The sequence below is a fragment of the Pseudomonas sp. XS1P51 genome, from assembly GCF_054897845.1.
The window spans coordinates 7,070,081-7,126,139 of the sequence record NZ_CM142707.1; the positions used below are offsets into that span (position 1 = coordinate 7,070,081).

Consider the following 56,059-nt stretch of genomic DNA (forward strand, 5'->3'; position numbering starts at 1 on the left):
ACAGCTACTGGAGCAAGACCTTTATCGAAGCCAAGCGCGCACTCGCGATGGCCCCGACCGTGGTTACGGCACGCAAGTAAGCCTTTCAAGCTGCCGCCACGTCTGTGGCGACAAAACGACTCTCTGCAACAGAGTAGGCGGATGGTTTGTAAGGCGAACTTAAAGTCTTACTTGAAGTTTGCCGCGTAGCCGCTAGAATCCTGATCTATTATTGATGGCAAACCGCCTGCGTCTTGCGCAGGCGGTTTTCTTTTCTGCCCTGTCGGTGGAAAAAGCCGCAGCCAGATCAGGATGTTCTGCTTATGACGATGTCGGCCCGCCTCGCAATCATGTTCTTCGCAGCGCTGCTCAGCGCTTGCGCCAGTCGCACACCGCCGCCTGCGCCGGTGGTTCGCGCTCCCATCGTATTCGGTCCCTCCCAAGCCTTTTCGCCAGAAGCGGAAGACGTGCTGTTTCGCGCGCTCGGGCTCGTTGGCACGCCCTATCGCTGGGGTGGCAACACACCGGATTCGGGCTTTGATTGCAGCGGGCTGATCGGCTATGTCTACCGTGATGTTGCGGGTATTTCCTTGCCACGCACCACTCGCGAGATGATCAGCATGCAAGCGGCCAGTGTAGGCAAGGAAGGCCTGCAAACCGGCGACCTGATTTTCTTCGCCACCAATGGCGGCTCTCAGGTCAGCCATGCCGGGATCTACGTCGGTGAAGGTCGCTTCGTCCATGCGCCGGCCACCGGTGGCACGGTGAAGCTCGACAGCTTGTCCAAGGCTTATTGGCAGAAAGCCTACCTGAGCGCCAAGCGCGTTTTGCAACCTGAGCACCTGGCGCGCAATCCCTAGTTGGCAGAGGTTGTCATGACCGCTCGCACGCTCAATCTCGACGATTCCCTGTATCAATACCTGCTCGACGTTTCCCTGCGGGAAACGCCGCTGCTCAAGCGCCTGCGCGACGAAACCCAGGCGCTGCCCATGGCACGCTGGCAGGTGGCGCCGGAGCAGGGGCAGTTCCTCGCGTTGCTGGTGAAGCTCACCGGCGCCAGAAAGCTGCTGGAAGTCGGCACCTTCACCGGTTATAGCGCCCTGTGCATGGCGGCGGCATTGCCAGATGACGGTTCGCTGATCTGCTGTGATATTCCCGGTGACTACAACGCCATCGCGCGCCGTTACTGGCAGGAGGCCGGGCTCGCCGATCGAATTGACCTGCGCCTGGCACCTGCACTGGAAACCCTGAGCCAGCTGGATCAGCCAGGGCAATTCGATCTGATCTTCATCGATGCCGACAAGGCCAACTATCCTGGCTATCTGGAGCATGCGCTGCGTCTGCTGCGCGTTGGTGGCCTGGCGGTGTTCGATAACACGCTGTGGAGCGGAAGGGTGCTGGAGGCGAATCCGGAAAGCGAAGACACCCGCGCCATCCAGGCGCTCAATCGCGCCTTGAAGGATGATTTGCGTGTGGATCTGTCGTTGTTGCCGTTGGGGGATGGATTAACGTTGTGCCGCAAGAAGTAGGTGGTCGTTGAAAGGATCGCAGCCTTCGGCAGCTCCTACATTGGATGGCGTACACCCTGTAGGAGCTGCCGAAGGCTGCGATCTTTTGATCTTTATTTAGTCGCGGATACGCGCCACACCTTGTTCCCCACATCATCCGCCACCAGCAAACCTCCCTGCTGATCAATCACCACGCCCACCGGACGGCCCATGGCTTTTTCGTCGTCAGTGAGGAAGCCTGTGAGCACATCAACCGGTTGCCCGTTCGGTTTTCCCCCCGCGAACGGCACGAAAATCACTTTATAACCACTGTGCGGCTTGCGATTCCACGAGCCGTGCTGGCCGATGAATGCGCCTTCCTTGAACTGCGCCGGCAGTGCGTTGCCTTCGGCAAACGTCAGGCCCAGCGACGCGGTATGCGGACCGACCGCGTAGTCCGGCGCAATGGCTTTGGCCACAAGGTCCGGGTTTTGCGGTTCGACGCGAATGTCGACGTGCTGGCCGTAATAGCTGTAAGGCCAGCCGTAGAACCCGCCGTCCTTCACGGAAGTGATGTAGTCCGGCACCAGGTCGCTGCCGATTTCGTCCCGCTCATTGACCGCCGTCCACAGCGCGCCGCTCTGCGGCTCCCAGGCCAGGCCGTTTGGATTGCGAATCCCCGAGGCGAAGATCCGATGGTTGCCGGTGGCGCGGTCCACTTCCCAGATCGCCGCGCGACCTTCTTCCTGATCCAGGCCGTTTTCGCCGACATTGCTGTTGGAGCCCACCGTGACGTACAGCTTGCTCCCGTCCTTGCTGGCGATGACGTTTTTGGTCCAGTGGTGATTCAGCGTGCCGCCCGGCAGGTCGACCACTTTGATCGGCTGCGACTTGATCGCCGTATCGCCATTTTCATAGTGGAAGCGCAGCAGGCGATCCGTGTCGGCGACGTACAGGTCATTGCCGATCAGGGTCATGCCGAACGGTGAATTGAGGTTTTCCAGAAACACTGTGCGGGTTTCGGCGATGCCGTCGTGATCCTTGTCCCGCAGCAATGTGATGCGGTTCGGGCTCGGTACGCCAGCACCGGCCCGGCCCATGACTTTACCCATGACCCAGCCACGAATGCCTTTGCCGTCATCGGGTTTGGGTGGTGCGTTGGTTTCAGCGACCAGCACGTCGCCATTGGGCAGCACATAGAGCCAGCGCGGGTGATCGAGCCCTTCGGCAAACGCCGCCACCTGAGTCCCCGCCGCGGCGGTGGGTTTGGCACCGTCCGGCCAGCCGATCGCCGGGGCGATGTTCACCGTCGGGATCAGGGTCTTGTTCGGTTCTGGCAGTTTGGGCGACGGTCCGGTGCCGTCGGAGACTTGCAGGCTGGAGGTTTCACCACAGGCGGCGAGCCCTCCGGCGAGCGCGATGACGAGAACGAGCTGGGGCTTGCGCATGCTGATCTTCCCTATGAATGCATTGACCTAATCATAGAGAAGCTTAGTCGTGCGATGGTTCAACCGGTCAGCCGCGGGCTTCCCTGAGCAAGATGGCAATGCCGGGGTGATAGTTGCCGGCTTCGTTGCGCAACTTGCGATAGGCGTACGGGAAATACCAGGCCACGGCGCAGGTATGTTCCTTTTGCAGGTCGTCGACCATGTCCTGAAGCTCTTCCGGCGTAGCACTATGCTGGGCCTTTTGCGGTGCAACGAACAGGCAGCCGAGTTTCAGGTCGCTGGCGTAGGCGATCCTTTTCGCGTCGCTGGTGATATCGATCAGGGCCTGACTCAGGTTCAGACTGTTGACCCGCGGCCAGCGTTGAGTGGCCTGAAGGTAGGCGCGTTCTTCGGGGGTGGCGATAAACAGATCGGCGCGGGCGTTGCGTTCACCTTCTTCGTTCTGTTTGCGGGTTGGCGTTTGTTGCAGCGTGACCATTTCCGCCATCCAGGCAGCCGCGGAGAGCAACCCGAGGTTGGCTTTTTCGTCGTACCAGTAAGGCGTGTCGTTATCGCCACGCACGGCATTGTAGCGGTCGATACAGTCAAACCAGCGTTCCAGCACCGGACGCAGGAATTCCAGCTTCGGGTTGCTGATGATCATGCCTTGCATGTGGCTCCCTCTTCTTATTGTGTTGTCAGGTTGTGGCTCTTTGATATCACTGCTGTGAGTGTGGCACAAGATTGACGTCATTTAGTTGATCAACGGCAGTTATTCGCTCAGTGGCGTCCCGGCTTTAATTGACGCTCCACCCCCAACCCTCTAACCTTCGCGGCTTGTTTCAGGTGCTCTGTGGCATTGGTCGACAGAGTGAAACAGGGAAGCCGGTGAGTCATCTCTTCCAGGGAAGAAGATCACGATCCCGGCGCTGCCCCCGCAACGGTAAATGAGTGAAGACTGTGCCTTGAGCCACTGTGTCGATAATCGACATGGGAAGGCGCGCAGTCCGGCGAACGCCGCTCATGAGCCCGGAGACCGGCCTGATTCATCCAGTGGCATCACGGTGGGCGATGCCAGGCTTCTTGCCGTCTATTCTTGTGCCTGCCCGCCGTTTCCAGCCTCAACGGAGAGCTCCCCCATGACTGATACCCCCGATCGTGACGAACGCCATTTGGCGCGCATGTTGCGTAAAAAAGCCGTAATCGACGAACGCATCGCCAACTCTCCGAATGAATGCGGCCTGCTGCTGGTGCTGACCGGCAACGGCAAAGGCAAGAGCAGTTCGGCGTTCGGCATGCTCGCCCGGTCCATGGGTCATGGCATGCAGTGCGGCGTGGTGCAGTTCATCAAGGGCCGCAACAGCACCGGCGAAGAATTATTCTTCCGGCGCTTCCCCGAGCAGGTGCGTTTTCATGTAATGGGCGAAGGCTTTACCTGGGAAACTCAGGACCGCCAGCGCGACATCGCCGCCGCCGAGGCCGCTTGGGCGGTGTCGCGCGAATTGCTGCGCGATCCGTCCATCGGCCTGGTGGTGCTCGATGAATTGAACATCGCCCTCAAGCACGGTTACCTCGATCTCGATCAGGTGCTCAGCGATTTGCAGGCGCGTCCGCCGATGCAGCATGTGGTGGTTACCGGTCGCGGCGCCAAACCGGAGATGATTGAACTGGCCGACACCGTTACCGAAATGGGCGTGATCAAGCACGCATTCCAGGCCGGGATCAAAGCGCAAAAAGGCGTCGAATTGTGAGTCAACCACGTCATTGCCCGGCGGTATTGATTGCCGCGCCGGCCTCCGGTCAGGGCAAGACCACTGTCACCGCTGCGTTGGCCCGTTTGCATCGCAATCAGGGGCGCAAGGTTCGCGTGTTCAAGTGCGGCCCGGATTTCCTCGACCCGATGATTCTCGAGCGCGCCAGCGGTGCGCCGGTGTATCAACTGGACATGTGGATGGTCGGCGAGCAGGAAAGTCGTCGATTGTTGTGGGAAGCAGCCGGTGAGGCGGACCTGATCCTCATCGAAGGCGTCATGGGGCTGTTCGACGGTACGCCGTCCAGCGCCGATCTGGCGCGACACTTTGGTGTGCCGGTGCTTGGCGTGATCGACGGCACCGCCATGGCGCAGACCTTTGGTGCGCTGGCCCTGGGGCTGGCTCGCTATCAGCCGGACTTGCCGTTCGCCGGGGTGTTGGCGAACCGCGTCGGCACGTTGCGTCACGCGCAATTGCTCGAAGGTAGCCTGACCGAAGGCTTGCGCTGGTACGGTGCGTTGTCCCGGGAAACCGGGATCGAATTGCCGAGTCGGCATCTTGGTCTGGTTCAGGCCAGCGAGCTCAATGATCTCGATCTGCGTCTCGATGCGGCGGCCAATGCCTTGGCCAGCAGCTGCGAGGTCGCGCTGCCGCCGGCGGTGGAATTTGCCGCTCCTGATGTGATCGCTGCCGAGCCATTGCTGGCCGGCGTGCGGATTGCCGTGGCCCGTGACGAGGCGTTTGCCTTTACCTATGGCGCGAGCCTGGATCTGCTGCGGGCCATGGGCGCCGAGCTGCTGTTTTTTTCGCCGATCCGTGACGCAAGCTTGCCGGAGGCAGGCAGCCTCTACTTGCCCGGCGGATACCCTGAATTGCACCACGTGGCGCTTTCACGGAACACAACGATGCTGACCGCCATTCGTGCTCACCATGCCGCCGGGAAACCGCTGCTGGCTGAATGCGGCGGCATGCTTTATCTGCTCGATTCGTTGACCGATGTCGAGGGCACTCGCGCTGAACTGGTCGGCTTGCTGGCAGGGGATGCGGTGATGCAAAAGCGTCTGGCAGCGTTGGCACTGCAAGCGGTCGAATTGCCGGAAGGTTCGTTGCGCGGGCACACCTATCACCATTCGTTGACCCGCACTGAACTTGAGCCGATTGCTCGAGGCCTGAGCCCTAACGGTGGGCGTGGGGCGGAGGCGGTTTATCGTGAGGGGCGGATGACAGCCTCTTATGTGCATTTCTATTTTCCGTCCAATCCATCGGCGGTTGCCGCGTTGTTTGCGCCTGACCTTGAGGTCGCCTTCGCGAGCAGGCTCGCTCCCACAGTTGACCGTGTATTACCTGAAGAAATGCAAATCCCTGTGGGAGCGAGCCTGCTCGCGAAGCGGCCATGACGGACAACGCTTTTTCCGAAGCCGAACGCGCGGCCGTCTACCGAGCCATCGGCGAACGCCGCGACATGCGCCACTTCAGCGGCGGTACGGTCGAGCCCGAGTTGTTGAGGCGCCTGCTCGAAGCCGCACACCAGGCACCGAGTGTCGGCCTGATGCAGCCCTGGCGGTTCATCCGCATCAGCGATCGAACCCTGCGCGGCAAGATCCAGCAGTTGGTAGAAGAAGAACGAATCCGCACCGCCGAAGCCCTCGGCGAGCGCACTGATGAATTCATGAAGCTCAAGGTCGAAGGCATCAACGATTGCGCCGAGGTATTGGTCGCAGCGCTGATGGACGATCGCGAGCGTCACATCTTCGGCCGTCGCACCTTGCCGGAAATGGACATGGCCTCGTTGTCCTGTGCGATCCAGAACCTGTGGCTTGCGTCCCGCGCCGAAGGGCTAGGCATGGGCTGGGTCTCACTGTTCGAGCCACAAGCACTGGCAGACCTGCTGGGTTTGCCCGCCGGAGCCAAGCCATTGGCAGTTCTTTGCCTGGGACCGGTCAAGGAATTCTATCCGGCGCCGATGCTGGTACTCGAAGGCTGGGCGCAGGCGCGTCCGCTCAGCGAATTGCTGTATGAAAATTATTGGGGAGTGAGTCAATGAGTGTGGCGTTGTTGAGTGTCGCCGCGGTTGCGCTGGATGCGCTGCTGGGTGAACCCAAACGCTGGCATCCGCTGGTGGCGTTCGGCCGTTTTGCTGACCGCATCGAGCAACGTTTCAATGGTGAGGGTCGCGGCTGGCGCAGTCATGGGGTCACCGCTTGGGTGATCGCGGTGTTGCCGCTGACCTTGCTGGCCACGGCGTTTTCCTGGGCGCCTTATGTCGGCTGGATCGTCGAGATTCTCGTCCTTTATTGCGCCCTTGGCATGCGCAGCCTCGGCGAGCATGTCGAGCCGGTGGCCAAGGCCCTGCGTAGTGATGATCTGGAAGAGGCGCGCGCGCGCGTGGGGTATCTGGTCAGCCGTCAGACCAGCGAACTGGATAAAACCGAAGTGGCACGCGCCGCCACCGAATCGGTGCTGGAGAACGGCAGCGATGCCGTGTTTGCCGCGTTGTTCTGGTTTGCCGTGGCCGGTGCACCGGGCGTGGTGCTCCATCGATTGAGCAACACCCTGGATGCTATGTGGGGTTATCGCAACGAACGCTTCGAGCGCTTCGGTTGGGCGGCAGCAAAGATCGATGACGTGCTCAACTATATTCCTGCACGCCTGGTGGCGTTGACCTACGCGCTGCTGGGCAAAACCCGACTGGCGTTGAAATGCTGGCGCACCCAGGGCCCGACCTGGGACAGCCCGAATGCCGGCCCGGTGATGGCGGCGGGTGCCGGTGCGCTCGGCGTCGAGTTGGGTGGGGCGGCGATTTATCACGGTGAACTGCATCAGCGTCCGCCACTGGGTGAAGGCGTGCCGGCAGACGCCGACGCCATCGACCGTGGCTGGCAATTGGTCCAGCGCGGGGTATGGTTATGGTTGCTGATCCTCTGCGTGGGGGCTGAATTCTATGCTTGAGCACGGTGGCCGATTGCGCAAGGCGGCGCTCGAATACGGCATCGCCGAAGCCGATTGGCTCGACCTGTCCAGCGGCCTTGCGCCCTGGCCGTTTCCGGTCCCGGAGATTCCGCTGCGGGCCTGGGCGCGTTTGCCGGAAACCGATGACGGTCTGGAGCAGGCGGCCTGCGATTACTATGGCGCCGCCCAGGTACTGCCGGTGGCCGGTTCGCAAATGGCAATCCAGCTGCTGCCGCGTTTGCGTCGGGCCGGCAAGGTCGGCGTGCTCTCGCCGTGCTACGCCGAACACGCTGAAGCGTGGCGGCGCAGTGGCTACATCGTGCGTGAAGTGCTGGAGCAGGAAGTCGACTTTTTCCTCGACAGCCTCGACGTGCTGGTGGTGGTCAACCCGAACAATCCGACCGGCCTGAGCCTGACCCCGAGTCGTCTGCTCGACTGGCATTCAAAACTGGCCCAGCGCGGTGGCTGGCTGGTCGTGGACGAAGCGTTCATGGACAACACACCGCAGCTGAGCCTGGCGCCGTTTGCCCATCAGGTCGGGTTGATCGTCCTGCGCTCCTTCGGCAAGTTTTTTGGCCTGGCCGGCGTGCGGCTGGGGTTCGTGCTGGCCGAGCGCAAGCTGCTTAAATTATTGGCCGAACAAGTGGGGCCGTGGGCGGTCAGTGGGCCGACCCGGGTATTGGGCCAGGCTTGCCTGCTGGATGCTGAAGGGCATGCCCGGCAACGGGTGCGCACTGAAGCTGCCAGCGAGCGTCTGGCGCTGCTGCTTGAACAGCACGGTTTCAAACCCCAGGGCGGTTGCGCCCTGTTTCAATGGTTGAGCACCGACTGCGCTGAAGAGCTGCATGAATTTATGGCCCGGCGCGGCATTCTGCTGCGGTTGTTCACAAACACCAGCAGCCTGCGTTTCGGCCTGCCTGCCGATGAAGCTGACTGGACACGTCTCGCGCAAGCGTTCGACGCCTACGCCAAGGAATCCCGATGACCACATTGATGGTGCAGGGCACCACGTCGGACGCCGGTAAAAGCACGCTGGTGACGGCGTTGTGTCGCTGGGTCACGCGCCAGGGCGTCAGCGTGGTGCCGTTCAAGCCGCAGAACATGGCGCTCAACAGTGCCGTGACCGCCGACGGTGGCGAGATCGGACGTGCGCAAGCGGTGCAGGCTCAGGCCGCTCATCTTGAACCGCACACCGACATGAACCCGGTGCTGCTCAAACCCAACAGCGACACCGGCGCTCAGGTCATCATTCATGGCCGCGCGGTCACGACGATGAACGCCGTTGCCTATCACGACTACAAAGCCATCGCGATGCAAGCGGTGCTGGCCTCCCATGAACGGTTGAGTGCGGCGTATCCAGTGGTGATGGTTGAAGGCGCGGGTTCACCGGCCGAGATCAATCTGCGTGCTGGCGATATCGCTAACATGGGGTTCGCCGAGGCGGTGGACTGCCCCGTCGTACTGATCGCGGACATCAATCGTGGCGGTGTTTTCGCGCATTTGGTGGGCACGCTGGAACTGCTGTCGCCCACCGAGCAGGCACGGGTCAAAGGCTTCATCATCAACCGTTTTCGCGGCGACATTGCGTTGCTGCAACCTGGCCTCGACTGGCTGGAAGAACGCACGGGCAAACCGGTGATTGGCGTTCTGCCCTACGTGATGGACCTGCACCTGGAAGCCGAGGACGGCATCGATCAGCGCCAGACCGACAAGGCCGATCAAGTACTGAAAGTGGTGGTGCCGGTATTGCCGCGCATCAGCAACCACACCGATTTCGATCCGCTGCGCCTGCATCCGCAGGTGGACCTGCAATTCATCGGCCCCGGCCAGGCCATTCCCCCCGCCGACCTGATTATTCTCCCCGGCTCGAAAAGCGTGCGCAGCGACCTCGCGTATCTGCGGGCCAATGGTTGGGAGACTGCCATCACCCGACACTTGCGCTACGGCGGAAAAGTGTTGGGGGTCTGTGGCGGTCTGCAAATGCTCGGCGAGCAGGTGCACGACCCGCTGGGCCTCGAAGGCGCGCCGGGTTCCAGCACCGGGTTGGGCTTGCTGGCGTTCGAAACGCAGCTCGAAGAAGAGAAGCAATTGCGCAATGTGCGCGGGCGGCTGGCGCTGGAAGATGCGCAGGTCACTGGCTATGAAATCCACGCCGGGGTGACCACCGGGCCGGCGCTGGAAAACGCCGCCGTGCAGTTGGACGATGGTCGTTGCGACGGTGCGCAAAGTGCTGACGGGCAGATTTTCGGTACCTATTTGCATGGCCTGTTCGAATCGCCGGCGGCGTGCAGTGCGCTGTTGCGCTGGGCCGGTTTGCAGGATGTGCAGGAAGTGGATTACCACGGGTTGCGTGAGCGGGATATCGAGCGGCTGGCGGATCTGGTGGAGAAGCATCTGGATACCCGACTGTTGCGTGAACTCTGCGGGTTTTAGGGCGATTTCGAGGACGCTATCGCGAGCAGGCGCGCTCCCACATTGAAGCGCGGTCAACGGTGGGAGCGAGCTTGCTCGCGATGACTTAAGTCGCTACACCGCCAATTAAAAGGTTATGAACATGCTGCAACTGATCCTCGGCGGCGCCCGCTCCGGCAAAAGTCGTCTGGCTGAAAAACTGGCAATAGACAGCCGGCTCCAGGTGACCTACATCGCCACCAGCCAACCACTGGACGGTGAAATGAACGAACGGGTGGCCCATCACCGCGCCCGTCGTCCCGCCGAATGGGCGTTGATCGAAGAGCCGCTGGAACTCGCCCGTGTCCTGCGCGAAACCGCTAGCGCTGAGCGTTGCCTGCTGGTGGATTGCCTGACCCTGTGGCTGACCAATCTGCTGATGCTCGACGACGCCGAGCGTCTGACGGCCAAACGCGATGCCTTGTTGGACTGCCTGGCGTCTTTGCCGGGGGAAATCATTTTTGTCAGCAACGAGACCGGAATGGGTGTCGTGCCGCTGGGCGAATTGACTCGCCGCTATGTCGATGAAGCCGGTTGGCTGCATCAAGCTTTGGCCGAGCGCTGTCAGCGAGTCGTCCTGACCGTCGCCGGCCTGCCCCTGACTCTGAAAGGAACCGTGTTATGACTCAACCCTGGTGGCTGAACCCTTGCAAACCGATCGATGCCCAAGCGGTCGAGCAGGCCGAGGCGCGTCAACAACAGCTGACCAAACCGGCCGGCTCCCTCGGACGGCTGGAGTCGGTGGCGGTGCAATTGGCCGGATTGCAGGGGCAGGTCAAGCCGAGCCTGGATCAGTTGTGGATCGCGATTTTTGCCGGTGACCATGGCGTGGTCGCCGAAGGCGTGTCGGCTTTTCCCCAGGAAGTCACCGCGCAGATGCTGTACAACTTCGTCAGTGGCGGCGCGGCGATCAGTGTGTTGGCGCGGCAACTCGGGGCGTCCCTCGAAGTGGTCGACCTCGGCACGGTGACGCCGTCGTTGAATCTGCCCGGCGTGCGCCACTTGAACATCGGCGCAGGCACCGCGAATTTTGTTGAAGGCCCGGCCATGACTCAAGCGCAGGGCGAACTTGCCTTGCAGGCCGGTCGCGACAGCGTGCAGCGTGCCCTCGCGGCAGGTGCGCAGCTGTTCATCGGCGGTGAGATGGGCATCGGCAACACCACCGCAGCCAGCGCATTAGCCTGCGCATTGCTGGATTGCCCGGTGGTGCATTTGACCGGCCCAGGCACCGGCCTGAACGCGGCGGGTGTCAGCCATAAAGCCCAGGTCATCGAGCTCGCCTTGGCCTTGCACAACGCTCAGCGTGACGATGTGCTGCAAACCTTGTTCAACCTTGGTGGTTTTGAAATCGCGGCGCTGGTCGGTGCGTATCTGGCGTGTGCCCAGGAAGGCGTCGCGGTGCTGGTGGACGGGTTCATTTGCAGCGTCGCTGCGTTGGTGGCGGTGCGCTTGAACCCGGATTGCCGTCAGTGGCTGTTGTTCGGTCATCGCGGTGCCGAGCCGGGGCATCGCCATGTGCTGGAGACCTTGAACGCCGAGCCGTTGCTGGATCTCGGTCTGCGTCTGGGCGAGGGCAGCGGCGCTGCGTTGGCCGTGCCGTTGCTGCGTCTGGCCTGCGACCTTCACGGGCAAATGGCGACCTTCGCCGAAGCGGCCGTGGCGGATCGTCCGGCATGACGTTGCGCCTGGACCTGTTACGCCACGGCGAAACCGAACTCGGCGGCGGCCTGCGCGGCAGCCTCGACGATGCGCTGACCGGCAAAGGCTGGGAGCAGATGCGCGCGGCGGTCGTCGAGCAGGGGCCTTGGGATCGTTTGGTCAGTTCGCCGTTGCAGCGTTGCGCGCGATTCGCTGAAGAGCTCGGTGCGCAACTGGGTTTGCCGGTGCAGTTGGATAATGACCTGCAAGAACTGCACTTCGGCGCCTGGGAAGGGCAGAGCGCAGCGGCGTTGATGGAAACGGATGCCGAGGCGTTGGGATTGTTCTGGGCCGACCCTTATTCGTTTACGCCGCCTCAGGGTGAACGGGTCGAGGATTTTTCGACGCGGGTGTTGGCGGCGGTTGAGCGTTTGTACGCGACCTGTGCGGGTGAGCGGGTGTTGCTGATCAGTCATGGCGGGGTCATGCGCTTGTTGCTGGCGCAGGCGCGAGGATTGCCGCGGGAGCAGTTACTCAACGTTGAGGTCGGCCATGGTGCGTTGTTCTCGCTGTCGGTCGAGTCCGGTGTTTTGTTAAGGGAAGCGATCTGACCATGTTGCCTTTCTGGATCGCCCTGCAATTTTTGAGCAGTCTGCCGATTCGCCTGCCGGGCATGCCGGCGCCACAGGAACTGGGGCGTTCGCTGCTGTTTTATCCGTTGGTGGGGCTGCTGTTTGGCGCGATTCTGTGGGCGTTGAACTGGCTGTTGCTCGGTACGCCATTGCTGCTTCACGCGGCGCTGTTGTTGACCGTTTGGGTGTTGCTCAGTGGCGCACTGCATCTGGACGGTCTGGCCGATAGCGCCGATGCGTGGCTCGGTGGGTTTGGCGACCGTGAGCGCACGCTGACCATCATGAAAGACCCTCGCAGCGGGCCGATCGCGGTGGTGACGCTGGTGCTGGTGTTGCTGCTCAAATTCGCTGCGTTGCTGGCGTTGATCGAGCAACAGCACGACGCTGCCCTGATCATCGTTCCGTTGATTGGCCGCAGTGCATTGCTGGGATTGTTCCTGACCACGCCTTATGTGCGTGCCGGCGGATTGGGGCAGGCACTGGCGGATCATTTGCCGCGTTTGGCCGGTAAGCAGGTGTTGGCGGTCAGTGCGTTGGCGTGTGTTCTGATTGCCGGCCTCAGCGGTGTTTTGGCGGTGGCGTTGGCGGTGCTGGTGTTTGTCTGGTTGCGGCAGGTCATGCTGCGGCGACTGGGCGGGACGACGGGCGATACGGCGGGGGCATTGCTGGAATTGCTGGAGATGGTGTTGCTGGTCGGTTTGGCGTTGGTCTGATGGGGTGCGGTGGGTGTGCTGGCCTCATCGCGAGCAGGCTCGCTCCCACATTAAATCCCCTGCGAACATGGGATTTGTGTTCGACGCCGATCCAGTGTGGGAGCGAGCCTGCTCGCGATGGCGATCTACCAGACACCCTCCAGTCATTGAATGAACCCATCTGTAACTTGATTTAACACACTCGCGGGTATATACACGCACCATGCTCGACTCTCAATGTTTATGCATCAACCTGCGTCGCGCCGCCCGTGGCGTCAGCAGGCATTACGACGGCGCTCTCGACGGCTTCGGGATCAACGTTGCCCAGTATTCTCTGCTGTGCAATCTGCAGCGTCTGGATCAACCGAGTATTTCCACACTGGCCGAGGCCATGGGGCTGGATCGCAGCACCCTCGGGCGAAATCTGCGCGTGCTGGAGGGCGAAGGCCTGGTGAAGCTGGTCGAGGGCGAGGACATGCGCAATCGCATCGTCCGGCTGACCGAGGCCGGTGCCGAGCGCCTGGAAGCTGCCTTGCCGGCCTGGGAGGCGGCACAGCAGCGGTTGATTGATCGTCTGGGCACCGAAAAACGCGAAGCCTTGCTGAAGCTGCTGGACGAACTGGCTTGATGCCGGTTTGTTCGATCTTAAGCGGGTATATACCCGCTACCGGAGAATAAGAATGACATCGATGTGGCGTACTTGCGGTTGGGTGTTGGTGGGGAGTGCGCTGATTCTTGCGTTGTCTCTGGGTGTGCGACACGGCTTCGGTTTGTTTCTGGCGCCGATGAGCGCCGAGTTCGGTTGGGGCCGTGAGGTGTTCGCCTTCGCCATCGCCTTGCAGAACCTGATCTGGGGCCTGGCGCAGCCCTTCACCGGCGCGCTGGCCGACCGCTTCGGTGCGGCGAAAGTGGTGCTGGTCGGGGGCGTTCTGTACGCGTTGGGCCTGGTGTTCATGGGGCTGTCCGACTCGGCGGTGAGTTTGTCCCTGAGCGCCGGCCTGTTGATCGGCATCGGCCTGTCGGGCACTTCGTTCTCAGTGATCCTCGGCGTGGTCGGCCGCGCGGTGCCGCCGGAGAAACGCAGCATGGGCATGGGCATTGCCAGCGCCGCCGGTTCTTTCGGTCAGTTTGCCATGTTGCCCGGCACGCTGGGGTTGATCGGCTGGCTCGGCTGGTCGGCGGCATTGCTGGTGCTGGGCCTGTTGGTGGCGCTGATCGTGCCGTTGGTGGGCATGCTCAAGGACACGCCGTTGCCGGTACTCGGCCATGAACAGACCCTCTCTGAAGCACTGCATGAAGCCTGCTCCCATTCGGGATTCTGGTTGTTGGCGTTCGGTTTTTTTGTCTGCGGTTTCCAGGTGGTATTCATCGGCGTGCACTTGCCGGCGTATCTGGTGGACCAGCACCTTCCGGCTACCGTCGGCACCACGGTGCTGGCGCTGATCGGGCTGTTCAACATCTTCGGTACTTACACGGCGGGTTGGCTCGGCGGGCGGATGTCCAAACCGCGTTTGCTCACCGGTCTGTACCTGCTGCGGGCAGTGGTGATTACGTTGTTCCTGTGGGCGCCGGTCACGACGACCACCGCGTATCTGTTTGGCATGGCGATGGGCTTCCTGTGGCTGTCCACCGTGCCCTTGACCAACGGCACCGTGGCGACCTTGTTCGGTGTGCGAAATCTGTCCATGCTCGGTGGGATTGTTTTCCTGTTTCACCAGCTCGGATCGTTCCTCGGCGGCTGGTTGGGCGGGGTGGTGTATGACCGAACCGGGAGCTATGACTTGATCTGGCAGGTCGCGATTCTCTTGAGTCTGTTGGCCGCCGCCCTGAACTGGCCGGTGCGTGAGCAGCCTGTGGCGCGCCTGCAAACCCGGATGAGTGCGATATGAACAGTCTCTGGCCGCGGATCGCCCTAACGGCTGTCTGCGCCGTGCTGCTGGCCCTGGCATGGTGGGGCTGGCATCAGGGCGGGCTGGCGCTGATGCAGTTGGGTATGGGTGCTTGCTAGCAGGATGTGAGGGCGAGTAACTTCGATCCCGACGACTTCTCAAGGATGCACTGACATGCTGATGCGCTGGCTTGCAGTTCCCGCGTTACTGGTGGCGTTGACCGGATTGGCTCAAGCCGCCGAGTGCCCGGACCTTTTGCAAGGCTCGTTGCCCAGGCTGCGTGCCAAGGAATCCATCGACCTGTGCCAGCGCTTCGCCGGTAAACCGCTGGTGGTGGTCAACACGGCCAGCTTCTGCGGCTTTGCCCCGCAGTTCAAAAGCCTTGAGGCGCTGAATCAGCGTTACAAGGATCAGGGGCTGGAGGTGATCGGTGTGCCGTCCAATGACTTCAAGCAGGAGTCCAAGGACGGCGAAGAAACCGCCAAGGTCTGCTACGTGAACTACGGCGTGACTTTTACCATGACCGAGCCACAGAAAGTCCGTGGTGACGACGCGACTCATCTGTTCAAGATCCTCGCCAAACAGACCAGCGCACCGAAGTGGAATTTCTATAAGTACGTGGTCGATCGCCAGGGCAAGGTGATCGCCAATTTCTCCAGCCTGACCAAGCCTGATGACCCAGAGTTTATCGAGGCGGTGGAAAAAGCACTGGCCTCTCAACCCTGATCGACACTCACTAAAAAGCCCCGCCTCTGTACAAGAGCGTGGGGCTTTTTTTGATTCAGGCGGCGAGTCGTTCAGGCTCGCCGGGCATCATCAGAAGCGGTAGGTCGCACCGATACCCAAACCGTTTGCCGAGTTTTCATACTTGGCGCTGTAGTTCTGGTTACGAGCGTTGGTTTCGTTGATCTTGACCGACTCTTCGACCAGGTACGAGTACGCTACGTCGATGGTCAGGTCGTCGGTCGGGCTCCAGCCGGCGCCCAGACTGAAAATCTTGCGATCGCCCGTCGGAATGCGTGGGGAACGGTTTTCGTTGTTGGTCGGTGCCTGATCGACGGAGAAGCCGGTACGCAGGACCCATTGCTTGTTGACCTGATACGAAGCACCAATGGCGTGAGCCCAGGTGTCGTGCCAGTTCTGCTCTTCGGTGATGGTGCCGAACTGGGGACGCAGGGCCGCTGGAACGCCGTCGTTCTCGACGCTGATCTCTTTCAGGCGGCTCCAGCGAGTCCAGGTGCTGCCTGCGTAGAGAGTCCATTGGTCGTCCAGCTGATGAGTAACTGAGAAGTCGACCGACTCAGGTGTGGTGATGTCCAGCGACGCGTCGTACTTCTGGCTCGGGTTCTGACCCTGCAGCGCGAAGAGGCTGTAGTCGACCTTGGTGTTGCCCTCGAGCTTGTATTTCACTTTCGAGTGGTAGGTCAGGCCGACGCGAGTGCTATCGGTGGCTTGAACCAGGATACCGAAGTTGTAGCCAATAGCAGTGTCGTCACCCTCGATCTTGACTTTGCCGTCTGGACGGGCTTGCGTTGCCGACAGGTTCGATTCCAGGGTGCCGTCAATACGGTTGATGGTCGGACCGAAACCGATCGACACCTTGTCGTTGAAGGCATAGCTGACGGTTGGCTGCAAAGTGACGATTTTGACTTCACTCTTGCTACCGAAATAACGGCCGGCAAAGTTGTTCTCGTAGTCGGTCACCAGGCCGAACGGTGCGTATACACCGATACCGAATGCCCAATGGTCGTCGATTGGCTTGACGTAGTAGCCCATGGGTACGCCCATGAAAGGGACCATGTCACCTTTGTTGGTACCACCATTCGGGCGGGAGCTGGCATCACTGATGTCAGTGTGCGCGTCGATAAATGCAACACCACCGGTCACTTGTTCGCGCTTGAGGCGAGACATGCCGGCAGGGTTGCCAAAAACGGTGGATGCGTCATCGGCAGATGAGGATCGCCCGGCAAAACCTGTACCCATACCGCTGATGCTTTGTTCGTTGAGGGCAAAGCCACTTGCAAAGATCTGGGTGGATGCCAGGGCAACGGCAAGGCTAAGGGTGGTTTTGAGCATTACTTTTTTCATTATTAGAACTCCTGGTGATCACCGGGGCGGAAATTACCAACATTTTCGTCCCGGCGCCATAGGCTGTAACGCTTGATTTAGAGCGGTTTTGTAGGACAATCCAACCAGATTCGCGACCTGTTGTGCGATCTTCTGAAATTGGATGGATCAGCAGGCAACCTGATTCAACGGTGAAACACAGGTTTGCCAGGCGTAGGTGAAGTCTCTCAGGCGTCCTTGGGGCTGGAAGGTCTGGCGCCAGATTCGGGCCATGCCCAGCAGGTCGCCTGCTTCGGGGAGGGGAGTGTTCTGTTCTTCTACCAGCAGCCAGGCGATGGCGGTGGCGTAACGCAGGTTGACGGTCAATTCCAGGTGCGGGCCACTGAGGAAAGCATGTTGGCTGGCCAGTCCGCGAACGAGGCTTGCGCGTTCCGGGTCAAGTGCCAGGTAATGATCCCAGAGTGCCTGGTGGCGGGGTTCGGCGATTCGATACAGGCCGTGTCCACGGCGGTCATGCAGGGCGGAACCAAGGGCAGACTGACTGGCGGCAATGCCCAGCAGCAGGGATTCGGCAGTTGCGCTATGGCGTCCAAGGTAGATCAGCGTCGGACGGATCACATAACGGCACAGTTCGCTGGCAGCGATACCCATAAAGCCCTCGGAACATGAAGTGGTCGGCGAGTCCTGAAGGGGGCCTTGGCAGCGGTGGATCGACTCAGGCTCGCCGCAAGCGGATCAAGCCGCTTGAGTTGAAGTGTAGTGTCATATTCGCGCTGTAAAGGACTGTTTTTAAAATATTTCCGGCTCCGAGTTATAACCGTTATATCGGTTAGTGCTTAGGCGGCGGGAGGGGAAAGGGAAATATCGGGCAATAAAAAGCCCTGCTTTTTGAGCAGGGCTTTTGAGGTTTTCAGCCTTTCTGGCGTCTCAGGCAACCAGTGCCTGACGGGTACGCTCGATCACGGCTTGCAGCGGCTCGGCGCTGGAGTACTGATCGGGGTACAGGCGTTCGCTGTGACGAGCGATGCCATGTTCGTTGACGAGGGTGAAGCTGAAGCAGCCTTTGCGAGCGGCCATGATCAGGCAGTTCATTGGTGCAAAAGCGTTGGTTAGGGTGCGGATGGCATCCTGGGTGTGGATTTGAGTAGTCATATTGGGTGTTCCTACAAGCGACACGGATAAGAACCGTGCAAAATTAAAACGTTCCAGTGACGTCGACCACCGTTGGTCGAACGAAGAACCCGACTGGAACAAAGCAGCCAGTTTGAAGCGCTAATTAAGTTGGCGCGCTTGGGCTGGCAGGTAGGTACTTAGGAGGGCAGGCAACACATCAAGGGCAAAGGTTCTGGGCCCGGGGTGAAGATCCTGATCAATTTGCAGGTTGGTTCGGTCAGAGTAAGTGAGCTTCGCAACACCCTTTGCTTTTGATCAAAGGCTGTGTTGGCGCAAGGTTTACCTGGAAACCATCGAGGTGGTCGATCCCGCTTTTTCGGTAGAGCTTCCTTTGGGAAGGCTGACCGGGGGGATGTGTTCGACCAGAATTGACTTTCAGCTTGGTACTAACGCCGCGGATACTAACGGATTGAATCGCAGAAAGGAAGTGTGCTAATCAAAAAGATCGCTGGAGTGCTCACCACTCGCCCTGATCTGCGTCGGAATGGGCAGCCGGAAAACCCTGTGAGCCGCTGTTGCGCCCTGTAATAGCACAAAATCCGACCGTCGGTCGTCGACGTTCATCGGGCCAGGATCAGCCTGGAACACGGGTTTGCCAGGGGTTATCCCCAGCTCTGGTGCCAAAATGCGCCGAAAAAGCGCATCGATATAACCGCCTCGAAGGTACTTGTGCACATAAGTTGCGCAGGTTGTCACGCCGCTGTCATCTTCCCTGCAAGCGCAGTGGCTGCCTGTAACCAAAATTTAAGTCAATGAAAAACATCGCTTTTTTTTACTGGTGAAAAAATCGTCAGTTTGACTGCGAGCCCCATTCCACAGGGCTTTGCGAGAGTTCAAGGGCGGTTGTCCACTGACTTATCCACAGCTTCTGTGGATTGTCCCGAGCGCTTGCTCTAGGACGGGCGTGCCGGGTTTTTTTAGGCTTTACCTGTAAGAAAAAAAGAGTAGAGTGGCGCGCCTTCCGATCTGCCCCACAGTGCTTTATGAAGTTTCGCTCAGTATCAGATTCTGTAACCGCTACACCCTCCCGTGTTACCCCACCCAAGCGTTTTTCAATGCGTGTGGCCGAGTGGTTGCTGGACAGCCCGCGTCTGGGCGAAAACCCCAACGTCAAACACTTCGCCGGACGTTTGCTCAAGCAGCCGGCCCGTGAAGGGGTCGTGGCCGCGCAAAGCCGTCTCGGTCAGTTGATGTGCCGCGAATGTGGCAATGCCCGGGATCGTCGAATTGGCCAGGACCTTTTGCGTCAGGCCGCGCGGGCAGGGGATCTGCGTGCCCAGCAGGAACTCGGTCTGATCGAAGACTGAGCTGTCCAAGACCTGACGCCTTGGTTAACCTTCAAGCTTTATTGAATTGGCAGGAGTGGCTATGGCTATGGACTTGACCAGCGTATTGCTCGGTCTGGCGGGTGCTGCGCTGCCGTTGCTGGCGCTGGCCTGGCAACTTCAGCGCCGGGCGAGCACCCGCCAGTCAGAGGTTGCACTGCTGGAAGAGCGTCTGGCCACGGCCCATCTGGCCCAGGATGGGTTGAACGCCCAACTCGAAGCTTGTCGTGATGAAATCGCTGATTTGGGCCAGGCCAACGCCGCGAGGCAGGCAGACCTGGCCGCTTTGCGCCGAGAAGTCGAACTGCTGCAGATCGAACGCGATGACGCTCGCGACGCCGCGCACGCCTGGAATCTGGAGCGCGCCGGCAAAGAGGCTGAGTTGCGTCGCCTGGACGCCCAGACCGCCTCGTTGAACGCCGAGCTGCGTGAGCAGCAGGAAAGCCATCAGCAGCGCCTCAGCGACCTTCAAGGCTCGCGAGACGAGCTGCGCGCGCAGTTCGCCGAGCTGGCGGGCAAGATCTTTGACGAGCGCGAACAGCGTTTTGCCGAAACCAGTCAGCAGCGTCTGGGCCAGTTGCTCGATCCTTTGAAGGAGCGCATCCAGTCCTTCGAAAAACGCGTCGAGGAAAGCTATCAGGCTGAAGCGCGTGAGCGTTTCTCTCTGGCGAAGGAGCTGGAGCGGCTCCAACAGTTGAATCTGCGCCTGAGCGACGAAGCCACCAACCTGACCCGCGCCTTGAAAGGGCAGAAAACCCAGGGTAACTGGGGTGAGTTGATTCTTGAGCGTGTGCTTGAGCACGCCGGGTTGGAGAAGGGCCGCGAGTATCAGACCCAAGTCAATCTCAAGGGCCCGGACGGCGAGCGTTTCCAGCCGGACGTGATCATTTATCTGCCGGGCGACAAGCAGGTGGTCGTCGACTCCAAGGTCAGCCTCACGGCCTATCAGCAATACGTGGCGGCCGAAAACGACGGCATCAGCCAGATCGCCATCAAGCAGCATGTGCTGTCCCTGCGCAATCACGTCAAAGGCCTGTCCGGCAAGGATTACAAGCGGCTCGACGGCTTGCACAGCCTGGATTTCGTCTTGCTCTTCGTCCCGATCGAAGCGGCTTTTTCCGCTGCATTGCAGGCGGAGCCGACCCTGTTTCAGGAGGCGTTCGACCGCAACATCGTGATCGTCAGCCCGACCACGTTGCTGGCGACCCTGCGCGTCATCGACAGCCTGTGGAAGCAGGAGCGCCAGAGCCAGAACGCCCGGGAAATCGCCGAGCGGGCGGGGTGGCTTTACGACAAGTTCGTGTTGTTCATTCAGGATCTGGATGAGGTCGGCAATCGCTTGCAGCAACTGGACAAAGCCTACAGCTCCGCGCGCAATAAGCTGACGGAAGGGCGCGGCAATCTGGTCAGCCGCAGTGAGCAGCTTAAGTTGCTTGGGGCGCGGGCGAGCAAGAGCCTGCCGGCAGACTTGCTGGAGCGAGCGATGACGGATGTGGATGGGTTGGCCGAGTTGCCGGAATAAAGATCAAAAGATCGCAGCCCCCGGGTAGGAGCTGCCGAAGGCTGCGATCTTTTCGAAAGCCACGCCGCCCCAAGAATCGCGCTACAACGGCAAATGCCGACTCAACAACGCCCGCAACGCCGCCGGCTTCACCGGTTTGGCCAGGTAGTCCAACCCCGCCGCATGCACCTGGGCCACCGTTTCCGGCCGCCCATCGGCACTGATCACCACCCCTGGCACCGGTTCGCCCAATCGGGTTCGCAACCATGCCATCAAATCTGTCCCCGTTTCGCCATTGTCCAGGTGGTAATCCACCAGTGCCAATTGCGGCCTCATTCCTTCGCTGAGCAGGGTCGCGCACTCATCGCGGTTGCGCGCGGTCCAGACCTGACATCCCCAGCGGGTGAGCAGGCTGTTCATGCCGATCAGAATGCTGTCTTCGTTATCGATGCACAGCACCTGTGCGCCGCTCGGCACTTTGCCGTTAAGTTCGGTGACGTTGGCCGGCACCGCGGCTTGCGCCCGAGTTAACGGTACCGTGACGCTGAACACGCTGCCGCGACCTGGCCAGGAACGAACCTGCAACGTGTGACCCAGAACGCGACACAGCCCGTCAGCGATCGCCAGGCCCAGCCCCAGGCCTTTCTCGGCACGGGTCTGATGGCTGTCGAGGCGTTTGAACTCTTCGAAAATCACCTGCTGCTTATCTTCCGGAATCCCCGGGCCACGGTCCCAGACCTCCAGGCACAATTCGCCCTTGCGTCGGCGAACCCCCAACAAAACCGGCCCTTTGGCGTATCGGAAAGCATTGGTCAGGAAGTTCTGCAGGATCCGTCGCAACAGTTTGATGTCGCTGTCGACTCGCAACGTACTGCCCCGGACGCGGAATTTCAGACCCTGATCCCGGGCCAGCGCCTTGAACTCGGCACCGAGTATGTCGAACAAATCATTGAGCACAAATGGCTTGGGATCAGGGTTGATCTTGCCGTTTTCCAGGCGGGAGATGTCCAGCAGATCGCTGATCAGGTCCTCGGCCGAACGCAGTGAAGAATCCAGATGGTGGACCAGTTTCTGCGCTTCACCGGACAACCCGTCGTCCTGATGGGTGAGGGCTGCAGAGAACAGTCGCGCGGCGTTCAGCGGTTGCATCAAGTCATGGCTGACGGCTGCCAGGAAACGGGTTTTCGACTGGTTGGCCGACTCGGCGGTGCCCTTGGCTTCGGTCAGTGCAACATTGAGTTGCGACAGCTCGTGGGTCCGTTCGGTCACCCGCCGTTCCAGGCCTTCGTTGGCCTCGGTCAGCGCCTGCTCGGCCTCGCGGAACGCTGTGATGTCAGTGAAACTCATGACAAAACCGCCGCCGGGCATGGGGTTGCCGATCAGCTCAATCACTCGACCATTGGGGAAAAGTCGCTCAGAGGTATGGGCGCGGCCCTGACGCATCCAGTGCAAGCGGCGAGCGACGTGCACTTCGGCCTCGCCGGGGCCGCACAGACCGCGTTCGGCGTTGTAGCGAATGATGTCGGCGATGGGGCGACCGACGCTGATCAAGCCGTCCGGGTAATTGAACAGCTCCAGGTAGCGACGGTTCCAGGCCACCAGTTTCAGCGACTGGTCGACCACGCTGATGCCCTGGGTGATGTTTTCGATAGCACCTTGAAGCAGCGCGCGGTTGAACTGCAGCACTTCCGAGGCTTCGTCGGCGATTCGCACGACATCCTCGAGTTGCATTTCCCGACCTTCGATGGCGGCTTTTACCACCGCACGCGTCGAAGAAGCGCCAAGAACACCGGCCAGCAGGCGTTCGGTGTGGGCAATCCATTCACCGTCGGCGTTCTGGTTCGGGTTGAAGCCTTTGCCTTGGCGATAGGCGAAACGGATGAAACTCTGACGGGCGCGTTCTTCACCGACGAAGCGTGCGGCCAGTTGCAGCAAATCGTTGATCTGCACCGCCAGCATTGAGCGGGCGCTGGGACGGGCGCTGATTTCCTGGCCGATGAAACGACCGGCCTGCCAATGTTCCGACACCCTCGTGCGCGACAACACCGACACCCAGGCGAACAGCGTGAAATTGGCCGCCAGCGACAACACCACGCCTTGGGTCAGCGGGGTGAGCGGCAGGTTCAGCGGGTTGCTGTGCAGCCAGGCCAGGCCGGGGAAGCTGTTCAAGGACAAACCGAGACTGTGCGCTGCAATCGGCAGGATCAGGGTGTAGAACCACAGGAATGTCCCGGCAGCGAGGCCGGCGAACACACCTCGGCGGTTGGCCTGCTTCCAGTACAGCGCACCGAGCATGGCCGGGGCCAGTTGGGTCACGGCGGCGAAAGCGATCTGGCCGATGGTCGCCAGGCTCGCGGTCGAGCCCAGCAGGCGATAGCTGACGTAGGCCAGCAGCAGAATCACCACGATGCTCACTCGACGCACCGACAGCATCCACTGGCGGAACACTTCGAACGGCCGTTCGGCATTGTTGCGCCGCAGCAGCCATGGCAACAGCATGTCGTTGGAGACCATGGTCGACAGCGCCACACTGGCAACAATCACCATGCCGGTCGCCGCCGACGCACCACCAATAAACGCCAGCATCGCCAGGGCCGGGTGGGCTTGGGCCAGCGGCAGACTGATGACAAACGAATCCGGCAGCACCGAGCTGGGCAGCAACATCTGACCGGCGAGGGCGATCGGGACTACGAACAATGCCGCCAATGCCAGGTAGGCCGGAAACACCCATTTGGCCAGGCGCAAATCCTGGGGATCAATGTTCTCCACCACGGTGACGTGGAACTGCCGGGGCAGGCAGATGATCGCCATCATCGCCACCCCGGTCTGGACCACCATCGACGGCCAGTTGATGGTTTCCTTCCAGTATTCTTCGAGGCGCGGGGCGAGCATGGCCTGGTTGAACAGGTCGTCGAAACCGTCGTACAGGCCGTAGGTCACGAACGCGCCGACCGCCAGAAAAGCGAACAGCTTGACCAGCGATTCGAAGGCAATCGCCAGCACCATGCCGCGGTGGTGCTCCGTGGCGTCGAGGTTGCGCGTACCGAAAACGATGGTGAACAGCGCCAGCACCAGCGACACGATCAGCGCCGTATCCTGGGCGCGAGTGCCCATCGCGTCGGCACCGGCGCCGATCAGCAGGTTCACGCCAAGCACGATGCCCTTGAGCTGTAATGCGATGTACGGCAGCACGCCGACCATGCAGATCAGCGCCACCACCACCGCCAGCGACTGGGATTTGCCATAGCGCGCGGCGATGAAGTCGGCAATGGAGGTGATGTTCTCCTGCTTGCTGATCATCACCATTTTTTGCAGGACCCACGGTGCGCAGACCAGCAGCAGGATCGGCCCGAGGTAGATCGGCAGAAAAGACCAGAGCTGTTCGGCCGCCTGACCCACGGCGCCAAAGAACGTCCAGCTGGTGCAATAGACTGCCAGCGACAGGCTGTACACCCAGGCACGCATCCGCGGCGGCAACGGCGCACTGCGACGGTCACCGTAGAAGGCGATAGCGAACAGGATGGCCATATAGGCCAGGGCAACAACGGCGATCAGCCCGCTGGACAGCGACATGGGAACTCCAGACAAAAGACACCCGGGACTCCCGCCCGGACAGACAGTCTCGCACGATGGCAGGGGTTAGTCAGTGTCGACCAAGGTCGTGGCGTGGTGGGGTGTCGCAGGCTGTGTGTCAGTTGGATCTTCGGTGATTGTGAAGGCCTCATCGCGAGCAGGCTCGCTCCCACAGTTGATCTACTGCGGACACTTAATTTATGACCAACATAGATCCAATGTGGGAGCGAGCCTGCTCGCGATGGCATCGTTACTGACTGAACGCAATCTCGATCAACCGATGCAATTCCTCAACTTCCAGTGCCGCGGGCGAAAACAGGATGCGAAACACTGTCGGCGCGGCCACCAGGTTGATCAGTCGATCGACGCTCGGCTTCGGTTGATCGGGGTAGCGATCCAGAATCGTCTGCAACTGCCCGCCAATGATCGTCACGCAAAAGCCCGGCGTAGTGCTCGATTGCACATCGCGCAGCATGTTGCGGCCGGGTTCGGAGCTCATCTCGTCCAGGTATTGCTCGGCCCAGGCAAGAACGTCCCCGCGCAGGCTGCCGGTGTTGGCCGGTTCGCTGTCGGGACGCATGCGCGCGAGGGCGACATCGGCCAGCAGTGCCGACAAATCACTCCAGCGTCGGTAAATGGTCGATGGTGTAACCCCTGCGCGAGCAGCGATTTGCGGGACAGTCACGGTTGAGCGCTCCTGTTCTTCGAGGAGATCGCGCACGGCCGAATGAATCGACTCTTGCACCCGGGCGCTTCTGCCGCCAGGGCGTAAACCTTCTTTAATAGCCATGCATCGGACCTTAACACAAAGAATTTGCTTTAAGCACAAGCCGGTAGCAGACTCCGCAAAAGCAAAAAAATAGCTTTTGCGGAGTGTGCCCATGTCCAGTTCAGCGTCCCACCGTTCCAGCCTGTGGTTCCTGGCGATTACCTTACTCAGTTTTCTCGCCGCGTCCACGGCGCCAACGCCGTTGTATCACTTGTATCAGGAGCACCTGCAATTCTCGGCAGCGACCCTGACCCTGATTTTCGGCGTGTATGCCATCAGCTTACTGGCGGCTCTGCTCACGGTGGGTTCGCTCTCGGATTACCTGGGGCGCAAACCGGTCATTTTCACCGCCGTCATGCTGAACGTGCTGGCGATGCTGCTGTTTATCAATGCGGACAGCGTGGCGTGGTTGATCAGTGCGCGAGTGCTTCAGGGGTTTGCCACGGGGATGGCCACCGCTGTACTGAGTGCTGCGCTGCTGGACACCGATCGCCAACAGGGGCCGCTGATCAACAGCGTGGCGCCACTGCTCGGCATGGCGGTTGGCGCCATGGGTTGCGGCTTGCTGGCCGAGTTTGCGCCGCTGCCGTTGCAACTCACCTATTGGGTGCTGCTCGCGCTGTTTGTAATGCAGGCGCTGTACGTGTGGCGCCTGCCGGAAAGCGTCAGCCCGCAACCGGGGGCATGGACCTCGCTGCGCCCGACCCTGCATGTGCCGGTTCAGGCGCGCTCCACGTTGTGGCGGGTGTTGCCGCTCAACATTGCGACCTGGGCGCTCGGCGGATTTTACGCATCCCTCGCCCCCTCGTTGGTGCGCACAGCCACCGGCTCGACGTCGAACCTGATTGGCGGCTCGACGGTGGCGGTATTGACCGTGACCGGGGCGTTGATGATCTTCACCTTGCGCAATCGGCCTGCGGCAAAGGCGCTGCTGTTGGGAGGCTCGCTGCTGCCAACGGGGGTCGTGTTGCTTTTGCTGGGTGTGCACAGCGCTAGCCTGCCATTGTTTTTCCTCGGCACGTTGGTGGCCGGTTGCGGATTCGGCGCCGGTTTCCTGGGGACGGTGCGCAGTTTGGTGCCGCTGGCGCTGCCTCATGAGCGGGCAGGGTTGATGTCGGCGTTTTATGTGCTCAGTTATCTGGCGTTCTGTCTGCCGTCGTTGCTGGCGGGGAATCTGACGCGGACTTTCGGTTTGGTGGCAACCACCGATGGTTACGGTGCTGTGCTGATCATTCTGTCTCTGGGGGCGCTGCTGGGGTTGATGCGTCAGCGGCCGGTCAAAGTCTGTAGCGCTGATGCCGGTTGATCGTTAGCCTTGGCGCCGCCATTCATTTTGAGGACCGCTCATGAAGATCATCCGCAGCAAATCCTTCACCGGTGACCACCCTTGGGCGGCGCTGGACATCGCCAATATGAATGGCATCACCACCCGTTTGCACTGGACCGATCAGCCCTATAAATGGCATATCAACGACGGCGAGGAAGTGTTCGTCGTCCTCGATGGGCAAGTGCAGATGCGCTATCGCGAAGATGGTCTGGAGAAGGAGGTGATGCTGGGCGTAGGCGATATCTTTTACGCCGACATCGGTACCGAGCACGTGGCTCATCCGCAGGGTGTGGCGAGGATATTGGTGATCGAGACTGAAGGAAGTGTCTGATGTTATATCTGTAAAATAGATAACAGTTAGAGATATTACCCGTTATATAGATATTCGATTCGGATCTACCATGAATTCCACCTCAACAGAGGACAGGAGTTCGCCATGACATGCCCCAATACCCACACAGCCGGCTTCAAACCTTTCAGTCATTTGCAGCACCCGCGCGAAGTCATTCGCCAGTTCACCCCTAACTGGTTCGCCGCGACCATGGGCACCGGCGTGCTGGCGTTGGCGCTGGCGCAGTTGCCTGTCGCGAGCCCCGGTTTGCACGCGCTTGCCGAAACCCTTTGGCTGTTGAATATCGTCCTGTTCGTTTTGTTCACGGCGTTGTACGCGGCGCGCTGGGCGCTGTTTTTCGATGAGGCGCGGCGGATTTTCGGCCACTCCACGGTTTCGATGTTCTTCGGCACCATCCCCATGGGGCTGGCGACCATCATTAATGGTTTTCTGTTGTTCGGTCTGCCGCGTTGGGGCGAAGGCGTGATTCATGTCGCCGAAGTGCTGTGGTGGCTGGATGTGGCGATGTCCCTGGCCTGTGGGGTACTGATCCCCTACATGATGTTCACCCGTCAGGAACACAGCATCGACCAGATGACTGCCGTCTGGCTGTTGCCGGTGGTGGCCGCAGAAGTGGCGGCCGCCAGCGGTGGCCTGCTGGCGCCGCACCTGGCCGATGCCCATTCACAACTGGTGGTGTTGATCACCAGCTACGTACTCTGGGCATTTTCGCTGCCGGTGGCGTTCAGCATTCTGACCATCCTCTTGCTGCGCATGGCGTTGCATAAACTGCCCCACGAAAACATGGCCGCTTCGAGCTGGCTGGCGCTCGGTCCGATCGGCACCGGTGCGCTGGGCATGTTGCTGCTGGGGGCGGACGCACCGGCGATTTTCGCCGCCAACGGTTTGCCGGGTATCGGTGAAATCGCCGCCGGGTTGGGGCTGGTGGCCGGGATTACGCTGTGGGGTTTTGGTCTGTGGTGGATGCTGATCGCGGTGCTGATCACCGTGCGTTACCTGCGCGCCGGAATCCCTTTCAACCTCGGCTGGTGGGGCTTTACGTTCCCCTTGGGCGTGTACTCCCTGGCGACGTTGAAACTGGCCAGCACCTTGAACCTGACGTTTTTCAGTGTCTTCGGTTGTGTGCTGGTGGCATTGCTGGCGGTGATGTGGCTGATCGTCACCAAACGGACGGTGCAGGGCGCGTGGCGGGGCGAGTTGTTTGTCTCGCCGTGCATAGCAGGATTAAAGAAATAACCTGCAAAGATTAGGTAATGTGTGGCCTGGATTGACGTTCGACATTCCAATCACTGTATCCACGCCACTCTCTACCAACATCAGGGACACACGGAAGATGAGTCATCCCTCGCAGTTCACCTTGCTTCGCACCCGGCGCTTCCTGCCGTTTTTCATCACACAGTCCCTTGGGGCGTTCAACGACAACATCTTCAAGCAGTCGTTGATCCTTGCCATTCTGTACAAGCTGACGATTGAGGGTGACCGTTCGATCTGGGTCAACCTGTGTGCGCTGCTGTTCATCTTGCCGTTTTTCCTGTTCTCGGCGCTGGCCGGGCAGTTCGGAGAAAAGTTCGCCAAGGACGCGCTGATCCGTCTGATCAAGCTCGGGGAAATCGCCATCATGGCGGTCGGCGCGGTCGGTTTCCTGTTCGATCATCTGTCGCTGATGCTGGTGGCGCTGTTCGCCATGGGCACTCACTCGGCGCTGTTCGGCCCGGTGAAATATTCGATCCTGCCCCAGGCCTTGCGTGAAGAAGAGTTGGTGGGCGGCAACGGCCTGGTAGAGATGGGCACCTTCCTGGCGATCCTTGCCGGGACCATTGGCGCCGGGATCATGATGTCGTCCAGTCATTACGCCCCCATCGTCTCGACAGCGATCATCGGTATTGCGGTGCTCGGTTACCTGGCCAGCCGCAACATTCCTCGCGCCGCGGCCTCTTCACCGGAAATGCGCCTGAACTGGAATATTTTCAGCCAGTCCTGGGCCACCTTGAAGCTGGGCCTGGGACAAACCCCGGCGGTGTCGCGCTCGATTGTCGGCAACTCCTGGTTCTGGTTTGTCGGGGCGATTTATCTGACGCAGATCCCGGCCTACGCCAAGGAATGGATGCACGGCGACGAAACCGTGGTGACGCTGATTCTGACGGTGTTCTCGGTCGGTATCGCCCTCGGTTCGATGCTCTGCGAGAAACTCTCCGGACGCAAAGTCGAAATCGGCCTGGTACCGTTCGGTTCTTTCGGTCTGACCGTGTTTGGTTTGCTGTTGTGGTGGCATTCCGGCGCAATTGCGGACAGCGTCAATGGCCATGGCTGGATCGAAATCCTCGGCTTCGGCCACGCGTGGCTGGTGTTGATCGACATTCTCGGCCTGGGGATTTTCGGCGGTTTCTACATCGTGCCGCTGTACGCGCTGATTCAGTCGCGCACGCCGGAGAACGAGCGGGCGCGGGTGATTGCCGCCAACAACATTCTCAACGCGCTGTTCATGGTGGTCTCGGCGATTGTCTCGATCATCTTGTTGAGCATGGTCAAGCTGTCGATCCCGCAGTTGTTCTTGGTGGTGTCGTTGCTGAACATTGGCGTCAACGCCTACATCTTCAAGATCGTCCCCGAGTTCAGCATGCGTTTCATGATCTGGCTGCTCAGCCATTCCATGTACCGCGTTGAACATCGCAATCTGGAACTGATTCCCGATGAAGGCGCAGCGTTGCTGGTGTGCAATCACGTGTCGTTCGTCGATGCCTTGCTGATTGGCGGCGCGGTGCGTCGGCCGATTCGCTTTGTCATGTACTACAAGATCTACAACTTGCCGGTGCTGAACTTCATCTTCCGCACGGCCGGGACGATTCCGATCGCGGGGCGCCAGGAAGACATCCAGATCTACGAAAAAGCCTTCACGCGGATTGCTCGGTATCTGAAGGACGGCGAGTTGGTGTGCATCTTCCCTGAGGGCAAATTGACCGCCGATGGCGAAATCAGCGAGTTCAGGGGCGGGCTCACGCGGATCCTCGAAGAGACACCGGTGCCGGTAATTCCGTTGGCGTTGCAGGGGTTGTGGGGGAGTTTCTTCAGTCGTGATCCGGAAAAGGGCGTATTCCGTCGTTTGTGGTCGCGGGTGACGCTGGTGGCGGGACCTGCGGTGGCGGTCGAGACGGCAGAGCCGGCCAGGCTGCAAGGTTTGGTGGGGCAATTGCGCGGCGCTGTTCGATAACGCTACCGGTTGCGGGCCGCTGCACCAGCGAGCCCGCGCTGGCGGATGTTCAGCCCGCCATCTCCAGCCGGTTACGTCCCTCGCGTTTGGCGACATACAGCGCACTGTCGGCCCGTCGCAACAGGCTCTCGGCAGACTCACCGGGCAAGAGGGTCGAACAGCCGAGGCTGACCGTCAGTTCGATCATGTTGCCATCGGCCGAATAATCCTCTGCCTGCGCCGCGAATCGCAGTCGTTCGCCGACCATGGCCGCCGCTTCCCGGCCGGTGTTGGAAAGCAGTATCAAGAATTCTTCACCACCAAACCGGAACACCATGTCCACATTGCGCAACTGGCTTTTGATCGAGGCGGCGACCGCCTTGAGCACGTCATCGCCGGCGCTGTGTCCGTGGTTGTCGTTGATCTGTTTGAAGTGGTCGATGTCCAGCATCAGTAGCGACAAGGGTTGCAGATGCCGGCGCGACATCTCGATTTCCCGTTGCAGCGTCTGATCCATGGCAATGCGGTTGCCGGTGTCCGTGAGTGGATCGCGCAACGCACTTTGAGTGGCTGCGCGGTAGAGCAGGGTATTGCGCATCGGATACAGCAACGTGGACAGCAGCGACTCGAGGTTGCCCTGTTCCTGCTCGCTGAACCGCTGATTGCGGCGGAACACCAGTTCACCCAGGTGTTCGCCTTCATGGCTGAGGCTGTAGCTGATCGAATGATGACCGCGCAGGCCGAACTCCAGGCGCAAGTCACTGGCGTTATGTAGATAGCTCAAGGCATCAAGCGGGACAAGACGCTGAATTTCGCGGAAGAAGAGGCCGAGAATACGTTGCGGCTCAAGACTGGTTTGCAGCAACAGGCTCAGTTGCTGACGCAGTTGCGCAAGACTGACGGGCCTCTCCAGGAGGGGGGGCTGCTGACCAAAGCCCAGGCGTTGCAATTTGGCGCTATCGAAGTCAATTGCGTTGGTCTGGGAAGGTGATTTCATATGGCGTGCGCCCCTGAGCAGTAAGGCTGTCTTACAGGCTGGGTGAGAGCGGCTTTGGGCTGCGCGTCAGTACTGGTCCATCAGTCCCGTAGGACATTTCGTCCAAGTCTAATCTGCTTTGTCGAAGATTAATAACCCATCGAACCCGAGCGCCGCCCCATCTGCTTTCACACTGCGTGTCTGAGCAAATTTAGAGCGAAAGTCGTGCCATTCGGTTCATTCGGATAAAAAACGTTATAAATCAATATCAAGCTCTATATTTCAAGACAAGTCACCGAGTTCGACGACAGTTGTTTGACTTGAAATAGGTGCAGTTACGAAGCACTTTTGGCGCCGCGCCGGGAAGCCGTCGCGGCACAAAAGCGACGCGCGGGCATTACTGAGCGTTGAATGCCTGGCCGTTGATGCCGGTGCTGTCGGGACCCATCAGGTACAGGTAGACCGGCATGATCTCCTCGGGTGTCGGGTTGTTCAGCGGGTTTTCGCCAGGGTAAGCCTGGGCGCGCATGCTGGTGCGGGTGGCGCCAGGGTTGATGCTGTTGGAGCGCACGGGTGCCACGGTGTCGACTTCGTCGGCCAGGGTTTGCATCAGGCCTTCGGTGGCGAACTTGGAGACGCCGTAGGCGCCCCAATATGCACGACCCTTGCGGCCGACGCTGCTGGAGGTGAATACCACCGAGGCGTCCTGAGACAGCTTGAGCAGTGGCAATAGGGTGCTGGTGAGCATGAACATCGCGTTGACGTTGACGTGCATGACGCGCATGAAGTTTTCGCCGGACAGCTGTTCGATCGGGGTGCGCGGACCAATGATCGATGCGTTGTGCAGCAGGCCGTCGAGATGGCCGAATTCGGTTTCAATCATCGCGGCCAGCTCATCGTATTGATGGGGCAGGGCGGTTTCCAGGTTGAACGGGATGACGGCCGGTTGTGGATGACCGGCGGCTTCGATCTCGTCGTAGACCTGGGTCAAGTTGGCTTCGGTCTTGCCCAGCAGCAGCACGGTGGCACCGTGAGCGGCATAGGTTTTCGCGGCGGCAGCGCCGATGCCACGACCAGCGCCGGTAACCAGGATGACCCGGTCCTTGAGCAATTCAGGGCGGGCGGAATAATCAAACATAGGAAAACCTCAACAAAAATTCTTCAGGTCGGGCGCTATCTCTGTGGGAGCGAGCCTGCTCGCGAAGGCGGTGTCTCAGGCAACATCAGTGTTGGTCGATATTCCCTCTTCGCGAGCAGGCTCGCTCCCACATTCGTACCCTTTCGGAGTTGTGCGCCTGCGAAAGCCGCTCAGCAGCTACAAAGGGCGCTATCAAGCACCTTGCGCAACTCCAGCGGATGATCGACCACCACATCCGCCCCCCAATGCCGCGGGTTATCGTCCGGATGAATGTAGCCATAGGTCACGGCGGCCGTCCTGGTGCCGGCATCGCGCCCGGACTCGATGTCACGCAGGTCATCGCCAACAAACAGCACGCTGGCCGGATCGAGGTCGAGCATCTTGCAGGCGAGGATCAAGGGCTCCGGGTCCGGCTTGCTGTTCTTCACATGATCCGGGCAGATTAACAGCGCCGAACGCTCGGCCAGACCCAGTTGCTGCATGATCGGCTCGGCGAAGCGCAACGGCTTGTTGGTGACCACGCCCCAGATCAGGTTGGACTTCTCGATATCGGCCAGCAGTTCGCCCATGCCGTCGAACAGCTTGCTGTGAACGGCGCAACCCACGAGGTAGCGCTCCAGGAACTCCAGGCGCAGTTCTTCAAAGCCTGGGGATTCCGGGTCCATGGAGAAGGTCACGGCGACCATCGCCCTGGCGCCGCCGGAGATCTCGTCACGAATGTGCTTGTCGTCCATCGGCGGCAAGCCGCGGTCGGCACGCATCGCCTGACAGATCGCGATGAAGTCCGGCGCGGTGTCGAGCAGCGTGCCGTCCATGTCGAAAAGGACTGCTCTGATACGCATCGGCTTACTCCTCCCGCAGGGTCTGGATCATGTAGTTGACGTCCACGTCGGAGGCCAGTTTGTAGTGCTTGGTCAGCGGGTTGTAGGTCAGGCCGATGATGTCCTTGACGGTCAGGCCGGCCATGCGGCTCCAGGCACCCAGCTCGGAAGGGCGGATGAATTTCTTGAAGTCGTGGGTGCCGCGCGGCAGCAGCTTCATGATGTATTCGGCGCCGACGATGGCGAACAGATACGCCTTCGGATTGCGGTTGATGGTGGAGAAGAACACCTGGCCGCCCGGTTTGACCATTTTGAAGCAGGCGCGGATGACCGAGGACGGATCCGGCACGTGCTCAAGCATTTCCAGGCAGGTGACCACGTCGAACTGCTCGGGCATTTCTTCGGCCAGGGCTTCGGCGGTGATCTGCCGGTACTCGACGCTCACGCCCGATTCCAGTTGGTGCAACTGCGCGACCGCCAGTGGCGCTTCGCCCATGTCGATACCCATCACGGTCGCGCCGCGCTGGGCCATGGCTTCGCTGAGGATGCCGCCGCCGCAGCCGACGTCGAGGACTTTCTTGCCGGCCAGGTTGACCCGTTCGTCAATCCAGTTGACCCGTAGCGGGTTGATGTCGTGCAGCGGTTTGAACTCGCTTTCGCGGTCCCACCAGCGATGGGCCAGGGCCTCGAATTTGGCGATTTCGGCGTAGTCGACGTTGCTCATGGTTTAAGTCCTCTAAAACTTGAAAAATCCTGTTGCCCTGGCGTTCGGTCCAGGGGGGCTTACGATTCGGTGTGGCCGCTGATGCGCTGGCCCCAGGCCTTGGCGGTGGCGCAAAGCTGTTCTTCATCCAGGCGGGTCAGGCGGCGGTCGTCGAGCAGTTGTTTGCCGGCCACCCACAGGTGCTTCACGCAGTCCCGGCCAGTGGCATATATAAGCTGCGAAACCGGGTCGTAGATCGGCTGCTGCGCCAGGCCCGAGAGGTCGAACGCCACGATATCCGCCGCTTTACCGACTTCCAGCGAACCGACGTCAGCCTCGATCCCCATTGCACGGGCGCCGTTGAGGGTGGCCATGCGCAGGGCGCGATGGGCGTCCAGTGCGGTGGCCGAGCCGGCGACGGCTTTGGCCAGCAATGCAGCGGTGCGGGTTTCACCGAGCAAATCCAGGTCATTGTTGCTGGCCGCGCCATCGGTGCCGACAGCCACATTGACGCCAGCCTGCCACAAACGCTCCACCGGGCAGAAACCACTGGCCAGCTTCAGGTTCGATTCCGGGCAATGAATCACGTTGGTATTGGTTTCTACCAGTAACACCAGGTCTTCATCGCTGATCTGAGTCATGTGAACGGCCTGGAAGCGTGGCCCCAGGAGGCCCAGCCGCCCCAGACGCGCCAACGGGCGTTCGCCACGCTGTTCGACCGATTGCTGCACTTCGAACGCGGTTTCATGGACGTGCATGTGAATCGAGGCGTCCAGTTCTTCGGCGATAACCCGGATTTTTTCCAGGTTTTCGTCGCCCACGGTGTAGGGTGCATGGGGGCCGAAGGTGACTTTGATACGGTCGTGGTGCTTGAGATCGTTGAACAATTCGACGCCCTGACGAATGGCGTCGTCCGCCGTGCTGGCGCCGGGGATCGGGAAATCGAGGATCGGAATGGCGATTTGCGCACGAATGCCGCTGTTATGGACGCGCTCGCTGGCAACCTTCGGGAAGAAATACATGTCAGAGAAGCAGGTGATGCCACCTTTGATCTGCTCGGCGATGGCAAGGTCGGTGCCGTCGCGTACAAAAGCCTCATCGACCCATTTGGCTTCAGCCGGCCAGATATGGTTTTCAAGCCAGGACATCAATGGCAGGTCGTCGGCCAGGCCGCGGAACAGCGTCATCGCCGCGTGACCGTGAGCGTTGATCAGGCCCGGGCTGAGCAGCATGTCCGGCAGTTCACGCACTTCGGTTGCGTTAAGCTTCAGTGCGGCGGCGCGCGGGCCGATAAAGACAATGCGCCCGTCACGGATGCCAAGGGCGTGCTCTTTGAGGACAACGCCAGCAGGTTCGACGGGTACCAGCCAGGTCGGCAGCAATAACAGGTCGAGCGCAGCGGCAGTGTTCGGCATCGAGGATCGGTTCCAGTGCTTTTGAAAGGATGGCGAAGTATACCCGAGCGTCTTCGCGGGGGGATCGCTATAATCGGCGGCTTTTGTTCATGAGTGCGGGGTGAAGGATGCGCGATCGACTGTTGGCTGCGGAGAAGGTGAAGGCCATCGATTGGCGTGATGGCGCCCTGTACCTGTTGGATCAGCGTATTTTGCCGTTCGAGGAAACCTGGATCGCCTACACCAGCGCTGCTGGCGTGGCCGAAGCCATTCGTTCGATGGTGGTGCGCGGCGCGCCGGCGATTGGCATCAGTGCCGCCTACGGCGTGGTGCTGGCGGCCCGTGCCCGATTTGCCGAGGGTGGCGACTGGCAGGCAGCGCTGGAAGAGGATTTCGCGCTGCTCGCCGATTCCCGTCCGACGGCGGTCAATCTGTTCTGGGCGCTGGGCCGCATGCGCGAACGTCTTGAGCGGCTGAAGCATCACGCCGACCCGTTGGCGGTGCTGGAAGCCGAGGCCATCGCCATTCATGAAAGTGATCGCGAAGCCAACCTGACCATGGCACAGCTGGGCGTGGACTTGATCCGCAAACATCAGGGCAATGCTCAGGCAATCCTGACCCACTGCAACACCGGCGCGCTGGCCACCGGCGGCTTCGGTACGGCGTTGGGGGTGATTCGCGGGGCATTCATTGAAGGTATGGTCGAGCGCGTTTACGCCGATGAAACCCGTCCATGGCTGCAAGGTTCGCGGTTGACCGCATGGGAACTGGCCAACGAAGGCATTCCCGTGACCGTCAATGCCGACGCCGCTGCGGCTCACATCATGAAGACCAAGGGCATTACCTGGGTGATCGTCGGCGCCGACCGGATCACCGCCAATGGTGACGTGGCCAACAAGATCGGTACCTATCAACTGGCGGTGAACGCCATGCACCACGGCGTGCGCTTCATGGTGGTGGCGCCGAGTTCGACCATCGACATGAACCTGGCCAGTGGCGACGATATTCCGATTGAAGAACGTGACGGGCGCGAGTTGCTGGAAGTCGGCGGCAAGCGGGTCGGGGCGGATGTCGAGGCGTTCAACCCGGTGTTCGACGTCACCCCGGCTGACTTGATCGATGCGATTGTCACTGAAAAGGGCATTGTCGAGCGCCCGGATACCGCGAAAATGGCGCAGTTGATGTGCCGTAAGCGTCTGCATTGAAGATATCTGGCGCCTGATAAATCGTCTTCGCGAGCAGGCTCGCTCCCACATTTGATCGAGGTATGACTGCAATAGTCGGCACATACAGAGCTACTGTAGGAGCGAGCTTGCTCGCGATGGGGTCCGCAAGGTCAACAAATCAGCCTGAAATCTGCATTCGACAACCCTCTAAGCCTCTCTCGTCCCCTTTCAGCCTGTCACCGGTCAACTAACTATGCTCCATGCGCATCTGGGGGATAGGTGCGTGGCGGCTCTTGTGATAACATCCGGCGGTTTCCAAGGTAGCCCGATGTGGCTACCTTTACTGCGCAGATCCATGGCATAACTCGTTGATTTGTCGTAAGTCGGTGCATGGCACTCAGCCTGCATCGGCGAGCTTCGTTCGTCCCATATGGATGTGACGAAGTTTCACCAGAAAAAGGAATCAGGCTTCTCATGGGCGAACTGGCCAAAGAAATCCTCCCGGTCAATATCGAAGACGAGCTGAAGCAGTCCTACCTCGACTACGCGATGAGCGTAATTGTCGGGCGGGCACTGCCGGATGCGCGCGATGGCTTGAAGCCCGTGCACCGGCGTGTGCTGTTCGCGATGAGCGAGCTGGGCAACGACTTCAACAAGCCGTACAAGAAATCTGCCCGTGTTGTCGGTGACGTGATCGGTAAGTATCACCCTCACGGTGATACCGCGGTGTACGACACCATCGTTCGGATGGCGCAGCCATTCTCGCTGCGCTACCTGCTGGTAGACGGCCAGGGCAACTTCGGTTCGGTGGACGGCGACAACGCCGCGGCCATGCGATACACCGAAGTGCGCATGACCAAACTGGCGCACGAGCTGCTGGCTGACCTGCATAAAGAAACCGTGGACTGGGTGCCGAACTACGACGGCACCGAAATGATCCCGGCGGTCATGCCGACCCGTATTCCCAACCTGCTGGTCAACGGCTCCAGCGGTATCGCCGTGGGCATGGCGACCAACATTCCGCCGCACAACCTCGGTGAAGTCATCGACGGTTGCCTGGCGCTCATCGACAACCCTGAGTTGACCATCGATGAGCTGATGCAATACATCCCCGGCCCGGACTTCCCGACCGCCGCGATCATCAACGGTCGCGCCGGCATCATCGAAGCCTACCGCACCGGTCGCGGGCGCATTTACATGCGCGCCCGCTCGATCATCGAAGACATCGACAAGGTCGGTGGCCGTCAGCAGATCGTCATCACCGAACTCCCTTACCAGCTGAACAAGGCCCGTCTGATCGAGAAGATCGCCGAGCTGGTAAAAGAGAAGAAGCTTGAAGGCATCACCGAACTGCGCGACGAGTCCGACAAGGACGGTATGCGCGTCGTGATCGAGCTGCGTCGTGGCGAAGTGCCTGAGGTGATCCTCAACAACCTCTACGCCCAGACCCAGCTGCAAGCGGTGTTCGGTATCAACATCGTCGCGCTGATCGACGGCCGTCCGCGGATCCTGAACCTCAAGGACCTGCTGGAAGCCTTCGTTCGTCACCGTCGCGAAGTGGTGACCCGTCGTACCGTGTTCGAACTGCGTAAAGCCCGCGAACGTGGTCACATTCTGGAAGGTCAAGCGGTTGCTCTGTCGAACATCGACCCGGTCATCGCCCTGATCAAGGCTTCGCCAACGCCGTCGGAAGCCAAGGAAGCGCTGATCAAGACTGCGTGGGAATCGTCCGCCGTGGTTGCGATGGTTGAGCGTGCCGGTGCCGATTCGTGCCGTCCAGAGACCCTGGACCCGCAATACGGTCTGCGCGAAGGCAAGTACTTCCTGTCGCCGGAACAGGCGCAAGCCATTCTGGAACTGCGTCTGCACCGCCTGACCGGTCTGGAACACGAAAAACTGCTGGCCGAGTATCAAGAGATCCTCAACCAGATCGGCGAGCTGATCCGCATCCTCAGCAGCGCTACGCGCCTGATGGAAGTGATCCGCGAAGAGCTGGAAGTGATCCGCGCCGAATACGGCGACGTGCGTCGCACCGAGATTCTGGATGCCCGTCTCGACCTGACCCTGGGTGACATGATCCCGGAAGAAGAGCGCGTCGTGACCATTTCCCACGGTGGCTACGCCAAGACCCAGCCATTGGCTGCGTACCAGGCTCAGCGTCGTGGCGGTAAAGGCAAATCGGCTACCGGCGTGAAGGATGAGGACTACATCGCTCACCTGCTGGTCGCCAACAGCCACACCACGCTGCTGCTGTTCTCCAGCAAAGGCAAAGTGTACTGGCTGAAAACCTACGAAATCCCGGAAGCCTCCCGCGCTGCCCGTGGTCGTCCGTTGGTCAACCTGCTGCCGCTGGACAGTGATGAATACATCACCACCATGCTGCCGGTCGAGGAATACACCGAAGGTCACTTCATCTTCATGGCTACTGCCAAAGGCACCGTGAAGAAGACCCCGCTGGAATCCTTCAGCCGTCAACGCAGCGTCGGCCTGATCGCGCTGGAGCTGGACGAAGGTGACGTACTGATCTCTGCCGCCATTACCGATGGCGATCGCGAAGTCATGCTGTTCTCCGACGGTGGCAAGGTCACTCGCTTCAAGGAAACCGACGTTCGCGCCATGGGCCGTACTGCTCGCGGTGTCCGCGGCATGCGCCTGCCGGAAGGCCAGAAGCTGATTTCGATGCTGATCCCGGAAGAAGGCAGCCAGATCCTCACCGCTTCGGCCCGTGGTTTCGGCAAGCGTACGGCGATCACCGAGTTCCCTGAGTACAAACGTGGCGGCCAGGGCGTTATCGCCATGGTCAGCAACGACCGTAACGGCCGTCTGGTCGGTGCAGTCCAGGTGCTCGACGGCGAGGAAATCATGCTGATTTCCGACCAGGGCACGTTGGTCCGTACTCGTGTTGACGAAGTGTCCAGCCTGGGTCGTAACACCCAGGGCGTGACCCTCATCAAGCTGGCCAGCGATGAAACGCTGGTAGGTCTGGAGCGGGTTCAGGAGCCGTCGGAAGTCGAAGGTGAAGAGCTGGAAGGTGAAGAGGGTGCAGTGTTCGAGGGTGAGGTCGTGATCGACGACGTTGCCGAAGACCAGCAACTCGACGCCGCCGCTGACGAAGAACCGCAAGAATAAGCGGGCAAGCAGGGGGCGGATGAAAATTCGCCCCTTCTTGTTTCTCCTGTTTGAATATGGAATGTAGGAGCTGTCGAGTGAAACGAGGCTGCGATCTTTTGATCTTGCCTTGTGGGTGCCAGGAAAAGATCGCAGCCTCGTTTCACTCGACAGCTCCTACAGGTCAAATAGTTTTGTTGCGTGATACCACCAAATCAGAGCGAGATTGGATGTGAGCAAGAGAGCCTATAACTTCTGTGCCGGTCCTGCGGCACTTCCCGAAGCTGTCCTGCAGCGCGCCCAGGGTGAACTCCTTGATTGGCACGGCAAGGGTTTGTCGGTCATGGAAATGAGTCATCGCAGTGATGAGTTCGTGTCCATCGCCACCAAGGCCGAGCAGGATCTGCGTGATCTGCTGAATATCCCCTCGAACTATAAAGTGCTGTTTCTGCAAGGTGGCGCGAGCCAGCAATTTGCTCAGATTCCTCTGAACCTGTTGCCGGAAAGCGGCACCGCCGACTATATCGACACCGGTATCTGGTCGCAGAAAGCCATCGAAGAAGCTTCGCGCTATGGCAACGTCAACGTCGCCGCCACCGCCAAGCCTTACGACTATTTCGCTATTCCCGGTCAGAACGAATGGAACCTGTCGAAAGATGCGGCCTACGTTCACTACGCACCGAACGAAACCATCGGCGGCCTGGAATTCAACTGGGTTCCGGAAACCGGTGACGTTCCACTGGTCGCCGACATGTCCTCGGACATCCTCTCGCGCCCGATCGATGTCTCGCGCTTCGGCATGATCTACGCCGGCGCCCAGAAAAACATCGGCCCGAGCGGCATCGTCGTGAACATCGTTCGTGAAGACCTGCTGGGTCACGCCCGTTCCCTGTGCCCGACCATGCTCAACTACAAGGTCGCGGCCGACAACGGCTCGATGTACAACACGCCGCCAACGCTGGCCTGGTACTTGTCCGGCCTGGTATTCGAGTGGCTGAAAGAGCAGGGTGGTGTTGCAGCCATCGGCAAGCTCAACGAAGTGAAGCAGCGCACGCTGTACGACTTCATCGACGCCAGCGGCTTGTACAGCAACCCGATCAACAAGTCCGACCGCTCGTGGATGAACGTACCGTTCCGTCTGGCCGACGACCGTCTCGACAAGCCGTTCCTGGCCGGTGCCGACGAGCGTGGCCTGTTGAACCTCAAGGGTCACCGTTCCGTGGGCGGCATGCGCGCCTCCATCTATAACGCCGTCGACATCGTTGCGGTCAACGCACTGGTTTCGTACATGGCAGAGTTCGAGAAGGAACACGGCTAATGTCTGAGCAAGAACTCAAGGCACTGCGCCTGCGCATTGATGCCCTGGACGAGAAGGTCCTGGAGCTGATCAGTGAGCGCGCACGCTGCGCCCAGGAAGTTGCGCGAGTAAAGATGGCCTCGCTGGCCGAAGGCGAAGTGCCGGTGTTCTATCGTCCTGAGCGCGAAGCTCAGGTGCTCAAACGCGTGATGGAGCGTAACCAGGGGCCGCTGGGCAACGAAGAGATGGCGCGTTTGTTTCGCGAAATCATGTCCTCGTGCCTAGCCCTCGAGCAGCCGCTGAAAGTGGCTTACCTCGGTCCTGAAGGCACCTTCACTCAGGCGGCGGCCATGAAGCACTTCGGCCACGCCGTGATCAGCAAACCGATGGCGGCGATCGACGAAGTGTTCCGTGAAGTAGCCGCCGGTGCGGTGAATTTTGGCGTGGTCCCGGTGGAAAACTCCACCGAGGGCGCGGTCAACCACACCCTCGACAGCTTCCTCGAACACGACATGGTCATCTGTGGCGAAGTCGAGCTGCGGATTCACCACCACCTGTTGGTCGGCGAAAACACCAAGACCGACAGCATCAGCCGTATCTATTCCCACGCCCAGTCCCTGGCCCAGTGCCGCAAGTGGCTGGACGCCCATTACCCGAATGTCGAGCGCGTGGCGGTGTCGAGCAACGCCGAAGCGGCCAAACGGGTCAAGGGTGAGTGGAGCTCGGCGGCGATTGCCGGCGACATGGCGGCAGGCTTGTACGGGTTGACCCGTCTGGCCGAGAAAATCGAGGATCGCCCGGACAACTCCACGCGATTCCTGATCATCGGCAGCCAGGAAGTGCCGCCGACCGGCGACGACAAGACCTCGATCATCGTCTCCATGAGCAACAAGCCAGGCGCGCTTCACGAGTTGCTGGTGCCGTTCCACGACAATGGCATTGATCTGACGCGAATCGAGACTCGTCCTTCGCGCAGCGGTAAATGGACCTACGTGTTCTTCATCGACTTTGTCGGCCACCACCGCGATCCGCTGGTAAAAGGTGTGCTGGAAAAGATCAGTCAGGAAGCAGTAGCACTCAAAGTGCTGGGTTCCTACCCGAAAGCAGTTCTCTAAGGGGTAGCAAATGAGTGGCGACTTCCTCGCTCTGGCACAGCCGGGCGTGCAACAACTTTCGCCTTACGTTCCGGGCAAGCCCGTGGACGAACTGGCGCGTGAGCTGGACATCGATCCGGCCAGCATCGTCAAACTGGCGAGCAACGAAAATCCGTTGGGCGCCAGTCCAAAGGCTCTGGCAGCGATTCGCGAAGAATTGGCCGAGCTGACCCGTTATCCGGATGGCAATGGTTTTGCGCTCAAGACCTTGCTGGCCGACCAGTGCCGTGTCGAGCTGAATCAAGTGACGTTGGGCAACGGTTCCAATGACATTCTGGAGCTGGTCGCGCGTGCCTATCTGGCGCCTGGCCTGAACGCGGTGTTCAGCGAGCATGCGTTCGCGGTCTATCCGATCGTCACGCAAGCGGTCGGCGCTACGGCCAAAGTGATCCCGGCCAAAGACTGGGGCCATGACCTGCCGGCCATGCTGGCCGCGATCGATGCGGATACCCGCGTGGTCTTCATCGCCAACCCGAACAACCCGACCGGGACCTGGTTCGGTGCCGAGGCCCTGGACGAATTCCTGCAGGACGTTCCGGCCCACGTACTGGTGGTGCTGGACGAGGCCTACATCGAATATGCCGAAGGCAGCGACTTGCCGGATGGCCTGGACTATCTGGCGGCCTATCCGAACCTGCTGGTTTCGCGCACCTTCTCCAAGGCTTATGGCCTGGCGGCGTTGCGGGTCGGTTATGGCTTGTCCGCCGCCGTGGTCGCGGACGTGCTGAACCGCGTGCGTCAGCCGTTCAACGTCAACAGCCTGGCCCTGGCCGCTGCTTGCGCTGCGCTGCAAGACGCCGAATATCTCGCTGAAAGCCGTCGCCTGAACGAATCCGGCATGCAGCAACTGGAAGCGGGTTTCCGTGAGCTGGGGCTGGGCTGGATTCCGTCCAAGGGCAACTTCATTTGCGTTGACGTCGGTCGTGTTGCGGCACCGGTATTCCAGGGCTTGCTGCGAGAAAGCGTGATCGTGCGTCCGGTGGCCAATTACGGCCTGCCGAACCACCTGCGTATCACTATCGGTCTGCCAGCGGAAAACAGCCGCTTCCTTGAGGCGCTGACCAAGGTTCTGGCTCGTGGTTGATGTCACTGCACTGCAACCTGCTGCACCTATGATCGGTCGCCTGGTGGTGGTCGGTCTGGGGTTGATCGGCGGTTCGTTTGCCAAGGGTTTGCGTGAAAGCGGCCTGTGCCGCGAAGTGATCGGGGTCGATCTCGATCCGCAATCGCGCAAGCTGGCGGTTGAGTTGGGCGTGGTGGATCGCTGCGAAGAAGACCTGGTCGTTGCTTGCCAGGGCGCTGACGTGATTCAACTGGCCGTGCCGATCCTGGCCATGGAAAAAATGCTTGGCCGCTTGGCCGGCATGGACCTGGGGCAAGCGATTCTGACCGACGTCGGCAGCGCCAAGGGCAATGTGGTGCGCGCGGCGACCGAAGCATTCGGCGGTATGCCGGCGCGTTTTGTGCCGGGCCATCCGATTGCCGGTTCCGAGCAGAGCGGGGTGGAAGCCTCCAACGCTGACTTGTTCCGTCGCCATAAAGTAATTCTGACACCGCTGGATCAAACCGATCCGGCTGCCCTGGCAGTGGTCGACCGTTTGTGGCGCGAACTGGGCGCCGATGTCGAACACATGCAGGTCGAGCGTCACGACGAAGTGTTGGCGGCGACCAGCCACCTGCCGCACTTGTTGGCGTTCGGTTTGGTCGATTCACTGGCCAAACGCAATGAAAACCTTGAGATCTTCCGTTACGCTGCCGGCGGTTTCCGCGATTTCACAAGAATCGCGGGTAGCGACCCGGTCATGTGGCACGACATCTTCCTCGCCAACCGCGAAGCTGTCCTGCGCACACTCGATACATTTCGCAGCGACCTCGACGCCTTGCGCGACGCGGTCGATGCAGGGGATGGGCACCAATTGTTGGGCGTTTTCACTCGCGCCCGGGTTGCCCGCGAACATTTCAGTAAAATCCTGGCCCGCCGGGCTTATGTGGACGCTATGAACTCCAACGACCTGATTTTCCTGGGACAACCTGGTGGCCGCCTGACTGGGCGGATTCGTGTACCGGGCGATAAATCGATTTCCCACCGTTCGATCATGCTCGGCTCCCTGGCTGAAGGCGTCACTGAAGTCGAAGGTTTCCTCGAGGGCGAAGATGCTCTGGCGACCTTGCAGGCTTTCCGTGACATGGGCGTCGTGATCGAAGGTCCGCACCACGGTCGCGTGACCATTCACGGCGTCGGTTTGCATGGCTTGAAGCCTGCACCGGGCCCGATCTATCTGGGCAACTCCGGCACGTCGATGCGTCTGCTGTCTGGCCTGTTGGCTGCGCAGAACTTCGACAGCACTCTGACCGGTGACGCTTCGCTGTCCAAGCGTCCGATGAATCGTGTGGCCAATCCGCTGCGTGAAATGGGTGCCGTAATCGAAACCGCCGCTGAAGGTCGTCCACCGATGACCATTCGTGGTGGCAACAAGCTCAAAGGCCTGACCTACACCATGCCGATGGCCAGCGCCCAGGTTAAATCCTGCCTGCTGCTGGCGGGTCTGTACGCCGAAGGCAAAACCACCGTCACCGAGCCGGCCCCGACCCGCGACCACACCGAGCGCATGCTGCGTGGCTTTGGCTACCCGGTCACCGTCAGCGGTGCTACCGCGTCGGTCGAGTCCGGCCACAAGTTGACCGCGACCCACATTGAAGTGCCGGGTGATATCTCGTCGTCGGCATTCTTCCTGGTGGCCGCATCGATCGCCGAAGGCTCGGAGCTGGTGCTCGAGCACGTTGGAATTAATCCGACCCGTACCGGCGTGATCGATATCCTGCGTCTGATGGGCGCGGACATCGCTCTGGAAAACCAGCGTGAAGTCGGCGGCGAACCGGTAGCGGACCTGCGCGTACGTGCCGCTAAACTCAAAGGTATCGAGATTCCCGAAGCGCTGGTTCCACTGGGCATCGACGAATTCCCGGTGCTGTTCGTAGCCGCTGCCTGTGCCGAAGGGCGTACTGTATTGCGTGGCGCCGAAGAGTTGCGAGTCAAGGAATCGGACCGGATCCAGGTCATGGCCGATGGTTTGCTGGCACTGGGCGTCAAATGTGAACCGACCCCGGACGGCATCATCATCGACGGCGGCCAGATTGGCGGCGGCGAAGTGCACGGTCACGGTGATCACCGGATCGCCATGGCATTCAGTGTGGCTTCGCTGCGCGCCACCGCACCGATCCGCATCCATGACTGCGCCAACGTTGCGACGTCGTTCCCGAACTTCCTCGCGTTGTGCGCGCAGGTCGGCATCCGTGTTGCACAAGAGGCTCAGTCGTGATCATCAAGCCACCGGTCATCACCATCGACGGCCCAAGCGGGTCGGGCAAGGGCACAATCGCCGGGATTCTGGCCAAGCGTCTGGGCTGGTGCCTGCTGGATTCCGGTGCGCTTTACCGTCTGCTGGCGTTCGCTGCGCGTAACCATGGCGTCGATCTGACCAATGAAGAGTCGCTGAAACTGCTGGCGGCTCATCTGGACGTGCAGTTCGTCGGCGCGACCGAAGGACATCCACAGCGCATCATCCTCGAGGGTGACGACGTCACTGATGATCTGCGCAACGAACAGGTTGGCGCCTGGGCTTCCCAGGTCGCGGCGTTGCCGGCTGTGCGCGACGCGTTGCTGCAGCGCCAGCGGGCGTTTCAGGAACCGCCGGGCCTGGTGGCCGATGGCCGCGACATGGGCACCGTGGTTTTCCCGGATGCGCCGCTGAAGATATTCCTCACTGCCAGTGCCGAGGAGCGTGCGCGCCGTCGATACTTGCAGTTGAAGGGCAAAGTCGATGGTGTTAGTCTGTCGAGTCTGCTAGATGAGATACGTGCACGCGATGAGCGTGACACCCAGCGAGCGGTAGCCCCGCTCAAACCGGCGGCTGACGCCATACAGCTGGATTCCACGGAATTATCCATCGATCAGGTGCTGGAACGCATCATGAGCGAGATCGCCATTCGCGATATCGCCGGGTGACCAAGAAACGATCCAGGGGACCAGTCATAGTCCTGTGCCGTTTCTTCTAATGAACGTAACCCACGTCGTCTGGGATGTGGAGATGGGCGTATTCTTCGCCCTTATCATCAGGAATTAAAATGAGCGAAAGCTTTGCGGAACTCTTTGAAGAAAGCCTAAAAACCCTGAACCTTCAGGCAGGCTCCATCATCACCGGTGTTATCGTTGATATCGATTACCAAGCTCGCTGGGTAACCGTTCACGCTGGCCTGAAGTCTGAAGCACTCATCCCGCTTGAGCAGTTCTACAACGATGCTGGCGAACTGACTATCAACGTCGGTGACGAAGTTCACGTTGCTCTGGACTCGGTTGAAGACGGCTTTGGTGAAACCAAGCTGTCCCGTGAAAAAGCCAAGCGCGCCGAGTGCTGGATTGTTCTGGAAGCAGCCTTCGCAGCCGAAGAAGTGGTCAAGGGCGTTATCAACGGTAAGGTTAAAGGCGGCTTCACTGTCGACGTTAACGGCATCCGTGCGTTCCTGCCAGGTTCTCTGGTTGACGTCCGTCCAGTGCGCGACACCACGCACCTGGAAGGCAAAGAGCTGGAATTCAAGGTCATCAAACTCGACCAGAAACGCAACAACGTTGTCGTTTCCCGTCGCAGCGTCCTCGAAGCCGAGAACTCCGCCGAGCGTGAAGCTCTGCTGGAATCCCTGCAGGAAGGCCAACAAGTCAAAGGTATCGTCAAGAACCTCACCGATTACGGCGCATTCGTCGATCTGGGTGGCGTCGATGGCCTGCTGCACATTACCGACATGGCTTGGAAACGTATCAAGCATCCTTCCGAAATCGTCAACGTTGGCGATGAGATCGATGTCAAGGTTCTGAAGTACGATCGCGAACGCAATCGTGTTTCCCTGGGCCTCAAGCAACTGGGCGAAGATCCATGGGTTGCTATCAAAGCCCGTTACCCAGAAAGCACTCGCGTTACCGCTCGTGTAACCAACCTGACCGACTACGGCTGCTTCGCTGAGCTGGAAGAAGGCGTTGAAGGTCTGGTACACGTTTCCGAAATGGACTGGACCAACAAGAACATCCACCCTTCGAAAGTCGTACAAGTCGGCGACGAAGTGGAAGTTATGGTTCTGGACATCGACGAAGAGCGTCGTCGTATCTCCCTCGGCATCAAACAGTGCAAATCTAACCCATGGGAAGATTTCTCTGGCCAGTTCAACAAGGGCGATAAAATCTCCGGCACCATCAAGTCGATCACCGATTTCGGTATCTTCATTGGTCTGGACGGCGGCATCGACGGTCTGGTTCACCTGTCCGACATCTCCTGGAACGAAGTGGGCGAAGAAGCCGTTCGCCGCTTCAAGAAGGGCGACGAGCTGGACACCGTTATCCTGTCGGTTGACCCAGAGCGCGAGCGTATCTCCCTGGGTATCAAGCAACTGGAAAGCGATCCGTTCTCCGAGTACGTTCAAGAGAACGACAAAGGCGCAATCGTTAAAGGCATCGTGAAAGAAGTTGACGCTAAAGGCGCCATCATCACTTTGGCCGACGATATCGAAGCGACTCTGAAAGCCTCCGAAATCAGCCGTGACCGCGTTGAAGACGCGCGCAACGTTCTGAAAGAAGGCGAAGAAGTAGAAGCCAAGATCATCAGCGTTGACCGTAAGAGCCGCGTAATCCAGCTCTCGATCAAGTCGAAAGACGTTGAAGACGAGAAAGAAGCTATCCAAAGCCTGCGCGACAAGCCAGCGACTTCGGAACCAGCTGCTGGTCCTACCACTCTGGGCGACCTGTTGCGTGCACAAATGGAAAAACAGAACTAAGTCCTGTCAGACCATAGAAAAAGGGCGACTTCGGTCGCCCTTTTTTGTGCCTGCGATTTAGTGGGCGGTGAAACCAACGGTGTCGACAAGCTGTCTCTTTCTTTAATCGGATCAATCGTTTATTTGCAGCTAGTCTTAAGCCTGAAGTGCACGACAGTCGGGCAGCGCGCCTGACCTAAGGAAGAGAATGAACAAGCTCATTGTCGTCATGGCGGTACTGACACTGGCGGGTTGTACCACTAATGCCAAGACCCACGCAGTGCGTGGGGTCAGCGGTATCGAGGTCGATTGTTCGGGGTTGGGGTCAGGATGGGAGAAATGCCATAAGCGCGCCGCCAAGGAATGCAAGGGGGCCGGCTACAAGGTGGTTACGAGGTCCGATGATGCGAAGGAGGAGGATGAATACCCCTTTGGCTTCAATCCGGCGGGTTATCTGACACGTACCATGCTGGTTATCTGCAGATGAGTACATTGGGGCATGGTCTATGTTCTGGTGCCCTGGAATAGGGCGATTAATTATCGATAAAGATATCAAAATTCGGGGCTGTTCAAATTCCTCCGGTCATGCTAAAACCTTTGAAGCGATTTTCCTAGCTGCTTGAAAAAGAAGGGAAAAATATGACGAAGTCGGAGTTGATCGAACGAATTGTCACCCATCAAGGGCTGCTCTCATCCAAGGATGTGGAGCTGGCCATCAAGACCATGCTCGAACAAATGTCCCAATGCCTTGCCACGGGTGATCGCATCGAGATCCGTGGGTTTGGCAGCTTCTCTCTGCACTACCGCGCACCGCGCGTAGGACGCAATCCGAAAACCGGTCAGTCCGTCAGCCTTGACGGTAAATTCGTTCCGCATTTTAAGCCAGGGAAGGAGTTGCGGGATCGGGTGAATGAGGATGAGGAGAATGAACTCTGATTGCCGGCAAGAGGTGTAGATGAGTAGCGCCAAGCGAGTAACAGCGCTTACGTTGATAGTGTTGCTGGTTCTTCTGGTGGTCGTATTCATTCTGGAAAATAATCAGCCCGCAACGCTAACCTTTTTCGGATGGTCGACTCCACAATTGCCCTTTGCAGTCTATGTTGTCATGGCGTTGCTGCTAGGGTGGGGCGCGGGTCCGGTAATGAGTTGGGTTATAGGGACGGGCGTGAAGCGCCGAGGCAAGGGCGGGGATGTCGTAAAGTAATAAGTTGAGTGAGAAACGGAGCACCCGATACAAGGCCCCGCTCCTAGTATTGACATTACTCGACCGCTGTACTTGTTCGCTCGCAGCCGGCACCTTCCAAACGCCGACCGGAATCAAGTCGGCACAGAAGCCTCGAGCTGGCCTGCATGATATTTCGACGCGAGAACAATCAGGGGAGCATAAGCGATAACCACTCCCCAGGTTCCATCGAGGCCCAGTTGAGTGACGCAGTACGCGACTGGCAATAACCAAAACAAATTGATGGCGCCGACGGCGAGCGTTACAGGTAAATGCTTGCCATATTGGCGTGAAGCGAATTGATAGGCATGGCTCCGATGAGCCTCATAGACCTTATCGCCGCGAAGCAACCGACGTACCAAGGTGAAGGTTGCGTCGACGATGAACACGCCTAACAAAATCAACCAGGCCCAGAATAAGTCGGAGGAAGCCCAGGCAGCCTGTAAAGACAAAACGCCCAAGGCTATGCCTAGAAACCCGCTCCCTGCGTCCCCCATGAATATGCGCGCTGGCGGGAAATTCCAGTACAGAAAACCGATTACGGCCACGGCCATCGTCAATGGCCCCCAGATAAGTGCCGAGGTGTCGCTTAACCAGTAAAGCAAACATGCACCAAGACAAGCGGACAATGCTTCAACGCTCGCGATCCCATCAATTCCATCCATGAAGTTGTAAAGATTAAGTAGCCAAACCAGATAAACCACTGCGAAGAAATTACCGAGCCAGTGCAGGTTGAGACTTATCCCGAAAAGCGTTATCGGAGGAAACCCTCCCAAACAAACAAGCGCCCATATCCCCGCTCCAAAATGCCCCAGCAGTCGCCAACGAGCCGCAATATGGCCATGATCGTCCATAAACCCGATGACAGCCACCAGCGCTCCAGCCCCCCCTACTGCGATCAGCTGATGCCAAGGCGCCAGTTCTAACATCCCGAAAACCGGAAGCGAAAACAGGAACGTCATTACGATAGCAACGCCTCCACCACGCGGCGTTGGGATGGTATGGGAGCTGCGGGCATTAGGGATATCGATGATGCTTCGAGACAACGCATAACGTCGCAGGGCGGCGGTTAATACGAAAGACAGAAAGGCAAGAGCTGGTACCAGCCACAAGTAAATCATTGTTGTTGATGTTCCCGAAAATGCATCGCGGTGATCCCCAAGGCTTCATCAACGTCAGGGGGGGGGGCGAGCCTAAAAGATTACGAGTTTTGGTGATGTCGACTTGCGCAACGATCGGCATAGTCGCTGGGATAGTGTCTTTTACCCAAGAGAGCAGCTCCGCGCTGAAGCGCTCAGCCAAGTATTGGCGCAAGTATAACCGGTCTGTTGAGCGCTTTTGCCATCTTTGTTGGCAAGACGGTAGTGGATAAATCGTCCCCCGTCGCAGTCAACTGTTTCATATCCTGTAACCAACACATTTTTGACAGACTCCAGACATCGCCTAAGTTTGGAGGGCAGCTTCGGAAAAGCTGCTTTCCCAATCGATGTCATGGAGCGTCATTTATGCGTACTGGCTACTTCTATTCTCTGGTTTTTGCCCTGCTCACCAGCGCCTCTATCGCTGCTGTTGCTGCGCCTGCGGTCAAGCCTGAGGCTGGCAATGCACCTCTGGTGCTGGAAGTTTCCCCCAAGGCACAATCCGGCAAGGTCGATCTGAACGAGGCTGATGCACCGACACTGCAGAGAGAGTTGTCAGGGGTAGGAGAGGCCAAAGCCAAGGCGATTGTTGCGTATCGTGAGAGTAATGGGCCGTTTGCGTCGGTGGACGAACTGCTCGAAGTGAAGGGGATTGGCAAAGCCATTCTGGATAAGAATCGCGATAAGCTTGAGGTGAACTAAGCTTGTAAGTCAGCGCCAGGGGCCGGTCATTGACCGGCCTTTTTGCATTCTGGCGAATGCTGTTGCACCTTCCGTCGGCATGAGAAAAATTACGGCTATCATATTGCGCTTAAATTATGCCTATAATAAAACCATCATCCGCTAAAGCGTCCCCAATCTCAGACGCTTGCCTTCCCCTCAGGTATTTCCAGGAGCACTGTCATGAATTCTGTCCAGACCCAAGGTACGGCCCTCGTCACCGGTGCTTCCTCCGGTATCGGTGCGATTTACGCCGAGCGGTTGGCGGCGCGTGGTTTTGATTTGTTGTTGGTCGCTCGTGATCAGGGGCGGCTGGAAGCAGCGGCGGGCAAGTTACGTGCCGAGTATGGTGTTCAGGTCGAGGTGCTCAAGGCGGATCTGACGCAAAAGGATGGTGTGCTTAAGCTGGAGCAGCGCCTTCGCAGCGATTCGAGTATCAGCCTGTTGCTGAACAATGCCGGTGTTGCGGCTGATGGCTTACTGGCCAACTCCGATATGGAGCAGCTGGAACGCTTGATTCAACTGAACGTAACAACGGTCACGCGGCTGGCATCGGCGGCGGCCGCCAGTTTTGCCAAGGCAGGGCGGGGAACGATCATCAATATTGCATCGGTGGTGGCGTTGTTCCCCGAGCGCTTCAACGCAACTTACAGTGCCAGCAAGGCTTATGTGTTAAGCCTGACCCAGTCATTGAATGCCGAACTGGATGGCACCGGTGTCAAGGTTCAGGCCGTGTTGCCTGGCGTAACACGTACCGAAATCTGGGAGCGCTCCGGTATCGACGCGACCCAGATCCCGGCGGATATGGTCATGGAGGCGGGGGAGATGGTCGACGCGGCGTTGTCGGGTCTGGACCAGGGTGAGCTGATCACCATCCCTTCGTTGCCGGATGCTTCCGAATGGGATGCGTTTGTCGCGGCGCGTCATGTGATGGCGCCGAATCTTTCCAAAAGCAAGGCCGCCTCGCGTTACAAGTGAGGCGCCATCAATCGGCTTGAGGTAGTTGCGGTATGAGTGATCGTCGAGTGGTTGTAACGGGCATGGGTCTGGTGTCTCCGCTGGGTAGCGGTGTTGAAGCGGTCTGGGAGCGTCTGTTGGCCGGGCGTTCCGGGTTGCGCAATTTGCCGGACGAGGTGGTTGCCGATCTGCCGGCCAAGGTCGGCGGCGTGGTGCCGGCCTTGGCTGACGATGCTGAGGCGGGTTTTGACCCGGACCTGGCGACCCCACCCAAAGAGCAGAAGAAGATGGACCGTTTCATTGTGTTTGCCATGGAGGCGGCGCGTCAGGCGCTGGAGCAGGCTGGTTGGAAAGCTCTGGATGCCAATGCCCAGGAACGTACTGCAACCATTATCGGTTCAGGCGTAGGTGGTTTTGGCGCGATTGCGGACGCGGTGCGCACCACGGACAGTCGTGGCCCGCGACGTTTGTCGCCGTTCACCATCCCTTCGTTTCTGGTCAATCTCGCGGCTGGACATGTATCGATCCAGCACGGTTTCAAAGGGCCATTGGGTGCCCCAGTGACGGCGTGCGCGGCCGGGGTTCAGGCCATTGGTGATGCGGCGCGGCTGATTCGTTGTGGCGAGGCGGATATTGCAGTGTGCGGCGGTGCGGAAGCGGCGATCGATCGCGTCAGCCTTGCTGGGTTTGCCGCTGCTCGTGCCTTGTCCAGCGGTTACAACGAAACCCCGGAGCGCGCCTCGCGGCCGTTCGACAGTGGTCGCGACGGCTTCGTCATGGGGGAGGGCGCAGGTCTTCTGGTGATCGAATCTCTGGAGCATGCCCTGGCCCGCGGCGCTCAACCGCTGGCGGAACTGGTCGGCTACGGCACCAGCGCCGATGCCTATCATCTGACTGCTGGCCCCGAGGATGGCAGCGGTGCACGTCGGGCGATGTCGCTGGCATTGGCCCAGGCAGGCATTTCGGCGGCGCAGGTGCAACATCTCAACGCTCACGCAACGTCGACGCCGGTCGGGGATCTGGGAGAGTTGGCGGCCATCAAGTCGTTGTTCGGCTCAGAGAACAAGATTGCGGTGACCTCGACCAAATCCGCCACCGGGCATTTGCTTGGCGCGGCAGGCGGGATCGAAGCCATCTTCACGCTGTTGGCGATCCGCGATCAGGTTGTGCCGGCCACCCTGAACTTTGATAACCCTGACCCGGCCGCTGAGGGCGTGGACATTGTCCACGGTCAGGCTCGGCCGATGGCCATCGAGTACGCGCTGTCCAACGGCTTCGGGTTTGGTGGAGTGAACGCCAGCGTGCTGTTCAAGCGCTGGCAGGGTTAGTCCCGGGAGTGCTTGAGATACTCGCGAGTGACATCGAGAATCCGCTGAGCCAGCTCCGGATTCTCGACACTGCGCGATAGCAGCAACGCCCCGACCAGTGCAGACATGATGAAGATGCTGCGGTCGGCGGCGTCCTCGCCTTCAAGTGTGCCTCGCACCTGTTCGAGTCGCGCGTTGAGCACCACATCGGAGGTCGGACTGGGTTGTCCGCGCAGGCCCAGTTCCGAAGACATGGTCGGCAGTGGGCAACCTTCATCAGGTGACGTCTGGTGCCATTCGGACAAATAGGTGTCGATGAACGCTTCCAGCGGGAGCTCCTGGGCGAACAATTCGGCGCAGAGGACGTCGCACTCTTCGCCAGCGGCCTGCAGGGCCTTTTCCACCAGTTCGTCTTTGGACTTGAAATGCGAGTAAAAGCCGCCGTGGGTCAGGCCTAGTGCTTTCATCAGTGGTTGCAGGCCAGTCGCGCCGATACCGTCGCGGCGAAATCGCGCTGATGCTTCCTTGATGATGCGTTGGTGGGTCTGGGCTTTATGGTCCTGCGAGTAACGCATCTGGAATCTCCGCAACAATGCGCCATATTAACCAATGAAAATGGGATGGTGACTGTACTTCTACTTCTAAAAAGCATGCAGATGCGTCCAACTCCGTCCTGCTGCATCTAATGAACTGGCACGAATAGTGATTACTCGTTAGCTGACGATTGTTGAACAATCACGAGGCATGAGTATGAGCAGCGGACTGTCCCTGGCCGATCACATCACATTGGAGCTGCGTGCCGACATCATCGGTGGTCGTTTGCTGCCCGGCATGGCGCTGGTGGAAAACGACCTGGTGTCTGCCTACAACGCTTCCCGCAACACCATTCGCGAAGCGTTGCACCGCCTGGGGCAGGAAGGCCTGACCCGTTACGTGCGCAACAAAGGTGTGATGGTGCGCCGACTGGGCGTTGACGATGTGCGGGATCTGTTCAACGTCCGCCGCACGCTGGAGTTGCAGGCCATCAGCGCCAGTCAGCCGCTGCGCGACTACCAATCCGACCGGATGCTCGAAGCCCTGGAGGCCACTGAGCTTGCCCGGGAGCGCGAGGACTGGCGCGCCGTCGGCACCCACAGTCTGGCGTTTCATCAACACATCGTCGGGTTGCTGCGCAGCCCGTTGTTTGATGAGTTCTTCACCAATGTCGTCGCGCAACTGCGCCTGGTGTTTTGCACCGCTCCTGACGAATCACGTTTCCAGGCGCCCTGGCTGGCACGCGACCGGCAGATCCATGAGTGGCTCGCCGAAGGCGACAAGCGTGCAGCCGAGGATGCCATGAGCCTTTATCTCGACGATTCCGAACACCTCCTGCTGCAGATGCTTGCCTCAACTTCCCATCATTGATCGAGGATTCGTGCCATGTACAAAGACTATCCGGCGGCCTATCAAGTCAGCAAAGGCTCGGCCTTGCAGGTGGACAAAGCCTTCTACGAAAGGATCCGCGACACAAAGGAGGGGCGCACGCTGATCGAGCAGTTCGAGGTGCCGATCCGCACCGGTCGCGCCTGGAAAGTGCCGGCCGGGCATGTGTTCAGGGTCACGACTCCTGTTGGCCCGCAGGTCGGGGACTTCAACGTCTGGAATGCCAACGATCCACGTGAACGCTTGTGGGCGGCGCGTACCCGGCAACTGCAGGGCGCGCATGTCAGCATCCACGATCGGCTCTGGTCGAACCTGCCATTTTTACGGCCTCTGGTGACCATCACCGACGACAGCCTGGCCGGTTACGGGATCGACGAGCATGGCGGTCGTTTGCATGATTTGCTCGGCACTCGCTGCGATCCCTATGTGAACAAAATGCTCACCGGCGAAGACTTCCATCATCACTGCCACTCCAACCTGACCCGCGCGGTGCTGCCCCACGGCCTGACCGAGTTTGATGTGCATGACGTGCTGAACATTTTCCAGTGCACCGGCCTGAACCACGACGACATGTATTTCATGAAAGCCTGTCCGGCGCAGAAGGGTGATTACCTGGAGTTTTTTGCCGAAATCGATTTGCTGTGTGCGCTTTCGACCTGTCCGGGTGGCGATCTGTCGCTGGCCATGTGGGGGCCGGATGCGCAGGATCCGTTGAGCGTGTGTCGTCCACTCGGCGTGGAGATTTATCGGTTGGAGGATTCGTTGCTTGAAGGCTGGAGCCAGCCGGAACGTGCAGCCTACAAAGGGCTGCATGGCTTGCACATTGCCAAGGCCGATTGGGAAAAGTAACAGCAAAAAGATCGCAGCCTTCGGCAGCTCCTACAGGGGAAAACAGTGTAGGAACTGCCGAAGACTGCGATCTTTTGTTTTAGCGGTCCTGCGCATCCTTGGCATCCGCTTCCGCGTTGCGTTCAGCGACGCGTTTACGTTGCTCATCGGTCAGTTCGACCTTGTTGGCGGTGTCACGCAGCATCATCAAACCGCCAACGATCGAGCCGATTGCAACGACCAGAATCAACCAGGCATACCAGGGCATAGGGCTCTCCTTGAGGGCAGGCCGATTGGCGGGTTTCGCCAATCGATCGTGCATACCACTTTGAGCGATTCATTTTCGCAGTGGTTCCATTCTATGCCTGATAGGCCAGCAGCACTTCGACTGTTTAGAGCCCGGTCAGCATCGCATCGGCCGGTGCATCGGCACGCAATTGCGCCGTCAGCATGAAGTACACGAAACCTGCCGCCATGAAGCCGAGGAAGATCAACCCGATCAACGTGTTGAACCAGGCCATCGCCACCAGGCAAACCACCGCCAGCACCAGCGCAATAAACGGCACCAGTGGATAGCACGGCGCGCGGAAGGTGCGCTCCAGGTTCGGTTCGGTTTTGCGCAGTTTGAACAGGCTGAGCATGCTCATGATGTACATCACGATCGCGCCGAACACCGCCATGGTGATCATCGCTGCTGTCAGCGTCATGCCGCCGAGGTTGATCAAACCGTCGCTGTAGA

Annotated in this window: 55 protein-coding genes and 1 riboswitch (2 of these 56 cut by a window edge); of the genes, 39 read left to right on the forward strand and 16 right to left on the reverse strand. The window is 59.7% G+C overall.

The genetic code is table 11. The features are described from left to right. The 3 genes from ACYZUD_RS32685 to ACYZUD_RS32695 all read left to right on the forward strand — a co-directional run. Positions 1–80, forward strand: the final stretch of a protein-coding gene (locus ACYZUD_RS32685) for a C40 family peptidase (RefSeq protein ID WP_462021890.1). The gene continues 547 nt to the left of window position 1, outside the view; 80 of the gene's 627 nt are visible here — the last part of the coding sequence; its start codon lies beyond the left edge, outside the window; the stop codon is at positions 78–80. Positions 81–302: 222 nt separating this feature from the next. Further along, the gene (locus ACYZUD_RS32690) at positions 303–839 is read left to right on the forward strand and encodes a C40 family peptidase (protein WP_462021891.1); all 537 of its coding nucleotides are present in this window, start codon (positions 303–305) and stop codon (positions 837–839) included. Positions 840–854: 15 nt separating this feature from the next. Further along, entirely contained in the window at positions 855–1,508 is a 654-nt protein-coding gene (locus ACYZUD_RS32695) for an O-methyltransferase (RefSeq protein WP_462021892.1), read from the forward strand. A 92-nt stretch (positions 1,509–1,600) separates the two neighbouring features. On the opposite strand, the gene ACYZUD_RS32700 is transcribed toward ACYZUD_RS32695, so the two are convergent. Together ACYZUD_RS32700 and ACYZUD_RS32705 are read right to left on the reverse strand one after the other, a co-directional pair. Continuing rightward, the gene (locus ACYZUD_RS32700; protein WP_462021893.1) at positions 1,601–2,914 is read right to left on the reverse strand and encodes a PQQ-dependent sugar dehydrogenase; all 1,314 of its coding nucleotides are present in this window, start codon (positions 2,912–2,914) and stop codon (positions 1,601–1,603) included. A gap of 67 nt (positions 2,915–2,981) precedes the next feature. Next, entirely contained in the window at positions 2,982–3,566 is a 585-nt protein-coding gene (locus ACYZUD_RS32705; RefSeq protein WP_462021894.1) for a hypothetical protein, read from the reverse strand. Between the two features lie 154 nt (positions 3,567–3,720). Further along, a riboswitch (cobalamin riboswitch) is annotated at positions 3,721–3,952 on the forward strand. Between the two features lie 80 nt (positions 3,953–4,032). Here ACYZUD_RS32705 and cobO point away from each other — a divergent pair. The 14 genes from cobO (at position 4,033) to ACYZUD_RS32775 (ending at position 15,621) form a co-directional block, all read left to right on the forward strand. After that, a complete protein-coding gene (gene cobO, locus ACYZUD_RS32710; RefSeq protein WP_074874701.1) occupies positions 4,033–4,644 on the forward strand; it encodes a cob(I)yrinic acid a,c-diamide adenosyltransferase in 612 nt (203 codons plus the stop codon). Next, positions 4,641–6,041 (forward strand): cobyrinate a,c-diamide synthase, encoded by a 1,401-nt coding sequence (locus tag ACYZUD_RS32715; RefSeq protein ID WP_462021895.1) that lies wholly within the window; start codon positions 4,641–4,643, stop codon positions 6,039–6,041. Before cobO ends, ACYZUD_RS32715 begins: the two co-directional genes overlap by 4 nt. Next, positions 6,038–6,688, forward strand: coding sequence for a 5,6-dimethylbenzimidazole synthase (gene bluB / locus ACYZUD_RS32720; protein WP_462021896.1), 651 nt, complete (start codon positions 6,038–6,040; stop codon positions 6,686–6,688). Before ACYZUD_RS32715 ends, bluB begins: the two co-directional genes overlap by 4 nt. Then, positions 6,685–7,593: an adenosylcobinamide-phosphate synthase CbiB gene (gene cbiB, locus ACYZUD_RS32725; protein WP_462021897.1), complete on the forward strand. Its 909-nt coding sequence runs from the start codon at positions 6,685–6,687 to the stop codon at positions 7,591–7,593. The genes bluB and cbiB overlap by 4 nt, the downstream gene beginning before the upstream one ends. Further along, the gene (gene cobD, locus ACYZUD_RS32730) at positions 7,586–8,578 is read left to right on the forward strand and encodes a threonine-phosphate decarboxylase CobD (RefSeq protein WP_462021898.1); all 993 of its coding nucleotides are present in this window, start codon (positions 7,586–7,588) and stop codon (positions 8,576–8,578) included. Before cbiB ends, cobD begins: the two co-directional genes overlap by 8 nt. Further along, on the forward strand, positions 8,575–10,026 hold the full coding sequence (locus ACYZUD_RS32735) for a cobyric acid synthase (protein WP_462021899.1): 1,452 nt from the start codon (positions 8,575–8,577) through the stop codon (positions 10,024–10,026). Before cobD ends, ACYZUD_RS32735 begins: the two co-directional genes overlap by 4 nt. Before the next feature lie 121 nt (positions 10,027–10,147). After that, positions 10,148–10,669 carry a bifunctional adenosylcobinamide kinase/adenosylcobinamide-phosphate guanylyltransferase gene (gene cobU, locus ACYZUD_RS32740; protein ID WP_462021900.1) on the forward strand — a complete coding sequence of 174 codons (522 nt, stop codon included), beginning with the start codon at positions 10,148–10,150 and terminating at the stop codon, positions 10,667–10,669. Then, positions 10,666–11,721: a nicotinate-nucleotide--dimethylbenzimidazole phosphoribosyltransferase gene (cobT, locus tag ACYZUD_RS32745; RefSeq protein WP_462021901.1), complete on the forward strand. Its 1,056-nt coding sequence runs from the start codon at positions 10,666–10,668 to the stop codon at positions 11,719–11,721. The genes cobU and cobT overlap by 4 nt, the downstream gene beginning before the upstream one ends. Next, on the forward strand, positions 11,718–12,293 hold the full coding sequence (gene cobC, locus ACYZUD_RS32750; protein ID WP_462021902.1) for an alpha-ribazole phosphatase family protein: 576 nt from the start codon (positions 11,718–11,720) through the stop codon (positions 12,291–12,293). Before cobT ends, cobC begins: the two co-directional genes overlap by 4 nt. Before the next feature lie 2 nt (positions 12,294–12,295). Continuing rightward, complete coding sequence (locus ACYZUD_RS32755) at positions 12,296–13,027, forward strand: adenosylcobinamide-GDP ribazoletransferase (RefSeq protein WP_462021903.1); 732 nt, start codon at positions 12,296–12,298, stop codon at positions 13,025–13,027. A gap of 202 nt (positions 13,028–13,229) precedes the next feature. Further along, positions 13,230–13,634: a MarR family winged helix-turn-helix transcriptional regulator gene (locus tag ACYZUD_RS32760; protein ID WP_462021905.1), complete on the forward strand. Its 405-nt coding sequence runs from the start codon at positions 13,230–13,232 to the stop codon at positions 13,632–13,634. Positions 13,635–13,686: 52 nt separating this feature from the next. After that, a complete protein-coding gene (locus ACYZUD_RS32765; protein ID WP_462021906.1) occupies positions 13,687–14,895 on the forward strand; it encodes an MFS transporter in 1,209 nt (402 codons plus the stop codon). After that, a complete protein-coding gene (locus ACYZUD_RS32770) occupies positions 14,892–15,014 on the forward strand; it encodes a hypothetical protein (RefSeq protein ID WP_462021907.1) in 123 nt (40 codons plus the stop codon). The genes ACYZUD_RS32765 and ACYZUD_RS32770 overlap by 4 nt, the downstream gene beginning before the upstream one ends. 55 nt (positions 15,015–15,069) lie before the next feature. Then, on the forward strand, positions 15,070–15,621 hold the full coding sequence (locus ACYZUD_RS32775; protein WP_462021908.1) for a glutathione peroxidase: 552 nt from the start codon (positions 15,070–15,072) through the stop codon (positions 15,619–15,621). A gap of 90 nt (positions 15,622–15,711) precedes the next feature. Here ACYZUD_RS32775 and ACYZUD_RS32780 read toward each other — a convergent pair whose 3' ends face one another. The 3 genes from ACYZUD_RS32780 to ACYZUD_RS32790 form a co-directional block, all read right to left on the reverse strand. Then, positions 15,712–16,983 (reverse strand): OmpP1/FadL family transporter, encoded by a 1,272-nt coding sequence (locus tag ACYZUD_RS32780; protein WP_462021909.1) that lies wholly within the window; start codon positions 16,981–16,983, stop codon positions 15,712–15,714. Positions 16,984–17,130: 147 nt separating this feature from the next. Next, positions 17,131–17,613, reverse strand: a complete 483-nt coding sequence (locus ACYZUD_RS32785; protein WP_462021910.1) for a hypothetical protein — start codon at positions 17,611–17,613, stop codon at positions 17,131–17,133. Positions 17,614–17,889: 276 nt separating this feature from the next. Next, positions 17,890–18,114 (reverse strand): hypothetical protein, encoded by a 225-nt coding sequence (locus tag ACYZUD_RS32790; RefSeq protein WP_008031832.1) that lies wholly within the window; start codon positions 18,112–18,114, stop codon positions 17,890–17,892. A gap of 1,004 nt (positions 18,115–19,118) precedes the next feature. Here ACYZUD_RS32790 and ACYZUD_RS32795 point away from each other — a divergent pair. Together ACYZUD_RS32795 and ACYZUD_RS32800 are read left to right on the forward strand one after the other, a co-directional pair. Beyond that, positions 19,119–19,442 (forward strand): sel1 repeat family protein, encoded by a 324-nt coding sequence (locus ACYZUD_RS32795; RefSeq protein ID WP_462021911.1) that lies wholly within the window; start codon positions 19,119–19,121, stop codon positions 19,440–19,442. A 175-nt stretch (positions 19,443–19,617) separates the two neighbouring features. Next, positions 19,618–20,982, forward strand: a complete 1,365-nt coding sequence (locus ACYZUD_RS32800; RefSeq protein WP_462025141.1) for a DNA recombination protein RmuC — start codon at positions 19,618–19,620, stop codon at positions 20,980–20,982. 81 nt (positions 20,983–21,063) lie between these two features. On the opposite strand, the gene ACYZUD_RS32805 is transcribed toward ACYZUD_RS32800, so the two are convergent. Then, the gene (locus ACYZUD_RS32805) at positions 21,064–24,534 is read right to left on the reverse strand and encodes a hybrid sensor histidine kinase/response regulator (RefSeq protein ID WP_462021912.1); all 3,471 of its coding nucleotides are present in this window, start codon (positions 24,532–24,534) and stop codon (positions 21,064–21,066) included. A 250-nt stretch (positions 24,535–24,784) separates the two neighbouring features. After that, positions 24,785–25,324 (reverse strand): TetR/AcrR family transcriptional regulator, encoded by a 540-nt coding sequence (locus ACYZUD_RS32810; protein ID WP_462021913.1) that lies wholly within the window; start codon positions 25,322–25,324, stop codon positions 24,785–24,787. Positions 25,325–25,415: 91 nt separating this feature from the next. On the opposite strand from ACYZUD_RS32810, the gene ACYZUD_RS32815 reads away from it, so the two are divergent. The 4 genes from ACYZUD_RS32815 (at position 25,416) to ACYZUD_RS32830 (ending at position 30,190) form a co-directional block, all read left to right on the forward strand. Beyond that, positions 25,416–26,609: an MFS transporter gene (locus ACYZUD_RS32815; RefSeq protein WP_462021914.1), complete on the forward strand. Its 1,194-nt coding sequence runs from the start codon at positions 25,416–25,418 to the stop codon at positions 26,607–26,609. A 40-nt stretch (positions 26,610–26,649) separates the two neighbouring features. Next, positions 26,650–26,961, forward strand: a complete 312-nt coding sequence (locus ACYZUD_RS32820) for a cupin domain-containing protein (RefSeq protein WP_462021915.1) — start codon at positions 26,650–26,652, stop codon at positions 26,959–26,961. Positions 26,962–27,066: 105 nt separating this feature from the next. Then, positions 27,067–28,218: a TDT family transporter gene (locus ACYZUD_RS32825; protein WP_462021916.1), complete on the forward strand. Its 1,152-nt coding sequence runs from the start codon at positions 27,067–27,069 to the stop codon at positions 28,216–28,218. 97 nt (positions 28,219–28,315) lie between these two features. Next, positions 28,316–30,190, forward strand: a complete 1,875-nt coding sequence (locus tag ACYZUD_RS32830; protein WP_462021917.1) for an MFS transporter — start codon at positions 28,316–28,318, stop codon at positions 30,188–30,190. A gap of 49 nt (positions 30,191–30,239) precedes the next feature. Here the strand turns inward: ACYZUD_RS32830 and ACYZUD_RS32835 are convergent, their stop codons facing one another. From ACYZUD_RS32835 to ACYZUD_RS32855, 5 genes are all read right to left on the reverse strand, one after another. Then, positions 30,240–31,166, reverse strand: a complete 927-nt coding sequence (locus tag ACYZUD_RS32835; protein WP_462021918.1) for a GGDEF domain-containing protein — start codon at positions 31,164–31,166, stop codon at positions 30,240–30,242. A 376-nt stretch (positions 31,167–31,542) separates the two neighbouring features. After that, on the reverse strand, positions 31,543–32,283 hold the full coding sequence (locus tag ACYZUD_RS32840; protein ID WP_007899713.1) for a YciK family oxidoreductase: 741 nt from the start codon (positions 32,281–32,283) through the stop codon (positions 31,543–31,545). A 170-nt stretch (positions 32,284–32,453) separates the two neighbouring features. Then, positions 32,454–33,125, reverse strand: coding sequence for an N-acetylmuramic acid 6-phosphate phosphatase MupP (gene mupP, locus ACYZUD_RS32845; RefSeq protein WP_462021919.1), 672 nt, complete (start codon positions 33,123–33,125; stop codon positions 32,454–32,456). A gap of 4 nt (positions 33,126–33,129) precedes the next feature. Beyond that, on the reverse strand, positions 33,130–33,828 hold the full coding sequence (gene ubiG / locus ACYZUD_RS32850) for a bifunctional 2-polyprenyl-6-hydroxyphenol methylase/3-demethylubiquinol 3-O-methyltransferase UbiG (protein ID WP_038982154.1): 699 nt from the start codon (positions 33,826–33,828) through the stop codon (positions 33,130–33,132). Between the two features lie 59 nt (positions 33,829–33,887). Next, on the reverse strand, positions 33,888–35,222 hold the full coding sequence (locus tag ACYZUD_RS32855; protein ID WP_462021920.1) for a TRZ/ATZ family hydrolase: 1,335 nt from the start codon (positions 35,220–35,222) through the stop codon (positions 33,888–33,890). A gap of 107 nt (positions 35,223–35,329) precedes the next feature. Between ACYZUD_RS32855 and mtnA the strand changes: the two genes are divergently transcribed. The 11 genes from mtnA (at position 35,330) to ACYZUD_RS32910 (ending at position 48,929) form a co-directional block, all read left to right on the forward strand. Further along, positions 35,330–36,406, forward strand: coding sequence for an S-methyl-5-thioribose-1-phosphate isomerase (mtnA, locus tag ACYZUD_RS32860; RefSeq protein ID WP_462021921.1), 1,077 nt, complete (start codon positions 35,330–35,332; stop codon positions 36,404–36,406). 435 nt (positions 36,407–36,841) lie between these two features. Next, positions 36,842–39,496, forward strand: a complete 2,655-nt coding sequence (gene gyrA, locus ACYZUD_RS32865) for a DNA gyrase subunit A (RefSeq protein ID WP_462021922.1) — start codon at positions 36,842–36,844, stop codon at positions 39,494–39,496. A 211-nt stretch (positions 39,497–39,707) separates the two neighbouring features. Next, complete coding sequence (gene serC, locus ACYZUD_RS32870) at positions 39,708–40,793, forward strand: 3-phosphoserine/phosphohydroxythreonine transaminase (protein ID WP_462021923.1); 1,086 nt, start codon at positions 39,708–39,710, stop codon at positions 40,791–40,793. Further along, positions 40,793–41,887 (forward strand): prephenate dehydratase, encoded by a 1,095-nt coding sequence (gene pheA / locus ACYZUD_RS32875; protein ID WP_462021924.1) that lies wholly within the window; start codon positions 40,793–40,795, stop codon positions 41,885–41,887. Before serC ends, pheA begins: the two co-directional genes overlap by 1 nt. Positions 41,888–41,897: 10 nt before the next feature. After that, positions 41,898–43,010 carry a histidinol-phosphate transaminase gene (gene hisC, locus ACYZUD_RS32880; protein ID WP_462021925.1) on the forward strand — a complete coding sequence of 371 codons (1,113 nt, stop codon included), beginning with the start codon at positions 41,898–41,900 and terminating at the stop codon, positions 43,008–43,010. Between the two features lie 28 nt (positions 43,011–43,038). After that, complete coding sequence (locus ACYZUD_RS32885) at positions 43,039–45,246, forward strand: bifunctional prephenate dehydrogenase/3-phosphoshikimate 1-carboxyvinyltransferase (RefSeq protein ID WP_462025142.1); 2,208 nt, start codon at positions 43,039–43,041, stop codon at positions 45,244–45,246. Further along, positions 45,243–45,932: a (d)CMP kinase gene (cmk, locus tag ACYZUD_RS32890; RefSeq protein ID WP_059406801.1), complete on the forward strand. Its 690-nt coding sequence runs from the start codon at positions 45,243–45,245 to the stop codon at positions 45,930–45,932. Before ACYZUD_RS32885 ends, cmk begins: the two co-directional genes overlap by 4 nt. A gap of 119 nt (positions 45,933–46,051) precedes the next feature. After that, complete coding sequence (gene rpsA / locus ACYZUD_RS32895; protein ID WP_059406800.1) at positions 46,052–47,746, forward strand: 30S ribosomal protein S1; 1,695 nt, start codon at positions 46,052–46,054, stop codon at positions 47,744–47,746. Positions 47,747–47,933: 187 nt separating this feature from the next. Further along, a complete protein-coding gene (locus tag ACYZUD_RS32900; protein WP_462021926.1) occupies positions 47,934–48,212 on the forward strand; it encodes a hypothetical protein in 279 nt (92 codons plus the stop codon). A gap of 152 nt (positions 48,213–48,364) precedes the next feature. Next, positions 48,365–48,661 carry an integration host factor subunit beta gene (ihfB, locus tag ACYZUD_RS32905; protein WP_462021927.1) on the forward strand — a complete coding sequence of 99 codons (297 nt, stop codon included), beginning with the start codon at positions 48,365–48,367 and terminating at the stop codon, positions 48,659–48,661. A gap of 19 nt (positions 48,662–48,680) precedes the next feature. Continuing rightward, positions 48,681–48,929, forward strand: coding sequence for a LapA family protein (locus ACYZUD_RS32910; protein WP_462021928.1), 249 nt, complete (start codon positions 48,681–48,683; stop codon positions 48,927–48,929). Between the two features lie 113 nt (positions 48,930–49,042). On the opposite strand, the gene ACYZUD_RS32915 is transcribed toward ACYZUD_RS32910, so the two are convergent. Continuing rightward, on the reverse strand, positions 49,043–50,068 hold the full coding sequence (locus tag ACYZUD_RS32915; protein WP_462021929.1) for an MraY family glycosyltransferase: 1,026 nt from the start codon (positions 50,066–50,068) through the stop codon (positions 49,043–49,045). Positions 50,069–50,452: 384 nt separating this feature from the next. On the opposite strand from ACYZUD_RS32915, the gene ACYZUD_RS32920 reads away from it, so the two are divergent. From ACYZUD_RS32920 to fabF, 3 genes are all read left to right on the forward strand, one after another. Further along, positions 50,453–50,788 carry a ComEA family DNA-binding protein gene (locus ACYZUD_RS32920; protein WP_462021930.1) on the forward strand — a complete coding sequence of 112 codons (336 nt, stop codon included), beginning with the start codon at positions 50,453–50,455 and terminating at the stop codon, positions 50,786–50,788. A 201-nt stretch (positions 50,789–50,989) separates the two neighbouring features. Continuing rightward, the gene (locus tag ACYZUD_RS32925; RefSeq protein WP_462021931.1) at positions 50,990–51,784 is read left to right on the forward strand and encodes an SDR family NAD(P)-dependent oxidoreductase; all 795 of its coding nucleotides are present in this window, start codon (positions 50,990–50,992) and stop codon (positions 51,782–51,784) included. Between the two features lie 32 nt (positions 51,785–51,816). Next, positions 51,817–53,091 carry a beta-ketoacyl-ACP synthase II gene (gene fabF / locus ACYZUD_RS32930; RefSeq protein WP_462021932.1) on the forward strand — a complete coding sequence of 425 codons (1,275 nt, stop codon included), beginning with the start codon at positions 51,817–51,819 and terminating at the stop codon, positions 53,089–53,091. On the opposite strand, the gene ACYZUD_RS32935 is transcribed toward fabF, so the two are convergent. Further along, positions 53,088–53,645: a TetR/AcrR family transcriptional regulator gene (locus ACYZUD_RS32935; RefSeq protein WP_462021933.1), complete on the reverse strand. Its 558-nt coding sequence runs from the start codon at positions 53,643–53,645 to the stop codon at positions 53,088–53,090. The two genes, fabF and ACYZUD_RS32935, sit on opposite strands and share 4 nt — an antisense overlap. 175 nt (positions 53,646–53,820) lie before the next feature. Here ACYZUD_RS32935 and ACYZUD_RS32940 point away from each other — a divergent pair, with 175 nt between their 5' ends. After that, positions 53,821–54,474: a GntR family transcriptional regulator gene (locus ACYZUD_RS32940; protein WP_462021934.1), complete on the forward strand. Its 654-nt coding sequence runs from the start codon at positions 53,821–53,823 to the stop codon at positions 54,472–54,474. 15 nt (positions 54,475–54,489) lie between these two features. Beyond that, positions 54,490–55,341 (forward strand): urea carboxylase-associated family protein, encoded by an 852-nt coding sequence (locus ACYZUD_RS32945; protein WP_462021935.1) that lies wholly within the window; start codon positions 54,490–54,492, stop codon positions 55,339–55,341. A gap of 79 nt (positions 55,342–55,420) precedes the next feature. Here the strand turns inward: ACYZUD_RS32945 and ACYZUD_RS32950 are convergent, their stop codons facing one another. After that, positions 55,421–55,588: a DUF2897 family protein gene (locus tag ACYZUD_RS32950; protein ID WP_007931351.1), complete on the reverse strand. Its 168-nt coding sequence runs from the start codon at positions 55,586–55,588 to the stop codon at positions 55,421–55,423. A gap of 124 nt (positions 55,589–55,712) precedes the next feature. After that, positions 55,713–56,059 carry the final stretch of an ethanolamine permease gene (gene eat / locus ACYZUD_RS32955; protein ID WP_084322389.1) on the reverse strand. It continues 1,018 nt past the right edge of the window, so only the last 347 of its 1,365 coding nucleotides appear in the window; its start codon lies beyond the right edge, outside the window; its stop codon occupies positions 55,713–55,715.

Excerpts from the sequence above, each read along its gene's own strand:
- ACYZUD_RS32690 (WP_462021891.1), top strand. The coding sequence starts at position 303 with ATGACGATGTCGGCCCGCCTCGCAATCATGTTCTTCGCAGCGCTGCTC.
- ACYZUD_RS32695 (WP_462021892.1), top strand. The coding sequence starts at position 855 with ATGACCGCTCGCACGCTCAATCTCGACGATTCCCTGTATCAATACCTG.
- ACYZUD_RS32700 (WP_462021893.1), bottom strand. The coding sequence starts at position 2,914 with ATGCGCAAGCCCCAGCTCGTTCTCGTCATCGCGCTCGCCGGAGGGCTC.
- ACYZUD_RS32705 (WP_462021894.1), bottom strand. The coding sequence starts at position 3,566 with ATGCAAGGCATGATCATCAGCAACCCGAAGCTGGAATTCCTGCGTCCG.
- cobO (WP_074874701.1), top strand. The coding sequence starts at position 4,033 with ATGACTGATACCCCCGATCGTGACGAACGCCATTTGGCGCGCATGTTG.
- bluB (WP_462021896.1), top strand. The coding sequence starts at position 6,038 with ATGACGGACAACGCTTTTTCCGAAGCCGAACGCGCGGCCGTCTACCGA.
- cbiB (WP_462021897.1), top strand. The coding sequence starts at position 6,685 with ATGAGTGTGGCGTTGTTGAGTGTCGCCGCGGTTGCGCTGGATGCGCTG.
- cobD (WP_462021898.1), top strand. The coding sequence starts at position 7,586 with ATGCTTGAGCACGGTGGCCGATTGCGCAAGGCGGCGCTCGAATACGGC.
- ACYZUD_RS32735 (WP_462021899.1), top strand. The coding sequence starts at position 8,575 with ATGACCACATTGATGGTGCAGGGCACCACGTCGGACGCCGGTAAAAGC.
- cobU (WP_462021900.1), top strand. The coding sequence starts at position 10,148 with ATGCTGCAACTGATCCTCGGCGGCGCCCGCTCCGGCAAAAGTCGTCTG.
- cobT (WP_462021901.1), top strand. The coding sequence starts at position 10,666 with ATGACTCAACCCTGGTGGCTGAACCCTTGCAAACCGATCGATGCCCAA.
- cobC (WP_462021902.1), top strand. The coding sequence starts at position 11,718 with ATGACGTTGCGCCTGGACCTGTTACGCCACGGCGAAACCGAACTCGGC.
- ACYZUD_RS32755 (WP_462021903.1), top strand. The coding sequence starts at position 12,296 with ATGTTGCCTTTCTGGATCGCCCTGCAATTTTTGAGCAGTCTGCCGATT.
- ACYZUD_RS32760 (WP_462021905.1), top strand. The coding sequence starts at position 13,230 with ATGCTCGACTCTCAATGTTTATGCATCAACCTGCGTCGCGCCGCCCGT.
- ACYZUD_RS32765 (WP_462021906.1), top strand. The coding sequence starts at position 13,687 with ATGACATCGATGTGGCGTACTTGCGGTTGGGTGTTGGTGGGGAGTGCG.
- ACYZUD_RS32770 (WP_462021907.1), top strand. The coding sequence starts at position 14,892 with ATGAACAGTCTCTGGCCGCGGATCGCCCTAACGGCTGTCTGCGCCGTG.
- ACYZUD_RS32775 (WP_462021908.1), top strand. The coding sequence starts at position 15,070 with ATGCTGATGCGCTGGCTTGCAGTTCCCGCGTTACTGGTGGCGTTGACC.
- ACYZUD_RS32780 (WP_462021909.1), bottom strand. The coding sequence starts at position 16,983 with ATGAAAAAAGTAATGCTCAAAACCACCCTTAGCCTTGCCGTTGCCCTG.
- ACYZUD_RS32785 (WP_462021910.1), bottom strand. The coding sequence starts at position 17,613 with ATGGGTATCGCTGCCAGCGAACTGTGCCGTTATGTGATCCGTCCGACG.
- ACYZUD_RS32790 (WP_008031832.1), bottom strand. The coding sequence starts at position 18,114 with ATGACTACTCAAATCCACACCCAGGATGCCATCCGCACCCTAACCAAC.
- ACYZUD_RS32795 (WP_462021911.1), top strand. The coding sequence starts at position 19,119 with ATGAAGTTTCGCTCAGTATCAGATTCTGTAACCGCTACACCCTCCCGT.
- ACYZUD_RS32805 (WP_462021912.1), bottom strand. The coding sequence starts at position 24,534 with ATGTCGCTGTCCAGCGGGCTGATCGCCGTTGTTGCCCTGGCCTATATG.
- ACYZUD_RS32810 (WP_462021913.1), bottom strand. The coding sequence starts at position 25,324 with ATGGCTATTAAAGAAGGTTTACGCCCTGGCGGCAGAAGCGCCCGGGTG.
- ACYZUD_RS32815 (WP_462021914.1), top strand. The coding sequence starts at position 25,416 with ATGTCCAGTTCAGCGTCCCACCGTTCCAGCCTGTGGTTCCTGGCGATT.
- ACYZUD_RS32820 (WP_462021915.1), top strand. The coding sequence starts at position 26,650 with ATGAAGATCATCCGCAGCAAATCCTTCACCGGTGACCACCCTTGGGCG.
- ACYZUD_RS32825 (WP_462021916.1), top strand. The coding sequence starts at position 27,067 with ATGACATGCCCCAATACCCACACAGCCGGCTTCAAACCTTTCAGTCAT.
- ACYZUD_RS32830 (WP_462021917.1), top strand. The coding sequence starts at position 28,316 with ATGAGTCATCCCTCGCAGTTCACCTTGCTTCGCACCCGGCGCTTCCTG.
- ACYZUD_RS32835 (WP_462021918.1), bottom strand. The coding sequence starts at position 31,166 with ATGAAATCACCTTCCCAGACCAACGCAATTGACTTCGATAGCGCCAAA.
- ACYZUD_RS32840 (WP_007899713.1), bottom strand. The coding sequence starts at position 32,283 with ATGTTTGATTATTCCGCCCGCCCTGAATTGCTCAAGGACCGGGTCATC.
- mupP (WP_462021919.1), bottom strand. The coding sequence starts at position 33,125 with ATGCGTATCAGAGCAGTCCTTTTCGACATGGACGGCACGCTGCTCGAC.
- ubiG (WP_038982154.1), bottom strand. The coding sequence starts at position 33,828 with ATGAGCAACGTCGACTACGCCGAAATCGCCAAATTCGAGGCCCTGGCC.
- ACYZUD_RS32855 (WP_462021920.1), bottom strand. The coding sequence starts at position 35,222 with ATGCCGAACACTGCCGCTGCGCTCGACCTGTTATTGCTGCCGACCTGG.
- mtnA (WP_462021921.1), top strand. The coding sequence starts at position 35,330 with ATGCGCGATCGACTGTTGGCTGCGGAGAAGGTGAAGGCCATCGATTGG.
- gyrA (WP_462021922.1), top strand. The coding sequence starts at position 36,842 with ATGGGCGAACTGGCCAAAGAAATCCTCCCGGTCAATATCGAAGACGAG.
- pheA (WP_462021924.1), top strand. The coding sequence starts at position 40,793 with ATGTCTGAGCAAGAACTCAAGGCACTGCGCCTGCGCATTGATGCCCTG.
- hisC (WP_462021925.1), top strand. The coding sequence starts at position 41,898 with ATGAGTGGCGACTTCCTCGCTCTGGCACAGCCGGGCGTGCAACAACTT.
- ACYZUD_RS32885 (WP_462025142.1), top strand. The coding sequence starts at position 43,039 with ATGATCGGTCGCCTGGTGGTGGTCGGTCTGGGGTTGATCGGCGGTTCG.
- rpsA (WP_059406800.1), top strand. The coding sequence starts at position 46,052 with ATGAGCGAAAGCTTTGCGGAACTCTTTGAAGAAAGCCTAAAAACCCTG.
- ACYZUD_RS32900 (WP_462021926.1), top strand. The coding sequence starts at position 47,934 with ATGAACAAGCTCATTGTCGTCATGGCGGTACTGACACTGGCGGGTTGT.
- ihfB (WP_462021927.1), top strand. The coding sequence starts at position 48,365 with ATGACGAAGTCGGAGTTGATCGAACGAATTGTCACCCATCAAGGGCTG.
- ACYZUD_RS32910 (WP_462021928.1), top strand. The coding sequence starts at position 48,681 with ATGAGTAGCGCCAAGCGAGTAACAGCGCTTACGTTGATAGTGTTGCTG.
- ACYZUD_RS32915 (WP_462021929.1), bottom strand. The coding sequence starts at position 50,068 with ATGATTTACTTGTGGCTGGTACCAGCTCTTGCCTTTCTGTCTTTCGTA.
- ACYZUD_RS32920 (WP_462021930.1), top strand. The coding sequence starts at position 50,453 with ATGCGTACTGGCTACTTCTATTCTCTGGTTTTTGCCCTGCTCACCAGC.
- ACYZUD_RS32925 (WP_462021931.1), top strand. The coding sequence starts at position 50,990 with ATGAATTCTGTCCAGACCCAAGGTACGGCCCTCGTCACCGGTGCTTCC.
- fabF (WP_462021932.1), top strand. The coding sequence starts at position 51,817 with ATGAGTGATCGTCGAGTGGTTGTAACGGGCATGGGTCTGGTGTCTCCG.
- ACYZUD_RS32935 (WP_462021933.1), bottom strand. The coding sequence starts at position 53,645 with ATGCGTTACTCGCAGGACCATAAAGCCCAGACCCACCAACGCATCATC.
- ACYZUD_RS32940 (WP_462021934.1), top strand. The coding sequence starts at position 53,821 with ATGAGCAGCGGACTGTCCCTGGCCGATCACATCACATTGGAGCTGCGT.
- ACYZUD_RS32945 (WP_462021935.1), top strand. The coding sequence starts at position 54,490 with ATGTACAAAGACTATCCGGCGGCCTATCAAGTCAGCAAAGGCTCGGCC.
- ACYZUD_RS32950 (WP_007931351.1), bottom strand. The coding sequence starts at position 55,588 with ATGCCCTGGTATGCCTGGTTGATTCTGGTCGTTGCAATCGGCTCGATC.